The sequence below is a fragment of the Phyllobacterium sp. OV277 genome, assembly GCF_900104355.1.
In the GTDB taxonomy this organism is placed as follows: domain Bacteria; phylum Pseudomonadota; class Alphaproteobacteria; order Rhizobiales; family Rhizobiaceae; genus Phyllobacterium.
This window is the reverse complement of the sequence record NZ_FNIY01000005.1, coordinates 229977-287447: the sequence shown is the minus strand read 5'-3', so window position 1 is coordinate 287447 and position 57471 is coordinate 229977. Positions and strand designations below refer to the sequence as shown.

Here is a 57471-nt window from a genome sequence, read left to right as displayed (position 1 = left end):
CATACGGTTGGCTACGACAGTCCGTCACAGTTCAGCCGTGAATATGCGCGTCTCTTCGGTCAGCCACCACTGCGCGATATAGCCCGGTTGAAAGACATGCCGGACTATCTGCTCGAGGGTTAAAGCCGCTTGCCGGTTGCCTTGTCAAAAATATGCAGGGCACCGGCATCGATGGCGAAACGTTGGGCAGCCCCTGCCGTGATGCTGGATTTTGGCGGCAGGCTGGCGGTTAAGCGCTGATTGCCGATGGTTGAGGTAACAACCAGTTCCGGGCCTGTCAGTTCAACCACTTCCACCATCGCATCAATGCCCAGCGCAGTATCTCCTGATGCTGTCAGGCTGAGGCTTTCCGGGCGAATGCCGATCACCACATCACGCACCTGACCGGCCTTTTCCCTGATCTCTTCCGGCAAGACGAAACTGCCGATCGACCCGTCAATATGAGCCACTCCGTCAGCCACGGTTGCTTCCAGCATGTTCATTGGCGGCGACCCGACAAAGCTGGCCACATACCGTGTAGCGGGGCGGTTATAAACCTCATCCGGCGTTGCCAACTGTTCGATCTGGCCGTCGCGCATCACCGCGATCCGTGTTGCAAGGGTCATTGCCTCGATCTGATCGTGGGTCACATAGACAATCGTGGTTCCCAGCATCAGATGCAGACGTTTGAGTTCCGTGCGCATTTCCATGCGCAGTTTGGCATCAAGGTTGGAAAGCGGCTCGTCGAAGAGAAAGATTTGCGGGTTGCGCACCAAAGCCCGTCCGATGGCAACGCGCTGGCGTTGACCGCCCGAGAGTTCGGAGGGTTTGCGTTCAAGCAGATTCTCGATCTGTAGGATTTTGGCGGTCTTCTGGATCGCCTCCGTGCGCTCTTCCGCCGGAACCTTGCGCATTTCCAGCCCGAAACCGATGTTGCGTGCTACGGACATGTTTGGGTAGAGCGCGTAGGACTGGAACACCATGGCGATGTCGCGATCCTTCGGATGCACGCCCGTCACCGAGCGGTCGCCGATCCGCACATCACCTTCCGTTGCTTCGGCTAGTCCGGCGATGATATTGAGAAGCGTTGATTTCCCGCAGCCCGATGAGCCAAGCAGCACCAGAAACTCTCCGCTTGCCAATGAAAGGTCAATGCCTTTCAGGGTTTCAACAGTGCCGTAGCGCTTGCGGATGTCGATAAGGTCAAGGGCGCTCATAGCGCATTCTCCGGCATAGTATCGAGGTCATGGCTGTCATAGCGGCGCGGTACGGTTGAAATGGCTTTGGAAGCCACATGGACACCGGCGGCGATGCATTGCTGCAGCGGCATTTCTCTGGCGAGAGCTGCCAGAAAAGCGGCGTTGAAAACATCACCAGCACCTATCGTGTCCGCAACGAAAACCGGCGGCGCATCGGTTTTTACCAACTCATTATCCGAGCCAATGGCCAATGCCCCATCCGGTCCGCATTTGACCACGACAATCGCATTGTCCGGCATCAGCGCCTTGAGTTTGTGCGCGGCATCGGCAGGCTCAACACTATTGGCAAGGCGGGTTGTTTCCACCTCATTGAACAGGGCGCAATGGCAGCGCGATAGCCATTTGCGGGTTGCCGCGCGATTGGCCTCTGTCCAGCCGCCGATTGGCCAGCCCGTATCCAGTGCAATGCGAATATCGTTGGCATCAGCCCAATCGAACAGCGCATCGTAATCTGCAACCAGTGTGTCGGTCAGGAATGATCCGCACAGAAGGATGTAACCACCACGTAATTGCCTGACATCGAGCATATCAAGCACTTCCGGCCATGAAAGCGCACCGAGGTGCCCGCGTGTGGTGAAGAATGTGCGCTCACCATTGGGATGGGTGATGCCGACAGAAAGAGTGGTTCCGGTTGGAGCAATCGGCCAGCGCTTACCCCGTTCCCCAAATTCCTTGTGCAGCCATTCGCCGAACTGGTCAGTCCCGACATTGGCGGCGATCTGGAAATCGATGCCTAGTCCTTCCCAGGTCAGGGCGGAGTTACCGGCAGAACCACCAACGCGCAGTTCGTCATAATCAACCATGATCTCGGTTCCGGGCGTCGGCCAGGGATCGGCAGGCCCGAGGATCAGGTCAACATTCACATTTCCAATAACGGCCAGTGGACGCATGTCTCATTCGCTCCGTGTAATCTTGGTTGAGCGAACGGGCGTTCCGACATCGGCTACGCGCTCACCTGAGAAAGCGATCATGAAACGCTGAGCGGCAGGCAGAAGAGCGAAGATGGCTGCGATACCGGTGGCTTCACCGACATTTACAGTTGTCGCTCCATCAATCGGTGCTTCGCCTGATGCGTCAAACACGACGACAGGTGATCCAGCCTCGGATGCGGAGATTGCCATTCTTGCGACGAGTTCAGCCGTGGCATCCTTGGCGCGAAACAGCACCACGCCAATTTTTGGTCCGAGCATTTCCATTGGACCGTGACGCAGCTGCCCGCCTTCCAATGAGAAGCAGGGAATCCGTGACAACTCCGTCAGCCCCAGCGCAATGGCTTCGGCAACACCCTGCAAACGGCGACCTGATGTGACGACGGAGGAAACTCCACTCAGTGTCTTAACGGCAGCATCAATGTCGGGTTTGCTGCCTTCTTCAAGGAGCTTCAGCGCAGCCGACGGATCGTCGCCAAGCGCGGCCAGGACGGCAAGATGCAGCGCAAAGCTGACGGTGAGACTGCGGGTAGCAGCGAAAGCGTTTTCAGTTCCACCGGCACCAACCAGTGAAGGCACGGTACGGGCGAGCGTTGATCCGCCTTCAAGTGTCAGCCCAAACGTATCAGGGGCAATCCCGGCCTCATCAAACCAGCGCAGCACTTCAGCGCTTTCGCCTGATTGGGAGGTCACAAGAATTGTTTTACCGGCAATTGGCACGGGCTGGCCAAGCTGCTCCGACAAAGGCATGGCGACGGCATCAATACCCAAGCTGCGATAGAGCGGCTCAACGGCACGGTTAACAGCGTGAGAACCGCCCATGCCAAGCAGGAGAAGGCGGCCAGTCTTGCGCAGCGATTGGGCGATTGTTGCGGCAAGCGGTGCAGCGGCCTCGAAGGAGGCAATTGCATCGGCATTCTGCCGTGCCGTTTCCTTTTCGATTGCCACAAGGCCGGCAGGCCGGTTTGTATCAGAAGTCATACTTATCCTTTGACGCCGCCATTGGTCAGGCCTGAAATCAGGGCACGCTGCATAAAGAGACCGATGATCAGCGGCGGCAAGGCGGCCAGCACACCCGCTGTGGCTATCAGTCCATAATCGGAGACCCGCCCGCCCGCGAGATCGGCAATGGCGACGGTGAGGGTTTTTGCCCGCTGGTCAGAGGTGAACAGCAGGGCATAGAAGAATTCATCCCACGCAAGCAGAAAGGCAAAGAGCGCGGCGGTTGCCATAACAGGCGCTGCCAGCGGGAGGGTGATCAGGCGCAGGATCTGGTCAAGTCGCGCGCCGTCAACGGTGGCGGCGCTTTCGATTTCGCGCGGAATGGAATCGAAGCCGGATTTCATCAGCCATGTGGTGAAAGGGGCAAGGATGGTGAGATAAACCAATGCCAATCCGAAGACATTGTTCAGAAGCCCGAGCCACGACAGGGCCATGTAAAGCGGGACAGCCAAGGCGACGGGCGGCAGCATATAGGTGGCGATGACGGCATAAAGCGACCAGCCGACACTTGGTGTGCGCGATACCGCCCATGCGGAGGGGATAGCGACAAGAAGCGCCGCCGCTGTTGCCATGCCTGCCACCTCAAGGCTGTTGAACAGCGAGGCAACGAATGCTTCACCCGCGCTATTGGCGGCGCTCGACAGGAGAACACCATAACGCGACAAATCGATGGTCTCAGGCCACCAGCGCAGCGGCTTGGTAATGAGGTCGGTGGTCGAAGAAATGCTCATGATGAACAGCCAGACCACAGGCGCAAGAATAACTGCTGCCAGTAGCAGGGCCGCAATATAAACAAAAATAGTGGCTGTCAGGCTGCGGCGTTCCATCAGGAGGCTCCTGCACTTTTGCGGATGAGTGCCGCATAGGCCACGGCAAGAATGGTGACGAGAAGCGTGACAATCAATGCAAGCGATGCACCGGAACCTGCGCGTTGGAATGAAAAGGCTTCCTGATAGACGAGGATTGACAGGGTGCGGGTGCTATTGGCGGGACCGCCACGGGTCATCACCCAGATAATGTCAAAGACTTTGAAGGCTTCGATGGTGCGCAGAACCAGCGCAACCATCAGCGGGCCTGCGAGATAGGGCATGATGACAAAGCGGAAGCGCGACCATGCACCGGCACCGTCCACCATGGAGGCGGCGGTGATATCGCGAGGAACAGCCTGAAGCGCGGCAAGCGCAATCAGAGCTACCAGTGGAAAGTTCTTCCAGCAATCGGCAACGATCAATGCGGTCAAGGCAGTGCCGGGCTCCCCCAGCCACGACCGGTAGGTATCGAGAAGGCCGATCTGCGTCAGCGCAGCGTTGAGGGCACCATATTCAGGATTGTAGATCAGCCGCCACAAAGTCGCATTGACCACCGTAGGCAATGCCCATGGCAGGATCATCAACGCTCGCAGCACGGAGCGGCCATAAAACTGCTGGTTCAGGAGCAGGGCGGCGAGGACGCCGATCACCATTTCCGCCGCAACGGAGAGGACGGCGAACAGCGTGGTGGTGATCAATGTACGCTGGAAATTGGAGCCGGACAGGATTTTCACGTAATTGTCGATGCCGACGAAATTGCCTTCGGTGCCAACCAGTTTGGCATCGGTGAAGGACAGGCGCACCGTATCGACAAGCGGCCAGCCGATAATCGCGATCATGACGATGAGGAGTGGCAACATCAGAAGCCACGCGCGGGTCGTAATCCAATTGCTCGTCATAAAAATCAGCCTGCCACAATATCAATCATTGAGAAAGATACGGGCGGCAGCACTGTTTCTGCCGCCCGCATGGTTGCATCAAAGACCGCTGTTCTCAGCGGCGGTTTTCAGCGCATCCTCAGGCTTGCTCTGGCCGAGCAGCGATTCCTGAACAGCCTGTTGCAGGGCGGTCGACAGTTCCTGATACTTTGGCGTTGTCGGGCGTGGATACATGGCGGCAAGGCTTTGCTTGGCCGCTGCAATCAGTTCTTCCTGCCCCTTGGATACGGCCGGATCCGTATAGGACGATGCCCAGATCGGCAGGCTCAGCTTGGCATACTGGTTCTGCGTCTGCTGCGAAGTCATGAAGGTGATGTATTTCCATGCCTCGTCAGGGTGTTTGCTGGTCGAGGTGATGCCAAGACCCATGGAACCGTTGACGGCAGAGACCGTGCTCTTGCCATCAATGCCGGGAGCGGGCACGACACCGACCTTGCCCGCGACCTTGCTGTCCTTCGGGTCATTGGCCATATTGTACATGTAGGTCCAGTTGAGCGCGAAAGCGGCTTCGCCATTCTGGAATACCCGGCGCACATCCTCCTCAAGGAATTCCTTGGAATTGGGATTGGTCAGGCCAGACTTATAGCTGTCGACCATATAGTTGAGTGCATCAAGACCGCCACCTGTCTGGAACACAGGCTTGCCATCCTTGATGAAGCTGCCGCCATAGGCGCTGACCAGCGTGGTGTAATCGCAAATGGCCGCTTCCGCCTGCGACCAGCTCCAGGCGATCGGCGTTGCCAGCAAACCCTTGTCCTTGATGATTTTGGCCTGTTCGGCGAGTTCGCCCCAAGTCTTTGGCGGGTTCTTGATCCCTGCCTTTTCGAGGATTTCTTTGTTGTAGAACAGATATTTGGTATCGAGAATCCATGGCATGCCGTAGCGCTTGCCCTGATATTCGACGGTCGTCCATGCGCCGGGGAGAACGCCCGTTTTCATATCGCCGGTGATCTTGTCCGATACGTCAAGCAACACCTTGTTGGTGGCGTATTCCGCAGGCCAGATCACATCGAACAGAACAACGTCGTAACCGCCGCCGGAACCCTGCGCCAGAACGGTTTTGTCGTGCAGACCTTCGTAAGGAACGAATTCGAGATTGACGGTCACATCAGGATTGGCCTTGGTGAAGGCTTCCGTCATCGCGCGGACATCCGCCTCGCTATAGGCGGCCTGCGCCATGAACAGGGCGTTGATCTTGGTTTCCGCATGGGCAGGAGAGGCGAGCGCCGCTCCCAAAAGGGTTGCGCTTAGAAGCGCTGTCTGAATGGATTTCAACATGATACCTCCTATTGGCCTTGTAGCTCGCGCACCATCCATTATAGACGGCGCCGATTGGTCGTCACAGTCCGGGAGCTTTTCTTGTTCAGGATCTGCCCGTGACGTGTTACGCCCAGCCAGTGCTCACATTCCCCAAGACTCTTGTGGTCTTTTGCATTAAATCAATTGTCTTGACTTATTTCTTGATCAATATTGTTCTGGTGTCAAGAGGGGACAGAATGGACGCGAGAAAATCGATCCGGGCGAAGAGCGGAACCAATCTGGGTGGTGCCAGTGCACATAACCGGCGCATCATGATTGATGCTTTGCGGGTGAATGGTGCGCTGTCCCGTGCCGATCTTGCACGAGCGACCGGACTGACGCCGCAGACAGTCTCCAACATCATTGAAGAACTGGCCAGTGACGGGCTTGTGCAATCACAGGCGAGCGTCCGCAAAGGACGCGGCCAGCCAGCAACGCCTTACCAGCTTGTGCCTGAAGGGGCCTTTGCCATCGGCTTGCAGATTGACAGGCACATCACGCGAGCGGTGATTGTCAATCTTGTTGGCGATGTGCTGGTTCAGTTCGAGTCCAAGTTACCTGCTGGGGGCCCAGCCGAAGGTGTTGTCGTCATTCTTGATCTGGTTGAAAAGGCCCGTAAAGCGCTAACGGCGCAGTTCCCGCAGGCGGCAAGAAAGCTTGTTGGCCTTGGCCTCGCCATGCCGGGGCCATTCGGGATTAACGAGCTTTATGACGATCCATGGATGATGACGGCTTGGCAGAATTTCCCGCTGGTTGAGCGGATCGCTGAAGGCACGGGCCTTGAGGTTGCCTTGCAAAACGACGCCTCTGCGGCGGCAACCGCCGAGCGGTTGATGGGGGCTGCGCACGGCCTTGATCATGTGGTCTGCATCTATCTTGGCTATGGCCTCGGTGCCGGATTGATCCTCAACGGCGAAATCTATGGCGGTGCCTATTCCAATGCTGGTGAGATCGGCATGATGCTGGCGCTGGCACCGGGTGACGGTGCGGATGTGGAGCCGTTGGAGCATTACACATCCATGGCCTCGCTATGCAATGTGCTGGGGCTCGATCGATCTGATCCGAAGCTGTTCGAACTTGTCACCGATGCGGTGGTCAAGGGCGGACCCGTGGTGGAACGCTGGATCGACAATGCTGCGGATCGCCTGCGCCGCACGGTGCAGATGCTGGAATCCATTTTTGATCCCCAAACCACGATTTTGTGTGGAGGCGCGCCGAAGGTGTTGATCGACAGCCTTATCACGCGCATGGAACCCATCTTGCCGTCTATCGCCGACCGGGCGCTGCGTTACCCCGAGCCCCGTCTGCAGGCGGGGCTCGCTGATCCTTGGTCCGTTGCCTTGGGAGCGGCCGCGGAACCGATCGCGCGGGCTTTCGATCCGCGCTTCTCGGCAATCTTGAAGACCCCTTAAGCCGCGTCTTTGATCGCGTCACCCAGCATCGACACGATAGTATCCATCTGTTCTTTCTCGACGATCAGCGGCGGCGAAAGAGCGATGATGTCGCCGGTGACGCGCACCAGCAGACCCTTCTTGAAGCAGTCGGTGAAGACGTCGTAACCGCGCCCGCCGACGGCATCAGGACGTGAGGCAAGCTCGATACCGGCAACCAGACCAATCGTGCGGATATCAACGACGTTCGCAAGACCCTTCAGGCTATGGAGTGCATCCTGCCAGTGCTCAGCCATTTCGGCGGCGCGGGTGAGCAGGCCCTCCTCTTCATAGACTTCAAGCGTGGCCAGACCGGCGGCACAGGCAACGGGATGGCCGGAATAGGTATAGCCGTGGAAAAGCTCGATCTGATTTTCAGGGCCGTGCATCAGCGCATCGTGAATAGTTTCGCTGGCAAATACAGCACCCATCGGCACGGCACCATTGGTCAGCCCCTTGGCGGTGGTGACGAGATCAGGCACGACGCCGAAATAATCGACGGCAAAGGGTGTGCCAAGACGGCCAAAGCCGGTGATCACTTCATCAAAAATCAGGAGAATGCCGTGTTTCTGGCTGATCGCACGCAACCGTTCCAGATAACCCTTTGGCGGCAGGAGAACGCCGGTTGATCCGGCAACAGGCTCGACAATAACGGCGGCAATGGTCTCGGCGCCATGCAGCGCGACCAGCCGTTCCAGATCGTCAGCCAGATCAGCGCCATGCTCAGGTAGACCTTTGACGAAGGTATTGCGAACCGGATCATGCGTATGGCGGATATGGTCGGTGCCCGGCAGAAGCGGGAACACGCGGCGATTATTGACCAGCCCGCCGACGGAGATACCGCCAAAGCCGACGCCGTGGTAACCGCGTTCGCGGCCAATGACGCGCGTGCGTGTACCCTGACCGATGGCGCGCTGATAGGCGATGGCGATCTTGAGCGCGGTATCAACGGACTCTGAACCGGAACCGGTGAAGAACACTTTTGTCAGTCCAGCCTTCTTGCCACCGGGCGCGCGTGCTGCAAGCTTTTCAGCAAAGTCGAATGCGAGCGGATGTCCCATCTGGAAGGAGGGCGCATAGTCCATGGTCACCAGCTGGCGCGCCACCGCATCGGCGATCTTTTCGCGGCCATGGCCAGCATTGACACACCAGAGTCCCGCCGTGCCATCGAGTACCTGTCCGCCATCGACATCGATGTAATACATGCCCTTGGCGGAGGCGAGCAGGCGTGGTGCCGCCTTGAACTGCCGGTTCGCCGTAAAGGGCATCCAGTAATTTTCGAGTGACGGGGTATTGCTCATCAGCATGGTGGAGACTCCTCTTCTCCCGCCAGCAGGTCATGCTTTCTATTCACCAACAAGTCCTTTTCTTTGATTCTATAACCTATTGAATTTACTGATCTGATGTTTCATAAGTTCGCTATATCGAACATGGAGAACAGTCGAGGAGGCAGGGTGTGCAAATTGATCTGGGCGGACGGCTCCGTTATCTCCGGCAAAGACACAATCTGTCGCAGCGTGAACTTGCCAAGCGGGCCGGTGTGACCAATTCCACGATTTCGCTGATCGAGTCCAATCAGACCAATCCGTCGGTTGGAGCACTCAAACGCATCCTCGATGGCATTCCAATCGGCCTATCCGAGTTCTTTGCTATCGAGCCTGATCTCAAGCAAAAAGTGTTCTACGAGGCGGGTGAACTGGTCGAGATCGGCAAGGGCAATATCTCTTATCTCCAGATTGGCGAAAACCTGTTTGGCAGGGCGTTGCAAATCCTCAAAGAACGCTATGAACCGGGCGGCGATACCGGCCGTGTCATGCTTGTGCATGAGGGCGAGGAAGGTGGTGTTGTCATCAGCGGCAGAATTGAGGTCACAGTCGACGATCAACGGCGCATTCTCGGGCCCGGCGACGCCTATTATTTCGAGAGCCGCCAGCCGCACCGATTTCGTTGTGTCGGTCCAAATCCTTGCGAAGTCGTCAGCGCCTGTACGCCGCCGACGTTTTGATCAGCGTCCTACCGCAGCGACGAAAACCAGGCAATGAGTTCGGCACTATTGTGAAGCCCGAAGGCACGCATGATGCGGGCGCGGTGCGCTTCTATGGTTCGTTTTGACAGGCCAATTTCATGGGCGATCTGCGCATTGGTCTTGCCCTGTGAGACAAGGGTGAGCACCTGTCTCTGCCTGTCCGAGATCAGGTTGGCATTTCCAGCCACGGTGCGGTTCATCGGCTCAAAGCAATAAAGCGCTTCGGCGAACGGATCGGTATGATTACCGCTGCGCCCGCGTACGCGGCACCAGAAACTCGCCCCATCACGCCGCCGCATCACCCGCTCGTCATAATAGACACGCCCGCCAGCGAAATTTGTTCGCCACATTTCTCCGGTACGAACAAAGTCCGTAATTTTCGGATAGAGACGGCTAAAGCTCTGGTCGATCAATTCGCCGCGTTCATAGCCGAAGGTCTCGGCGAATTCGAAATTGCAATCGCGTATGATACGGTGCGTCGCATAGACCATCGGCACTGGCATGTCGGTTAAGATGAAGCGTTTTGCGCTTCCTGAAACGGCAATGTCGGAGATAGGAAACTCGGCTGCGGTCATGCAGTATTAATACGACTACCTGTGCCACCAAGACAAGCCATACCGTTGCGGCAACGGCAGCCTGCAAAACCTGCCGCAGAGGATGGAGAACAATGGGAGAGTGTTCTTGAAAAAAGTTCGTTCAGATGTAAGCGATGCGCTGGATGGCGTGCTGTTTGACGGCATGACCATTATGGCCGGAGGCTTTGGCCTCTGTGGTATTCCCGAAGCCCTGATCTACGCAATCCGCGATTCCGGTGTGAAGGACCTGACGGTCATTTCCAACAATGCAGGCGTTGACGGCATCGGCCTTGGTGTTCTCTTGGAAACCAAGCAGATCCGCAAGATGATCTCGTCCTATGTGGGTGAGAACAAACTGTTTGCCCAGCAATATCTGTCGGGCGAACTGGAATTGGAATTCAACCCGCAGGGCACGCTTGCCGAGCGCATTCGTGCCGGTGGCGCGGGCATTCCGGCATTCTTCACCAAGACCGGCGTTGGCACCATTATTGCCGACGGCAAGGATGTGCGCGAGTTTGACGGCGAATCCTATGTGATGGAGCGCGGCCTGTTTGCCGATCTTTCCATCGTTCACGCCTTCAAGGGCGATACGGAAGGCAATCTTGTCTATCGCAAGACTGCACGCAACTTTAACCCGATCATGGCCACAGCCGCCAAGGTCACGGTTGCCGAAGTTGAAAATCTGGTGGATGCGGGCAAGATCGATGGCGACCATGTCCATACACCCGGCATTTTCGTCAAACGCATCGTGCATGTGCCCAATCCCGTCAAACATATTGAACAACGGACGACCCGTCCGCGTCTTGTCGCTGCAAGTGAGGTGAACTGAGATGGCCTGGACACGTGATCAGATGGCCGAACGGGCCGCAAAGGAATTGCAGGACGGTTTTTACGTCAATCTGGGCATCGGTATTCCGACACTTGTTGCCAATTTTATTCCGACAGGCATGAGCGTTCAGCTGCAGAGCGAGAACGGCATGCTGGGCATGGGACCTTTCCCCTATGAGGGCGAAGAAGATGCCGACCTTATCAATGCCGGTAAGCAGACAATTACGGAGCTGCCGACAACGAGTTATTTTTCCGGTGCCGACAGTTTCGGTATGATCCGCGGGGGGCATATTGATCTATCGATCCTCGGTGCCATGCAGGTTGCCCGCAATGGCGATCTGGCCAACTGGATGGTTCCCGGCAAGATGGTGAAGGGCATGGGCGGTGCCATGGATCTGGTGGCCGGCGTGAAGAAGGTTGTCGTCGTCATGGAACACGAGGCCAAGGGTGAGGCCAAGCTTCTCGAGGAATGTACGTTGCCACTTACCGGACAGCGTGTCACCGATCTCGTCATTACTGATCTCGGTGTTTTCACAATCGAGCGGCGCGGCGAGCCGAAGATGACGCTGATCGAGATTGCGCCTGGCCTTACGGTGGAAGAAATCAAAGCCAAGACACAAGCGACTTTTGACGTTGCCCTGTAATATAATTTTGCATTATGCCTAATGGAAACCGGTAGAGGATAATCCTCCGCCGGTTTTTCTCGTTTTGAAGCTCACATCCTTATTTCCGCCCGTTTTACTGGCATTTCGTCTGCAATGCTGACGCAATCTCCTCCTGCAATGATCGGGCACTGGATTGAATTATACCCGTTCGCCTATATTAAGCGGTCGGTAGCGAAAGGGTCTATCGCATTGAAGTCTGATTTTTATGGGCTTATGTCACTCAAAGCGCTTTGGCGCATCATGCAACCGATAAAGCGAATGGCGTAACAGCGTGGACTCTTCGACAAACCAACCGGACCTGAGCAAAACACTGGCTTCCATTGTCGACAACAGGGGCAAGCGGAATGTTTTTCGCAGACACCCCTTCCTGTGGGGCGGCGGGCTTCTCATTGTCGCGATTCTGGCAGCCATGTCGTGGTATTCTCGTGGCACGCAATATAGCTATACCGAGAAGCCGCTGACCAAGGGTACGCTTTCCATCACCGTATCGGCAACGGGAACTGTGCAGCCCACCGAACAGGTGGATGTGTCCAGTGAGCTTTCCGGCACGGTTCGCACGGTGCTGGTCGATTACAATAGTTTCGTCGGCCAGGGCGATGTGCTGGCAACGCTCGATATTGACACGATCAACACCAATATCGAGAGCTCGAAATCAAAGCTTCTGGCATCGCGTGCCCGTGTTGTGCAGGCACAGGCAACTCTCGCGGCCAAAAAGAATGCGTTTGAACGCATGACGGCCCTGCAGGACAGCAGGGTTTCATCCGTGCGCGAGCTTGACGTTGCCAAGTCGGAATATGACTCAGCCGTTGCCGCGCTTGATGTGGCGAATGCCGAGGTGGCCGTTTCGGAAGCGGAACTGCAGGTCAATGAAACCTCCTTGCGCAAGTCCAAGATCATATCGCCGATTGATGGTGTCGTGCTGAGCCGTTCGGTTGATCCGGGTGCGACGGTTGCCGCTGCTTTTCAAGCGCCTGTTTTGTTCAAGCTCGCCGGTAATCTGAAAAGGATGGAGTTGCAGGTGAATGTTGATGAGGCTGATGTTGGTCTCGTCAAGCCGGAACAGGACGCGACCTTCAATGTGGATGCCTATCCGGACCGCACTTTCCCGGCAAAAATCGTCAATATCCGTTTTCAACCCGAAACAGTCTCGAATGTTGTCACTTACAAGGCCATGCTGGCCGTTGACAATGAAGACCTTGCCTTGCGTCCGGGTATGACCGCCACGGCTTACATTAATGTCAAGGAAGTCAAGGATGCGTTGCTTGTCCCCAATGCGGCATTGCGGTTTACACCACCCAATGAACCGGTAAAGGTTGAGGCAGCCAATCCTGCTGATCAGACACCAGCTATACCTGATCCAGTCAAGAAGGATGCCGGGGCACAGCGGAATGTCTGGGTGTTGCGTGGTGGCAAGCCAGAGAAGCTTGAACTGCGCACCGGCGCGACAGACGGGCGCAACACAATCGTTCTTTCCGGTGAGATCAAAGCGGGCGATCAGGTGATCGTGGCTGCAAGCACACCGCCAAAATGACCGCGCAGCCCATGCAAAAACCGGTGCCATTGATCGAGTTCCGTGGAGTCACCAAGAGTTACGGAGAAGGTGAGGCGGCCGTTCACGCTTTGGCGGGTGTCGACTTTGCCATTGAGCGGGGGGATTTCGTTGCAATCATGGGGCCATCGGGCTCCGGTAAGTCCACTGCCATGAACCTGATTGGCTGCCTCGATCGGCCAAGCACGGGGCAATATCTGTTTGGTGGCACTGGCATCGACCAACTTGACCGGCATCAACAGACAACGCTGCGGCGGGAACTGCTGGGCTTTGTCTTTCAGGGCTTTAATCTTCTGCGCCGTACATCTGCGGTTGAGAATGTCGAACTGCCGCTGATCTATCGTGGCATGGGCCGCGCGGAGCGTCGGGAGCGGGCTTTGGAGGCCCTGCGGCAGGTGGGTCTGGCAACCCGTGCCAGTCATGTGCCTTCCGAACTGTCAGGTGGCCAGCAGCAGCGTGTGGCCATAGCGCGCGCCATTGTCACCAATCCGCAGGTGTTGCTCGCCGATGAACCCACCGGCAATCTCGATACGAAAACCAGTGCCGAGATCATGGACGTTATCTCCGGTTTCAACAGGAATAATGGCATCACTGTCATCATGGTCACCCATGAACCCGATATTGCCGCCTATGCCCGGCGTATAATCCGCTTTGTCGATGGTCACATCCAGAGCGATGAACGCAGACAGGATTTATAACAATGCTGATCGAAGCGTTCCGGCTGGCACTGCATTCCATGTCACGCAATATGATGCGTTCGTTCCTGACGATGCTGGGCATAGTCATTGGCGTTGGTGCGGTAATTGCCATGGTCACCGTCGGCAATGGCACGCGGCAGCGGGTCACGGGTGAAATTTCAAAGCTTGGTACCAACCTGCTTTTCGTGTCGCCCGGCAACCCGGAGCGGCGTTCAACCCTTGCACCACGCACCTTTGATGTCCGGGATGTTGACGCGATCCGCGATCAGATTCCAGGCATTGCGGCCGTCGCCCCCTTCGGTCAGGTGTCCGGCACAGCCATCCGGGAGGGCAATAGCCGGACTGTATCGGTTATTGGCTCAACCAATGACTTTTTCACCACGATGAACTGGCAGCTGGCATCTGGACGCAACTTTCTGGAATCAGAAGAGCGCAGCGGTCGATCCGTCTGTATTATCGGTGGAACGGTGCGAAAGGTCCTGTTCGGAGATACTATTCCGGATGGGGACCGTATTCGCGTCAACCGCATTTCCTGCGAGGTCATAGGCACGCTGGTTTCCAAGGGCAAAGCCATTGACGGACAGGATCAGGACAACATGGTTCTTATCCCGTTCCGCATGTTCCAGCGCCGGATTGCCGGTTCAACCGATGTGTCGTTGATAACGGTTTCGGCCAAGGATGGCGCGACGGGCCCGGTCAAGGCTGCACTTGAGGACCTGTTCAAAGAGCGGCGCAAGATCCGTGAAACGGGTGACCGGGACTTTGAAGTCACTGATCTCAGTCAGATACTTGGAATTGTTTCCATGACGACGGTTATTCTGACTGGACTGCTTTCTTCTATTGCGGCGGTCAGCCTGCTTGTCGGCGGTATCGGCATTATGAACATCATGCTGGTTTCGGTGACGGAGCGAACGCGCGAAATCGGCGTACGTCTGGCCATTGGTGCGACGGAACGGCAGGTTCTGACCCAATTTCTGGTGGAGGCTATCGTCCTGTGCCTGATTGGCGGTCTGATCGGCATGATCATCGGTCTGGTGCTCGCCTATACAGCGGTCAGCCTGATGAGCGTGCCCTTCGTGGTTGATCCATCCATTGTGCTGATTGCTTTTGGCTTCTCCGCTCTGATCGGTGTAATTTTTGGTTATTTCCCGGCGCGTCGCGCCGCACGGATGAACCCGATCGATGCCCTGCGCTATGAATAATCAATTAAAGTGATGATGACCTAAATATTTACCTAAAATAAGGTGATCAAATACAGCCAAAAACATACGGTTAAAACAAAGTGGTTCAAATTTAATAGTAAAGACGAATGATAACAATTTATTAGTAAACAATTGCGCGTCTGATAATAATGATAGCGCTGACTTACTTAACCGGGAGGACATTTATATGTTCGGAGATCTTCTTAAGCACCTTCTTGAAGCTGTCGTTAACCTCATTGCAGGTTTACTCGGTAGTTTGCCTATCTAAGATATTTCACCCGGATGCTCGTTAAAGAGCATCCGGGTGTATATATATTTAAAGTTGCTTATACCGAAGTATAAATTTATACATAAATACATTAACAATAGAAAATTTTACTGACAAATATTCCAGCAAAAATTAGCATCAATGTGATGCGATATCTGAGCGATCCACTCCGTCTAATCTTTCTGACATCGTGGGGGAAATAGCCGGTCTGCACGGCCTTAGCCCAAGTGCGAACGGAGAGAAAACAGTCTTTAGGGCGGGCAGAGACTGATGGGCGGGATCGCCGCCGGCGCTGCAAACCATTTTCTCTCCGAACAGCGCCCATCACGGATAGGCACTTCTACACCGCAAGCATGTGAACGGGACTAGTATCCACATTCTCGCGCAGCGTAGTCCGGGTACGATCCCGGCAATATGTCTGCCGGGGTCGTGCTTGATTGCTAGAACCGGTAATTGAGACCGGCCTTGAGTTCATGGCTTCCAATGTCGGTTTCGCTGCGGCCAAGAGCCGTGGTCGCCTTCACATTGGGTGTGTGGATGTAGTTGTATTCAATCTTGGCTGAGAGGCCGCCGGCGAATGCCTGCTCGACACCGCCGCCCACGAGGTAACCGGTCTTCCAGCTGCTGGTGTCGCGCACCCTGTCACCGGCGTCGAATTTGGTCAGGGCCACACCGGCGGTACCAAAAACGAGTGTCTGATTGAATGTCAGACCGGCCTTGGCCTTTGCCGCAGCGCGCCATTTTTCTTCTATCTTGCCACCGCGCACCTTGTGTTCAGCGCCACCGAGATAGGAACCTTCAAGTTCAGCACCGAGAACAGCCGGTCCCATCTGGACGTTGTAGCCGCCCTGGATACCACCGCTCCAGCCATTTCTGTCGGCAAAGGGGTTTGGCATCTTGGTAAAGGCCGTACCGCCATGAGCACCGATATAGGCACCGCTCCAATCGAACGCGGGTGGATCGTTGTAGACAGGGGCCGGATTGTAATAATCGGCTGCCATCGCCGTACCGGTTGTAAAAGCTAGCAGCGCAAACACGCCAGCCAGCAAGACAGTCTTTCTTTGAGAGGACATTCGCATTACTCCAAACATACAAGCGCATGATCCACCGAACTGTCCGGCGACATGTTGCGCGGTTCAACTCCCGAGAGCCTGATACACTTGGGCTGATCACGCTCTGATACAGATGTCTTCCGGCGCGATGATCGCCTGATCTATGAGCTGGCCACCGAAACTGACGCAAAACCCTTGCAATCGACCACCCCACTTCCTGCGAAATCTATAGCGCCGGAAGACATGGTTTATTTTGCAGTCGAAGATTGCCCCCACATTGCACAAAACGGCAAAATGAGAGATTTTATTATATATTTCAATAATTTATAGTATTTTTGTTTACGGATTTTTAAGGAATTTGATCGGTCTGGCTTCACTGCGGGATTGTTATGCCGAAGCAGGTGCCACCACCCGCGTCCTTGCTTTGCATGATCTTAGTCGCGGGTGACAGATCACGCAAATTGGGGGAAGGCGAGCCGTTACTTGCTCTGTGCTTCATAAATATAGATCGTGGACTTGTCATCCTCAGGCATGAAGTAGGCTTTCAGCCCTTTGTCTACGGGTTCGATCCAGAAGGGGTTCTGGGTCATGGGCAGCCCTGCTTCCGTCCAGAGTTGTACGGGTACCTGATAGACGGGCTGATTGGAGGCAAGGTTGACGATCTCAAGCCCGCCCAGCGAAAATTTGGGACCGTCCTTCTTCGTCTGGTACGCAGTCAGCCCGCCGCACAGCATTTCGCTTGCGCCGAGATATTTGCAGTCCTGATAATCGATGTAGTGCGAGGGATTGAGCTTGGCCAGCTTTGTCCGCTCCACATCAGCGTTGGTGACATTGCCTGCGCTGTCGAGCGTGAACGCATAGAAGCGCCGTGATCCCCAACTGACCGCGTTGAGCGTCTTGTTCTCGGTGTCGTGAATAACCCCGCCGAGGTGATCCTTGTAACGGAACACTTCCTGCGGTTTCATGGTCTTTGGATCGACTTTATAGATAATGGCGGCGCTGTTCGGACGGTATTCCGCGACAGGAGCAAAGATCGAAGTACCGTCAAAGTCGATCCCACCGGGGTGATAGATCGATCCTTCACCCAATGCGAGGTCCTCAAGCAGATTGCCCTTGGCATCCGCTTTGAACAGATGCCCCTTGCCTTCACCCGTATCACGGTCATAGCCGTCGCGCGGTTGGTCATATTTGGTCGTGGGTTTGGTGATTTCGACGGAGGTTATGTAGAAGACGTCACCGATTTTTACCATTCCCTGCGGATGGAAGGTCGGGAAGTTCAAGGTGATCTGCTCAACCGGCTTCCAGACGGTATTCCTGTCGAATGTTTTGAGACGCTCGCTGATCGTACGTCCGGCTTGAATGATTTCAGCGTTTGCGGATGAACCGGCAATCACCGTGAATATGGTGATTGCTATGGGAAGTGTGTTTCGCAATGCAGACATGATGTCATCCTCCGGCAAGATTGTGCTTCAGGCCTAGCGCGTCACGATGACAGGGGCGTGAAGCACCTATCCCCGACCCATCACATAAAACTCATCGTTGGGGCGCATGTCTGTTGCATTGGCGAGGCGATTCGACAGGGCAAAGAAAGCGGAGATTGCCGCAATGTCCCACATATCGTCCTGAGAAAACCCGTGTGCTTTCAACTGCTCGTAATCGGCGCTCTCGACCTTGTAGGCTTCCACAGAGACCTTCATGGCAAAATCCAACATCCCTCTTTGCTTGGGCGTAATATCGGCTTTGCGGTAGTTGGTTGCGATCTGGTCGGCGATCAGCGGGTTCTTGGCGCGGATACGCAGGATCGCGCCATGGGCAATGACGCAGTATTGGCACTGGTTGGCGGCGCTCGTCGCCACCACGATCATTTCCCTTTCGGCCTTTGTCAGGCCGCCGGGCTTGTCCATAAGGGCATCATGATAGGCGAAAAAGGCGCGAAACTCGTCCGGACGATGTGCGAGCACCAAAAAGACATTCGGTACGAAACCGGACTTCTCCCGTACGGCGAGTATCCGGTCGGCGATGTCCTGCGGCAGTTCAGTAATGGAGGGTGTCGGGAAACGGCTGATGGATGGGGTTGACATCGTTGTGGCCTCTTCAGGGCTTAACGCGTCTTCCTTACCTCGCAAACCGGGCCCCTGTCCGGATGGCGTGCATCCGAGTCGGTGCAGGTCGCATCATACCGGAATGTGTCATAGTAGACACCGCCGGCACATCCTGTCAGCAGGGGAATTGTTACAATAAGAGGCAAAAATGCCGGTCTGAAATATTTCAAGGTGTGATGGTTCATTTTCGTCTCATCGCTCCTATATATACCCTGTCATATCTGACACAGTGGCGTAACAATCCACTGATATTCTTTAGGAATTGGTCGAGTTAACATTCCGCGAATTACAGTATTGTACAGAGATCTGGTGCCTAAATAAGGCATGTTCGGACGCAGCTTTACGATCACGTTTTATGTGATTGCAGATAAAAGGCTTGATCCAGCAGGATGGACGTATAAGTTCTGCCTTCCGATTTGTTAACCAACCATTCACGTTAGGAGCAAAGCGATGAGCACAACCGTCGGCGACTATTCATTGCCAGAAGCCATTTCCACGGCGATAGCCAATGGTACAAACATTGTTAGGGCGTTCCGCGAGCAATTCGGATATTCCGTAGAGGATCTGGCCGTTGCGTGCGGTCTTACGACCCTCGAAATTGATACAATTGAAAGCGGTCAGAATTCCGACCCGACTAAATTGGAACGCATTGCCCATGCCCTCGGGCTGCCGGCAAATGCTATGACGCCTGAAGTTTCAAAGCGTCTAAGTGCATGAGATAATTGATTTATTTAAATCAAAAAATCACAAAAGACTGCCAGAGCTATATCCCAACTCTGGCAGTCTTTTGATTCGTATCTATTGAATTTTACAGGCAGAGCAGCGTGCGTGTCAGCGCATGATCCGCATCGGCAAGGCCGTCGATCACGTTAAAATGGTGCTTCTCCGGCTCCACCACGGCATTCACATCACACTCGAAGCCTGACCAGATATTGGCCAGCAAAGTGCTCTGCCGGATGAACTCCGGCCGTTCTGCACCACCCACCCATGCCGTGATGTCAACGCCTTCCTGCGGCTCAAGCAGGGAAGGGCTTTCAAGACGCGCTTCTACAGCGTCGAGATGAAACGTTTCATTCATCCGCGTCTTCATGAGAGGGCGCAAATCGCCAAGGGTAGATATAGCCACCGTCTTGCGGATGCGGTGGCGAATCGGCTGGCCGAGCGGCGAGGTGAAACACGCCATGCGCGCCACCAGATGCCCGCCCGCCGAATGCCCTGTCAGATGAACAGGCCCCGGAACCTCCGCAGCGGCGTGGGTGATGGCAGTGGCGATCTGCACGGTAATCTCACTGATACGCGCCTGCGGACAAAGCACATAGGACGGGATGGCCACGGCAAATCCGTGCGCGAGCGGGCCCTTTGCCAGATGTGACCAGGTCGATTTGTCGAAACTCATCCAGTATCCGCCATGCACGAACACGACGAGGCCTTGGACTTCACCGCGCGGCATGAAGAGATCGAGAGTGTTGCGCTCATGCGGGCCGTAGCTGATATCCGCCCGCAGGCGGCCAGCGGCAGCTATTTCCGCTCGAAATTCGGCGGCCAGGCTCTTCCATCGGGGCGGGAAGTCATTTCCACCCGGAATATAGGCGCCATTGGAGTAAGCAGCATCCCAGTCGAATTTCTTCGTCATATCCGTAACAGTCCCCCTCCAATCCGGCCGTCGCGCGGATCAAGCCTGTTTGCTCCAGATTAGCAGAGGCCGGGCGCGGATCAAAATCTCCGTCCCGACAAATGCGGGCCTGTTATTCCCGCACCTTTTCGCGAATTTGCGTGCTTCCGCCGGATTTGCGCAGGTTCGGCAGAGCCAGCATGAGCAGAACGAATGCACCTGTGGCAAACTTCAGATCAGCAGGTGCCAATCCGAGGGTCAGACAGAAGGAAATCAGCTGATAATAGACAATCGAGCCGACTACGGGGGCCATCACCTGGCGCAGGATCGATTGCCGCCCGGTGACAGCCTCGCCAATGATCAGAGCTGCAAGGCCGTTGATCAGGATACCAAAACCCATATTGACGTCCACAAAGCCCTGAGTCTGGACCATGATACTGCCGCCGGTTGCTGAAAGCGCACTTGCGGCACCAACGCCCAGTATGGTGGCGATGCCAACATTGATGCCCTGTGCCTCGGCCATGTCAGGGCTTGCTCCAACCGCGCGCATAGACGTGCCTTTCTCCGACATGAAGAAATACAGCATGGCGCCGACGACCAGCGCAATCAAAGCACCGACGATCAGGATTTTAACCCAGGAAACATTGGCCGATGATCCTGCCAGAATGGTGAAGACCGTGTCATAGGTGAAAAGCGGGATATTGGTGCGGCCCATGATGCGCAGATTGATGCTGTAGAGCATCGTCATCACAAGAATACCGGCCAGCAATGTGTTGATCTTGAAGCGCAGATGGATGAAAGCCGTCGTACAGCCCGCGAGAAAGCCGCAGATCAACGCGACGCCGCAGGCAAGGAATGGATTGACACCCATTGTAATGAGCGTGCCACAAACGCACCCGCCTAGCGGAAAGGCACCTTCCGATGTCAGGTCGGGAAAATTCAGGATGCGAAATGGCAGCATGACGCCAAGCACCACGAAGGCAACGATGAGGCTCTGGGCGATGGTGACAGGAATGAGGGCGTAGAAGCTGGTGAGGGTGCCAAGAATATCCATAGTACTCAACTCCCCTGCAACGCGATGGCGTCGGACTTGGTGTGAAACCGGTCAATAAGATCAGGCACCGTGATGCCCCGCTTTTCTTCCGGTCCGATTTCAAGCAACACCTTGCCTGCGTCCATCATGACGATCTTGTTTCCATATTTGATCGCATGATCCATATTGTGCGTCACCATCAGCGTGGTGAGGTGTAATTCCTCGACGGCCCGCACTGTCGTATCCATCACCAGTTTGGCCGTGCGCGGGTCGAGCGCCGCCGTATGCTCATCAAGCAACAGAAGTTTCGGGCGCGTTGAAACCGCCATCACCAGTGACAATGATTGGCGCTGGCCGCCGGACAGGAGCCCAACCGGCATATCCAACCGGTTTTCAAGACCAAGATTGAGTTCCGACAACTGCTCGCGATATTTTGCCCGGCGGTTCGCCGTCAATCCGTAGGAGAACCCGCGCGGTTTGCCGCGCAGTTCCGCCAGAAGCATGTTCTCGCCAATCGTCATGGTGGGCGCGGTGCCGATCATCGGGTCCTGAAAGACGCGGGCGATGAACTGGGCGCGCCTGTGGGCGTTCAGCTTGGTAACATCCAGTCCGTCAATCTTGATGCGCCCGGAATCGAGTGGCAGCTTACCGGAGACCGCATTGAGGAAACTGGACTTTCCGGCGCCGTTGCTGCCGATGACAATGCAGAAATCGGCAGGTTTGAGCGCGATGTTCAACCCATCAAGCGCCCGGCGTTCATCCGGTGTGCCGCGATAAAAAATCTTTGTGCCGCCTGTGACGGCAAGCATGTCGGTAGTCATGTTTGAGCCCCTCAAACCGGAGCTTTTTGCTCCGTGTCAAAAGTTCCTGCGCCTTTTATGGCGCAGGAACTATATGTTTGCAGACGATAGGAGAAGGCTTATTTGACGAAACAGCCGCAATCTTTGAATGTATCCGGAACTTTTTGTCCGGTTTTCGCCAGAACCTTCTCGTTGATCAGCGCCGTATGATCCTCATAGGACGGCTTGATTGGAGCAAGGCTGGCAGGTGACTTTCCGGCAATGATTTCGGATGCAAGCTTGGCGGCGTTCTGTCCGACCTTGGTGTAGGACACTTCAAACGCCGCAGCGACAAGACCATCACGCACAGCCTGCGCCGATGCGTTGACGATCGGGATGTTGATGTTGAGCGCTGCAGCGGCAACAGCAGGAACAGCTGGCTGTACGAGGTTTGATGCCGGCACGTAAATGACATCGGCCTTGCCTGCGAGCGAGCTGACGCGGATTGGAATGTCGTTGGTGTTATCAAGGCCGACTTCGACAACCTGCAGGCCCTGTGCGGCGGCAGCTGTCTTGATCAGCTTCAAAACGGCAACGTCATTGTCTTCGCCGGGATTGTAGAGATAAGCGAGGCGCTTTGCGTCAGGCAGCAGCTTTTTGATGAACTTGACGACCGAATCCACATCCTGCAAATCGGATGCGCCTGTCATGTTCTTGTCGCCTGCTTCCCACGAAGGGGTGAGCTTGGCAACGACAGGGTCAGTCACAGCAGCGAATACAACCGGAGTCCCGGTGTTGCCGACGATCTGGCGCGCGCCCTGCGCCACTGGCGTGGTGACGGCAAGAATGAGTTTTGGATTGGCCGAGGTCAGCTTGGTGACCATTTGCGGGATGAGTGTTGCGTCGAAATTGACCTGCAACTCATCGAAAACCGCATCGGCGATGCCGAGCTTGACCAGCTCAGCCTTGAATGCCGTGACGGTTTCATCGAGCTGCGGATGCTTGCCGAACTGCGCAATGCCGATTTTTGTCTCTGCATAGGCTGCGCTCAGCCCAAGCGTCATTCCCAGTGCTGCAGCAAGCGCTGTCCGCACGACGTATTTTGCACCGATCATTTATTGTTCTCCACTTTTTGTTGGCTTTTTATTGGCCTCGCCTCCTCAGGCTTGAAAATAATATAACAAACGTGAAATGATATACAAATAGAAAATGGCAAAGGCCGAGGGAACACAATGGCCGAAAGCATCAAGTCTGAAAACCTTTATACAGCGTTGCGCTCGCGCATCCTGAACGGGGATTTGCAACCGGGGCAATCCCTGCGTCTGCGCGCACTCGCCGCGGAACTCGGTAGCAGCGCGACGCCGGTGCGGGAAGCGCTGAACCGCCTGCAGGCCGAAAGTTTTGTGACAACCGAGGCGAACAAGGGCTTTCGGGTGGCTATCGTCACGCTGGAGGAGTTGCAGGACCTTGAGGCGGCGCGCTCTGTCATTGAAACGCAATTGCTCGTCAGTTCCATCGAGAATGGCGATCGTAACTGGGAAGCCACTCTCGTCGGCGCGCATTACCGCCTGTCGAAATGCGATGTGCCCAATTCATTCTCGCAGTTCGAGGCGATTGATATCTGGGATGCAGCCCACACGGAATTTCACATGGCACTCATTGCGGGGGCCTCATCCAAGTGGCTTTTGAATTTTGCCCAGCAACTGCATGCGCAGCTGCATCGCTATCGCCGCCATATCATTCTGCGGATTGATCATCTGACCCGCGCCGCGCAGGAAAACAGCGACAAGTCGCTCGGTAATCTTTCCCGCGAAGCCTTGGGCATCGATGCGCATTCAGCCCTGATGGAAGCCGCGCTTGCCCGCGACAAGGTCAAGGCTGAGGCCTTGATGCTTGATCATGTCAGGCTTGCCAAGGATGCCTTTGTGAAACTCGCCAAAGCCAGCGGCATTGCCGGCTTTGATACCGCTGCCTGAAAACCAAAGAGACAATGACGATGACACGAATCGACGCGACGCATCAGGACGAAACGGACACTTTGCGGCATTTCCGGGAGCGGTTCGAACTGCCTGAAGGTGTCATCTACCTCGATGGCAACTCCCTCGGCGCTTTGCCCAAGACCGTAAAGGCCCGGGTTGCCAGGACCATCAGCGAAGAGTGGGGCGAGCAGCTTATCCGCAGCTGGAATACGGCGGGTTGGGTTCACCTGCCGCAACAGGTCGGCGGCAAGATTGGCCGTTTGATCGGTGCGCAGGACGGGAGCGTCGTATCGGCTGACAGTACTTCGATCAATCTGTTCAAGGTGCTGTCTGCGGCACTCGGCCTCAATCCAGGTCGGAGCAAAATTGTTTCGGAGCGGGAGAATTTCCCGACTGATCTTTATATTGCGCAAGGCGTGGCCAAGCAGATCGGAAAGGATCATCGGCTGGTGTTATCGGAAAAGCCCGCCGATATTCCGGCGATGCTTGATGAGGACGTGGCCGTGCTGATGCTGACCCATGTCAACTATCGCACCGGGTATCGGCACGATATGGCCGAAATGACCAAGGCGGCGCATGAGAAGGGCATTCTGGTCATATGGGATCTGGCGCATTCGGCTGGTGCCATGGCGATTGATCTGGCGGGAGCCGGTGCGGATTTCGCCATTGGCTGCGGCTATAAATATCTGAATGGCGGCCCCGGTGCCCCAGCATTCCTCTATGTCAATCCGCGTCATCAGGGCGGGTTCCGCCAGCCCTTGTCCGGCTGGTTCGGGCATCGTGCGCCCTTCGCATTCGAAGCGGCCTATGCGCCGTCGAACAGTATCGACCAGTATCTTTGCGGCACGCCGCAGGTGCTTGGCATGGTGGCGATGGATGAGGCACTTGCCCTGTGGGACGAGGTCGACATGGACGCATTGCGGGCAAAATCCATAGCGCTTTGCGATTTCTTCATTCAGGAGGTGGAAGGATTTGCCGGTGAGTTCGGCCTGAAACTGGTCACACCACGCAACCCCGACCAGCGCGGCAGTCAGGTTTCCTATTCATGCGATAATGGCTATGCCATCATGCAGGCACTGATTGCGCGCGGTGTTATCGGTGATTTCCGTGCCCCTGACATTATCCGCTTTGGTTTCACGCCGCTTTATCTGAGCTTTGCCGAAGTGTCCGCAGCGGTTGGTATCCTCAAGGAAATTCTGGCGACACGCGCATGGGATGCTCCAGAATATAAGGTGAGGGGAGCTGTAACATGAGCCGCACACCCTATAATCCTGAGACCGAGGGCGCGCAAATGTCGTTTGATGGGCGCATGTCCTATGGCGACTATCTGCGCCTCGACAAGATTCTCACGGCACAATCACCACTCTCCGATGCCCATGACGAAATGCTCTTCATCGTTCAGCATCAAGCCTCGGAAATCTGGATGCGGCTTGTGATCCATGAGCTGATGTCCGTTTGCGAACACCTTGCGAAGGACGATCTTGCGCCATCGTTCAAGATGCTGAGCCGGGTGTCGCGCATTCTCGATCAGTTGAATTCCGCCTGGGATGTGCTCAGAACCATGACCCCGAGCGAATATACGACGTTTCGTGAAGCGCTTGGCATGTCCTCGGGCTTTCAGTCATTCCAGTACCGTGCAATCGAATTTTTAGCGGGAAACAAGAACGCCGCCATGATGCGTCCGCATGCACACAAGCCCGATATTCATGCGTGGCTTGATGGTATTTTGCATGCACCCAGCATTTACGACCAGTCGATCCGCCTGCTGGCGCGCAAGGGCTTTGCCATCGACAAGGCTATGCTCGAACGGGACTGCTCTTTGCCCTATGAGGCCAATGACAGTGTGCGGGATGCCTGGCTTGCAGTCTACCGCTCACCTGAAACCCATTGGCCGCTCTATGAACTTGCGGAAAAGCTTGTTGATTTCGAGGATTACTTCCGGCGATGGCGGTTCAACCATGTCACCACGGTTGAACGCATCATCGGCTTCAAGACAGGCACCGGCGGCACATCTGGCGTCAACTATCTGCGCAAGATGCTGGATATCGTGCTGTTTCCTGAATTGTGGAGCATGCGGACCGAGCTCTAGGCCGGTCCGCCGGGCTTATGCGGCGTATTTGTCGATGGCAACGCAATCCATCGCCGACTTGGCGTGGATGTGGTTGCTGTGGGTAAAACCATGTTTGGCAATGGCAGCAAGATCATCATCAGGCATAATCGGCCGCGACCACCAGTTGTCGTTGAGAACCCAACCCTTGGCTGTAGCGCTTTCAACTTCCTGACTGTCGGGACGAACAACGCATGATTCATGCATAATCCGCGCATTGGGAGACCGCTTGTTCATCAACCTGCGGCCTTCGGCGAGCGCTGTTGCCTCGTCGTCGGCAATGACAAGCTGATGAAACAGATGGCGTGTCTGTTTATACTTGGTCAGATAGGCAAATTTGACTTGATACGCTGGCACTGCATTCTCCTGCACCAAAGACTCAGTCGTTAACCAATTATTAATATTGGCGCTTGACACGGTTTTTTCAAGGAGATGCAGGTTTTATACAGATTTATTTGCATGGGATTATTGTTGCCCACGCTTTCATCAAGTCTTTGTTTTGCAAAGAGAAAGTGAATTTATTCCATACTCGCAATAAAAAGCCGCCCTGATCTTGGACCAGAACGGCTCAATAGTGGCGTCATCTGGCTTGACCCGAATCAGCCATAAACAAGCTTGTCCTGCCGCTGTCTGAGTTCGACGATCTTTGAGCCCGCGATAGGCGCGGCATTGGCGCTGGTGATGAGTTCGCCTTTGGCAATCGGTGCTGTCACCGTACCGCCCTGCAGCAGGCCGCAGGGGATCGCCTTGGCATCACGCGCCTCCTGCGCCGTCATGATCCAGGCGCGGTAGCAATATTCGCCAATGGCATCGAGCGTCTCGCCAACCTTGAGGTCCTTTTTGGCAACCGCACAGACTTCCGCCACGGGCTTCGACAGCGGCACCATATCGGCCTTGCCATAGAGCACGACACGGGCGCAGGTCAGCGGCACTTCCAGCGAGGTCAGGTGATAGGGCCGGTGGAAGGTGAAGTAAGGACCCTTGCCCATCTTCAGATCTTCCATCCGTTCCGATATGCGCGGATGTGACATGTCGGCGACGACGAACACGCCGGGGGCAACGCCCTTGCCGATGGAATAGTCGACAACGCCGACGCGTGAGAGCAGCCCGCCATCCTTTTGCGGGATGAGTGTCTTGTTGAGCTGGTCGAGCGTTGCCGCCGGACCATGCATGCCCGCCTTGTCAGGCACCAGTCCGGTGGCATTGGCAATGGCTGCCATTTCCACCATGGTTTTCGACCCATCGACGAATTCCACCAGCATGCGCACATTCATGTGGCGGCGCGCTGCCTCTTCCTCATAATCGTCAGGAATGGCATCGATGTTGAGCGGGTTGTTCTTGCCCTTACCGGCAGCGACAATCGGATGGCCCATGGCCGAGACGAACTCGATCAGTTCCATGCAGGAGGAAGGCTCGTCGCCAGCGCCGAGCGAATAGGTCACGCCAAGCCGGTCAGCCTCGCTTTTAAGGTATGCGCCGATGGTCACATCAGCCTCGACATTCATCATGACGAGATGCTTGCCATGTTCCATGGCGCGAAGGCCGATCTCGGCACCGACAGCCGGAACACCTGTCGCGTCGATCACCACGTCGATGAGATCATTCTCAAGGATGAGATCCGCATTGCTGGTGACGGCAATCTTGCCGCTTTCCATGGCTGATGTCAGCGCCGAAGCCGTATTCACCTCGCGGGCATGGCCCGGTTCCTGATAGGCGATATCGACGGCCTTCAGGGCATTGGGCAGGTTCAATTCGGAAATCGCCCCGATTTCGACGCCGGGCATATGGGCGACGCGGGTGACGATATCCGTGCCCATCTCGCCTGATCCGATCAGACCAATGCGGATGGGACGCCCCGCATCCGCCCGCGCCTGCATGTCCCGCGCCAATCCCGTCAATGCTACATTGCTCGCCATACCTCAAACGCTCCTCATCTGGCTGCTTTGCTCCGGCATAGGACGGGAGAGGGCGCTTGGCAACAGCTGGCGATGCAGGAACCGGAATTCCGTATGCTGCCGGTAAGTCTCATCAGGGCGAAGCACCGCACTTGGAAAATCCGGCTGGTTTGGGCTGTCAGGAAAACGCTGCGCCTCAAGGCACAATCCGGCATGCGGGCCGTAGCGTTTGCCTTCAAGACCGATCAGCGAAGGGTCGATCATCCTGCCATCGTAGAATTGCAGACCGGGTTCGGTGGTGTGAACCTGCATTTCGAGACCCGTGCGGCCTCCCAGCGATGCGGCATGGCGCAAACCGTTCTTCGCATCACCGTTCAAAACCCAATTATGATCATATGTCGATGATGAGTGCGCGCCGATCAGACGCGGCTGACGAAAATCAAACGGTGTCTGATCCACAGGCAGGATTTCGCCTATGGGAATGAGATCGTCTGACACCGGCGTGTAGCTATCGGCAAAAATCTGCAACTCATGGCTGCGGATATCATCCGAACCATCCAGATTGAAGTAACTGTGCTGAGCGAAATTGGCGACGGTCAACGCATCGCTTGTCGCTTCAATGTCTATGCGCAGCGTTGATCCGGTGCTGAAACTGTAGGTGCAGCGCACATTCATTGCGCCGGGAAAACCCTGATCGCCGTCGGGCAGTTGCAGTTCGAGCGTGACTGAAGATGTGCTCCAGTCGGTAATTTCCCAGAGGCGTTGTGACACCCCTTTTGAACCGCCGTGGAGGGTCTGCTTTCCACCTTCGTTAAGGTCAAGCGCATAATCCTTGCCGTCGAGAGTAAACCGGCCATGGGCAATCCGGTTGGCGTAGCGCCCGACCAGTGCGCCGAAATAAGGTGACTGATGCGGATAAGGATCGAATTGATCGAAACCGAGGACAACCCGTTGCAATGTGCCATCCGTCAAAGGGATTTGCAGATCGCGGATCACCGCACCCCAGTTGAGGATATGCGCTATTGCACCCGATGCTGACTGGATTGTCGCCTGAAACACCGGTTCTCCGGCAAACATCCCGAATGGCTGGGGCCTCAGCACCGCATGCATGTTCAATGGTCCTTCACAGCATTGCCGCGCGAGGACAGCTTGGCCTGCAAGATGACCACTATGAGCAAGAACAGGCCACGAATGACCGATTGCCAATAGGCGGAAAGCGAAATCCAGCCTTTACCGTTCTCAAAATTCAGGACATTGAAGAGAATACCGAGCAGGAGCACACCCGCTAGCGTCGCACCGACGGAACCGACGCCGCCAGTCAGCAAAGTGCCGCCAACGACCACCGCAGCAATGGCAAACAGTTCCCAGCCTACGCCCTCAATCGGCTGACCAGCGCCGAACTGCGACGCGAGGATCACGCCCGCAAGGCCCGCAAGGCCGCCGCTGGCAAGATAGACGAGAAATTTGATCCGATTAACTGGCAGGCCCATCATCCGCGTTGCATCTTCATTACCACCGACAGCAAGCACACCGCGTCCTGTACTGGTGAAATTGAGCACAATCCAGCCAACAATATAGGCGCCAAGGGCAATCCATGCGGGGATGGGGAATCCGAGGAAATTGTCCTGCCCTATGGTGGTAAAGCCGCTGTCATAGGACACGGAAACCGACTGGTTGTCCGCGAGCAGCAAGGCGGTGCCACTGGCGGCAAGCATCATTGCCAGCGTGGCGATAAATGGCATGATTTTCAATCGGGTCACCAGTGTCGCATTGATAAGGCCAACGCAGAGCCCCGCGCCGACGCCTGCGCCGAGCCCGATCCACGCGCCTTGCGGGCTGAAAAGCGCTGCGACAACACTGCCAAGCGCGGCTGTCGAACCCACTGAAAGGTCGATACCGCCGGTCATGATGACAAAGCACATGCCAAGCGCCACCAGCGCAAACATCGAGTTATAGCGCAGGACGCTTGTGATGTTGAAAAAGCCGAGGAAATAGTCGTACCGCGCCCAGCCGAAGACGATGAGCAACAGGAGTGCCAGCACTACACCGTAACTGCCAAGCAAGGATATATATTTTGCCCTGGTCATGCGTGTGCCCTGCCTTGTTGCTGAATCCAGACGGCGAGCACGATGATTCCGGCCTTGACCACCAGCGCCGCCGCATCCGGCACGCCATTGGCGAGCAAGGTGTAACGCACCAGCTGGATTGTCATGGCGCCGATCAGTGTGCCGATGATGGTTGCCTTGCCGCCCGATAGAAGTGTGCCACCGACGGCGACGGCAGCGATGGCATCAAGTTCCATGCCAAGACCGACCTGATTGGCGTCGCTGGATGAATTGATGGCGATGACCACGAGCCCGGCTATACCGGCGCAAAGACCGCTAATGGCGTAGACGAGCAGTTTTACCTTGGCGACAGCAATGCCGGAGAGTTCAGCCGCCCGCTCATTACCGCCAATGGCGATAATCTGGCGGCCAAAAACAGTGCGTTTCAGCATCCATGCGGCGGCAAGCACAATGATCACCATCAGGATCACCTGTACGGGGATGCCGAATATCCGGCCAAGCCCGATGAACTGGAATTGCGGCACGCGAAATGTCTGAAGATTGCCGTTGGTCATGACCTGCGCAATGCCGCGCCCGGCGATGAAAAGCACCAGCGTGGCAACGATCGGCTGAATTCGAAATGCTGATATAAGCCAGCCATTGAACAAGCCAAACAGTCCGGCCACGGCGATGGAAATGATTATGGCGGTGGCAACAGCCAGATAGATATTGTCGATAGGAATAATCTTACCGAGAAAGATCATTGGCGCCAAAGCGCCTGAGATGGCCATGAGCGAGCCGACGGAGAGGTCAATGCCGCCAGTGGCAATAACCAGCGTCATACCAACTGCGACGATAACAATGGTGCAGACCTGCGTGAGATTCACATTCAGGGTCTGGATCGTTGCAAAATTACGGGTGAACGCCAGATTGAACAGGACGAGCAGAAGCAGGGCGATCAGCGTGCCATAACGTGCGAGAAACTCGAATGCATCGAAACGCTTGTTGGTGTGTGCGGTTTGCGGCGTGTCGGTCATGTCAGGGCTTTCTCGATGACAGGCGCATTGCCATGCGCCATGGCACCCATAAGTGCGTCTTCCGTTGCGGCTGATCGGTCAAATTCGGCAACACTGATGCCGTCGCGCAGAACAAACACCCGGTCAGCGCCTTCAATGACTTCTTCCAGCTCCGAAGAGATCATCAATACGGCCAAACCCTGATCCGCCAGAGATTTGATTAAAGACTGAATCTCGCCCTTGGCGCCGACATCGATCCCGCGTGTTGGTTCATCCAAAATAAGCAGGCGCGGGTTCATCGCCAGCCATCGACCAAGCAGAACCTTCTGCTGATTGCCACCAGAGAGTTCGCGCACCTTCTGATCTGGCCCCGAACATTTAATGCCAAGCTGCTTGATGAAACGCTCGACAATTTCCCGCTGGGCTTTCTCGTCGATAACACCCGACTTGCTGAGTTTGGGCATGAGCGCCAGCATCATGTTTTCAGCAACGCTCATATCGGGGACAATACCCTCGCTCTTGCGATCCTCGGTGCAAAAGCCCATGCCCGCCGCGATGGCATCGGCTGGTCGCTTCGGTTCGAATGTCTTGTCGCCATAGGTCATGGCGCCTTTTTTCACGCGGTCAATGCCAAAGACCAGCCGCGCCGTTTCCGTGCGGCCAGCACCGAGCAGTCCGGCAAAACCGGCGATCTCGCCGCTGCGAATATTGAATGAAACATCCTGAACGATCTGTCCCACGGCCAGATTGTCGGCGGAGAGCAGGATTTTGCCGATATTCTTTTCATCACGCGCGGTAAAAGCCGTGGCGTGGCCTTCTGTCTTTTCAATGCTGCGACCAAGCATGGACGAGACAAGATCGATTTTTTCGATTTCGTCCATACGGGCGGTTCTGATTGTCTTGCCATCGCGCATGATCGTGACGCGATCACACACCGCATAAAGCTCATCCAGCTTGTGGCTGACAAAGACAACCGAAACGCCTTCCTGTTTCAACTGCCTGATGACATTGAAGAGGACACCGACTTCGCGCTCGTCGAGCGATGAGGTCGGTTCATCCATGATCACGAGCTTGGCCGAAAAACCGATTGCCCGGGCAATAGCCACCATCTGCTGGGTTGCCGTGTTGAACTCCATCAGCGGCCGGCGCACGTCGACCCTGATATTGAAACGCTGCAATAGACCTTCGGCTTCGCGGTGCATGCTCGCCCAGTCAAGCAAACCGAAGCGGCGCTGTTCGCGTCCAAGGCAAATATTCTCGGTCAGGGACCGGTAAGGAACCAGATTGATTTCCTGATAGATGGTGCTGATGCCGCTCGCCTGTGCCTGCTGCGGCGAGAAGACCTCAAACGGTTTGCCATCGAACGTCACTTCGCCCGCGTCGCGCCGGTGATAGCCGGTCAGAACTTTGATCAGTGTTGATTTTCCCGCACCATTCTGGCCGATGAGCGCATGCACCTCGCCGCGCGCCACAGTGAACGAAGCAGCTGATAGGGCGGGGATTCCGGCAAAACGCTTGTCGATACCTGTCATCGATAGAAGAATATCGGTGTCCATTGCAAAGCCATTTCTGAAGTTATCGGAAGCTATTGCCAGTACTGGGATGCAGCGGGCAAAGAAAAAGCCAGCGCTCCATTGGAGCGCTGGCCTCGTCAGATATCAATAGGCGGAGCTTAACAATTTTGCCGCGTTGCTGGCATCGTAGAACTGATCTGGATTGATGATCAATGGAGCGATTTTCTCTCCAGCAGCGTAGGCAGCAGCGGTGTCATAGGCCTTGGGGCCGAAGCGGGGATTACATTCAACCACCGCGGCAATCTTGCCATCAACAACAGCCTGTACGGCTTCCTTGCCGCCATCGATTGACAGAACAAGAATGTCTTTTCCGGGCACCTTGCCAGCGGCTTCAATGGCCGAGATCGCACCAATGGCCATTTCGTCATTATGGGCATAGATCACATTGGCATCGGGGTGGGCCTGAAGCAGAGTTTCGGCAACCTGACGGCCCTTGTCGCGGGCGAAATCGCCTGTTTGCGAGGCAACAATCTTGAAGTCGGAGTGCTTGGCGATGACGTCGTCAAAACCCTTCTTGCGATCATTAGCCGGGGATGAACCGGTGGTGCCTTCCAGTTCGATGATCTTCGTCTTGCCCTTGGCATTTGCGACCAGCCATTCGCCGATACGCTGGCCTTCTTCAATGAAGTTGGAGCCGATGAAGGTCACATAATCATCGCCAGCCTTGGCAAGCGATGCATCGACACTGCGGTCAAGCAGGATAACCGGGATACCAGCATTTTTGGCGGCCTTGATCGCTGGGATCAGCGGCTTTTCTTCACGAGGTGCCAGGAAAATCAGGTCGACGCCCTGTGCGATCATCGAATTGACGTCAGCAACCTGCTTGGCTGCGGAACTTGCCGCATCCGTGTAAACAAGCTGCCAGCCGCGCTTCTTGGCTTCTTCCTGCATGCTGGCGGTCTGGGCGAGGCGCCACGGATTGTTGCTTTCGGTCTGGGCAAAGCCAACCTTGTAGGTATCTTTCTTCTTCAGCGGCGGCGAAGCGGCAAAAACACTGCCCGCTGCCAGCGCTGCAACGAGGCCAGCGGCGGATGTAAGCAAGAGAGTACGACGGGTAATAGACATACGAATTTTCCTCCCAGAAATTCAGAGCGTGGATATTCCACTGGCTTGATCATCTTCATTTATAAAAATTAGTCAATAATTATTTATGTTGATTAGTCGGTGGTTCGCTGCATAATCATCCGGATGCAGCTTCATCGATTCAGATGCGTCTGAGCATGGCAAAGGGCTATTTTCGACATGAACGACACAGTGGATGATACGACCACTGACAAGAAAAAGTCCGCCCGGATTACAGCCCGGCGCAAGCGCGTGAACAAGCGGGTGACAATGACGGATATTGCGCGCATCGCCGGGTGTTCGCAAGCGACGGTTTCTTTTGTTCTGAACAAAACACCGGGTATCAAGCTTGCCACCGAAACGCGGGAGCGGGTGATTGAAGCCGCGCGTTCGCTTGGTTACGCGGCGCCGAATTTTGCCCATCTTGATGCCAGTGACACCTATGTGCCCGCCGTTGATGGCAAAATCGGCTTTGTCGTCGATCAGCTGGCAACCAGTCCGGAAGCGGTAGTTGCGATTGAGGGAGCACGGCAGGCTTCATGGAATGCTGGCAACATCATTCTGGTTGCCCAGACCCTAAATGATCCAGAGATGGAACCGCGCACCATCCGCGCCCTGCGTGAACAGGGGATATCCGCGCTGATCTATATGGCGATTTTCACGCGTGAAGTGACCTTGCCTGATTATCTCTATGATCTCGATATCCCGCTTATTCTTTTGAACTGTTACACCTCGGACTATGCGTTTCCGGCTGTTATTCCGAGCGAGATTGCCGGTGGTCAGCATTCGACCCGCCATCTGATCCAGCATGGCCACAAACGTATCGGCATTATTACCGGCGAGCCATGGATGGAAGCAGCGCAAGACCGGCTACGCGGCTATCGCCGGGCATTGGCGACGGCGGATATTCCCTTTGATCCTGATTTGGTCATGGAGGGCGATTGGTCAGCAAGCGCGGGGTACAAGGCTACCCGGTCGCTTCTTGCGCTGAAAGACAGGCCTACTGCCATTTTCTGCCAGAATGACCGATCCGCCATCGGTTGCTATGAAGCGTTGAAAGAGGCGGGTATCCGTATCCCGGAAGATATTTCCGTCATTGGCTATGACGATGAAGAAATCTCACGGCACCTGCACCCGCAATTGACCACTTCGGTTCTGCCGCACCGCGCTATGGGCCGCTGGGCCATAGAGCAATTGGATACCTATATTCCGGGCAGCGGCACACGCTACCCCATTACCAAGCTGGAATGTCCATTGGTGGAGCGCCTCTCGGTGACGGATTGTGTCGAACAACATCCGTATCAATCTAATCTTGGGCAGCCTTTGCCTTGATATAGTTGGCGCGATCAATGCCATGACGCTGCAATTTGTCATAAAACGTCTTGCGCGGAATCCCCAGCGCCTCAATCGTTGTGCGCACATCGCCATTATTGCCTGATAGCGCGTCACGAATGAGCTTGGCTTCGTACTGTTCCATAGCCTCGGGCAGATTAACGGGCGTTACGGTATGCGAGGCAACGCGTTCGCCGCCCATTTCCCCCAGTCCAAGGGCGACCCGTTCGGCGAAATGCGCCAGTTCGCGCACATTGCCGGGCCAGTCATGCTCCATCAGTCGCGCCCGCATGGCTGAGGTCATTTCCTGCGGTTCCGTCTTGAAGCGAATGGCTGCGCGGTGCAGGAAATGCGTGAATAATAGCGGAATATCCTCCTTGCGCTCACGCAAAGGCGGTATTGATACCGTGACGACATTCAGGCGATAGAACAGGTCCTCGCGGAAATTGGCGCGCTGTTCCGGGCTGCCAAGGTCGACCTTCGCGGCGGCGACCACACGTAGATCAACGGGGCGATGCTCATTGGTGCCAAGCGGCGTGATCTCGCGCATTTCCAGCACGCGCAGGAGTTTCACCTGCGTCGCCAGCGGCATGCTCTCAATTTCATCGAGAAAGAGCGTGCCGCCGCTGGCATATTCTATCCGGCCGATGCGCTTTTTCTGAGCGCCTGTGAAGGCTCCAGCCTCATGGCCGAACAACTCGCTTTCGATCACAGACTCCGGTAATGCCCCGCAATTCAGCGCAACAAAATTCCCCTGTTTGCGCCGGCTCCATTCATGCAGGAGCCCGGCGGCAACATCCTTGCCGCTGCCGGTCTCACCGGCAATCAGCACATCCACGTCCGCAGTGGCCACATGACGTAAAGTCTTGCGCAGGTTTTGCATGACAGGCGTCTGGCCAATCAGCGGCACAGCCTCATCCGAAGCTTCCATGATTTGCCGCAGCTGGCGGTTCTCCATAACGAGGTGACGCTTGTCGGCAGCACGGCGAATACTTTGGACAAGTCGTTCGGCGGGATAGGGCTTTGCAATGAAATCGTAAGCACCTTCCTGCATGGCCTGAACGGCCATCTCAATGTCGCCGTGCCCTGTGATCAGGATGACGGGCAGGTCCGAATCCATCTCGCGCAAGCGCCGGAAAAACTCCACGCCATCAATATGCGGCATGCGTACATCGCTGACGACCACTCCGGCAAAATCCGGTGTCAGAAATCGCAGTGCGCTCATCGCGTCGGCAAAGGGCACCACACTGAAACCGGCCAGCTCCAATGTTTGCCGGTTGGCATTGCGCAGGTCGTCATCATCATCGACAAACGCAATGTGAGGTTGAAAATCCATGATCAAACAACCCTCTTGAGATGAACGGTAAATTTGGTTCCTGCGTTGCTGCTCTCCACTTCAATGCGTCCGCCATACTCGGCGACGATGTCGTGGCAGATCACCAGTCCAAGTCCGAGGCCACGGTCTTTGGACGTATTGAAAGGGGTAAACAAAGCCTGCATGATTTCGGGGGGGATGCCGGGACCATTATCAGCCACGGTCAGCAGCACCTCCGCATCGGCAAGCGCATAGCCAACGCTGATCCGGCTCGACGGCCCACCCTCCGTTGCCTCAAGTGCATTTTGCATCAGATTGATCAGAACCTGTTCCAGCCGGATACGATTGCCGTGGACTTTCACGTCTACAGGCGGTGTCTCGGTGGTGATCTTGCCAACGGTCTGCCGGAAGCGGCTGCCAAGGAGGAGCAACGCACCTTCGATAACGTCGCTGACCGCCGTCGGGCCTGCATCGCTGGTGCCCTTGCGGGAGAAGGTGCGCAACTCGTCAGTGATGCTGCCGATGCGTTCTGTGAGACCTGCAATTGCTGACAGGTTTTCCTTCACCGGCTCCATTTGATTGCGTGACAGAAAGGTCTTGGCATTATCAGCATAGGAGCGAATGGCGGCCACTGGCTGGTTGATCTCGTGGGCCACACCTGCTGTCACCTGCCCAAGAATGGCCAGACGGTTGGCCTGCACGAGTTCCTGTTGCACGGTTTGCAGTTTGTTTTCTGTCTTCTGCCGCTCTTCAGCCTGCATCACCAGTTCGGCATGAGCCGTACTCAGCGCTTCCGTACGTTCCGCCACGCGGCGCTCAAGCTCAAGGCGTGCTTGTTCCTGATAGTGTAGGCGCCGCAATGCACGGCCCCGGCGATACAGGAAAAAGGCAGTGAAGCCGAGGACGGGTGCAAGAACGGCCAAAGCGGCGAGTTGTGCTGAACGTATGGATTCGGTCACTGCCGCTCCGGCGGGAGCCAGCAACTGCAATGACCAGCTTGTGGTCGGCACAGGGACGCGAACACGGATGAATTCCGCATCCTGATTGGAACCGGGCAGTTGCGCCGTTACCCGGTCGGGGCTTGATTGCGTCAATGCCGGAGTGACACTCAAGGGAGCAAGCGGCGCAGCGCCAAATTGCAGGCTTTCGCGAATGGGCCCGACCTGATCAGCCGGTATTGCAGCCTGCGCCATGAACCGCCATTCGGGAAAGCTGGTGATCAACACAATACCGCGAGGATCGATCACATAGGATGGGTCGCTGCTTTTGCGCCAGTCGGCTTCAAGTTCATCAAATTCGACTTTCACGACGATCACACCAAGCAAGCCTGAAGGTCCATCAATTCGCCGTGAAATATAAAGACCCGGCCGCTTGCTGATCGTCCCAAGCGCATAATGTTCAGCGCTTCCGCTTGCCAGGGCGCGCAGATAATAGGGGCGGAAACTATAGTCTATCCCGACAAAGCTCGTCGGTTCTTGCCAATTGCTGGCCGACAGTGCCGTGCCTTTGGCATCGAGAAGATAGATAACCGACGCGTGTGTTCCTTCGATCAGGCTTTCCAGCTTGCGATCGACAAGATGCAGCATGCTTTCACTGCGGGAAGTCAGCGCGCTGATGAGATCCCGGTCCTGTGAAAGTACAAATGGAAGGGAACGCTGCTTTTCCAGCACTGTCCGCAGGAGAACAGCGTTAAGTTCCGCAGCGCTTGTCGCTCTCGTTTCAAGTGTCTGGTAAGCACGATTGCGGCCATAATCATTGGCCGCCAGCAATGCGCCAAGGATCAGGAACACCGCCAGCGCCCCATAGATCAATTTGGATATGGCGCTCGACCCTGCCACCATAGGCAGTGTATCGGCGTCTTTCTCAAGCGAACTTTCCATATCTGATTTGTGCATATATCCGCACGATTGACAATAATTTTGTGCGTAATTTCGCACATGTGTAGGTTGAAGATTTCTTCGTCTAAAATAATATTATTAAAAATCAGATAGTTGACAAATAATTTCCGGTTGGCACGGCCCTTGCTAATGAGACTGAAGAGAATGCGTAGGTTGTTCTCGAGAACAAGGGCCCGGGAGGCTGACAGGGTTTCTGCCAGACGCGGCTCGCACCATGGAGGAAGATATGAGTCCTGTGACCATCAGCGCAGCGCCGCAGCCGCGCGTCAAGAAACCAATCTATACCCATCTGTATTTTCAGGTCATCGTTGCCATCACCATCGGCATCGCGCTTGGCCATTACTATCCAGATATCGGCACGAGCATGAAGCCGCTCGGCGATGCCTTCATCAAACTGGTGAAGATGATTATTGCCCCGGTAATCTTCCTGACCGTGACAACCGGCATCGCCGGAATGAGCGATCTGCAAAAGGTCGGCCGTGTTGCCGGCAAGGCAATGATCTACTTCCTGACCTTCTCAACACTGGCGCTTATCGTTGGCCTTATCGTGGCCAATGTCATTCAGCCCGGCGCGGGCATGAACATCAATCCGTCAACACTTGATCCAGCAGCCGTTGCCACCTACACGCAGCAGGCGCATGAACAGAGCGTTATCGGCTTCCTGCAAAACATTATTCCAACAACCATTGTCGGTGCGTTCGCATCCGGCGATATCCTGCAGGTCCTGTTCTTCTCGGTTCTCTTCGGTATTTCGCTGGCCATGGTTGGCGAGCGCGCCGAGCCTGTCACCAACTTCCTGCAAACATTGTCAGCACCGGTTTTCAAGCTGGTTGCCATTTTGATGAAGGCTGCCCCGATCGGTGCTTTCGGTGCCATGGCTTTCACCATCGGCAAATACGGCATTGCATCGGTTGCCAATCTGCTGATGCTCATCGGTACATTCTACCTGACGTCGATCCTGTTCGTGGTGATCATTCTGGGTGCCGTTGCCAAGTATAACGGCTTCTCGATCTTCGCCCTGGTCCGTTACATCAAGGAAGAATTGCTCCTCGTTCTCGGCACCAGCTCTTCGGAAGCTGCCCTGCCGACCCTGATGGCGAAAATGGAAAAGGCGGGCTGCAAGAAGTCTGTCGTCGGTCTTGTTATTCCAACAGGCTATTCCTTCAATCTGGATGGCACCAATATCTATATGACACTGGCTGCCCTCTTCATCGCGCAGGCAACCAACACGCCGCTGACCCTCACCGATCAGGTTCTGCTGCTGCTGGTTGCCATGCTCAGCTCAAAGGGTGCCGCTGGCATCACCGGTGCTGGTTTCATCACCCTTGCCGCAACGCTATCAGTTGTTCCTGCGGTTCCGGTCGCCGGTATGGCGCTGATCCTCGGCATCGACCGCTTCATGTCTGAATGCCGCGCCCTGACCAATCTGGTCGGCAATGCGGTCGCGACCATCGTTGTGGCCCGCTGGGAAGGCGAACTCGATAAAGGCATGCTTGATCGCGCGCTGCATGGCGGCGTCAGCGAAGAAGAGGCTCTTGCCTTCGCCGGTTGACGGGTTGGTAAAGAATGAAATGGCAAGGCGGGCTCAGGCCCGCCTTTTTCATGCGAGATGGTCTCGCCATGCCTTCGCATATGTATCGAAGGCGGCGTCGAGAGGTTGCACATTTCCGGTGTTCGTCGGTGCGGGGATTGTCGCGCCCGCGAGCAGGGCAGCCCCAAGGCTGGTTCCCGTCGAACCCGGCAGCGACATTACCTCCCGTTGTGTCAGGTTGCGCAACGCTGACAAATAGAGTGCGTTGCGGGAGAACGGGCCTTCGATGATTGTAGCTCCCGCCGACCCGATCAGCTCCAGACTGATCGCGGTCATCATCGCCGCATAGAGCGAAGCGGCGGCGGTTCGTTCTGCCGGGTTGCCTGGCTCGCCATTGGGCCAGTTTGCCGCCCGGTTCGGATACGGGCCGGTGCCTTTGGCAAAACCTGGCAGGATCATCACCTGATCGCGAATAACGCGCTCAAGCGTTTCCGCGTCGGGAGCAACAGCATTCCCGCCAGTCAAAAGATCAAATTCACGCCCACCCATAAACCGGGCTGATGGCACTGCCTTGCCATAGGCGTCGACATTGGCAAGCGTATCGCGTTGCTGATCGAGTTGATCCAGATGGCCGCCCACGGCAAACAGAACAACCCATGTCCCCGTTGAGACGACGGAAAATGGCGAGGTGCGTGTCATCAGATGCGGCAGCAGGGATGCATTTGAATCATGGATGCCGCAGAACACCGGTACGGGCCTGTTGATACCGATCTGAGTTGTCAGGGGTGCGAGCAAATCTCCGATATGATCAAATGCCGAGCGGACGGGAGGCAGAAGCGGGCGCAGTTCCAGCTTGTCGACAAGGCTGGAATATTCACCGTCTCGCGGATTCCATAGATCCGTATGACAGCCAAGAGATGTCACTTCGTTCACTGCGGTTCCGGTTAACCGCCAGACCCAATATTGGGCATAGGTCAGGACAGTTTTTACGCCTGCGAACAATGCTGGAAATTGTGTTTTCTGATAGTGAATCTGCGCACCGACATTCAGCCCGCCAGCCAGATAAGGAGAGCCGGTCTCGGCAAAATCAGGCCGCAGCTGCGCATAGTCCTGACGTACTGCATCGGGATAGATATGCTCATAATCAATGACAGGCATGGCCAGTCCGTTTTCGCCAAGCAGAGCCGCCGCAGCGCCATGGGCGGTAACCGATATGGCATCAAAACCGGGTGTTTCGGCAAACTCTGTCAGCGAGTTCAGAAAGAAGTGCCACAGCACGTCAACATCATAATGCGGGTAGGGGCCATTGCTGACCACGCGATTGGGTGTGCTGCGTACGGCCAGTTCCACACCGCTTTCTGCATCAACCACGACGAGCTTGGCATTGGTCTTGCCAACGTCAATGACAGCAATATGGCGCGGCCTGGTCATATCAGGCCAGATGAAACAGACAGACCAGATCGGACTGTACGGGTGAATGATCAGGGTTGGTCGCCATGATATCGGCCATATGCACCCACCATTTCTTCATCACAGGATGGTCAGGAAGATCAGCCATGGTGTGCCCGGCAGGGCGGGTGAGTACGCCGAAAAGCGTATTGGTTTCGCGATCAAGATGAATGGAATAATCCTGCACACCCGCGTCGCGCAGGAGGTCGACAAGCTCCGGCCAGATTGCATCATGCCGCCGCCGGTATTCCTCTTCCATGCCGGGATTGAGCATCATCTTGAACGCATATTTCTCTTGAGTGTTCATGCGTGCTTCCTGTGCCTGATGCGGTGGATGATGATCGGCAATGTTATGGTGATAATCAGAAGCAGGCCGATGAAGATCGACATGACAATGCCCGGTACATTCAGCAGTCCTAGGCCAAATGTAACCAGTCCCATCACGAAAGCCGCGATGACCACACCGCCAATGGTGCCCGAACCGCCAAGAATGGAGATGCCACCCAATACGACCATGGTGACGATTTCGAGTTCCCAGCCTTGCGCGATGGAGGGGCGGGTGGAACCCAGACGCGAGGTAAGGCAAACCGCAGCAATGCCCGACATCAGCCCGGTCATCAGGAACAGGGTGAACTTGATCCTTTCTACGCGGATACCGGAGAAGCGCGCCGCAAACTCATTATTGCCGATGGCATAGATGCGCCTGCCAAAATTGGTGGCGTGCAGCAGAATTGCGAAGAGAACTGCAAGAACGGCAAAGAGCACGAATTCGAAGGAAAAGACCCAGAAGACGTAGCCTTGTCCGAAATAGGCAAAGGATGAGGGATAACCGCCATAGGCTTTGTCGCCAAGGACAATATAGGCGATGCCGCGAAACAGGCTCATTGTGCCAATGGTCACGACAATGGAGGGAAGCCGCAGTCCAGCGACCAGAATGCCGTTGATTATACCGCATCCCACGCCAACCGCGATACCGATGACGACGAGCCCCGGAGTTCCAACACCCGCCTGTGCCGCAGCACCCATAGCCGTTGCGGCAAGGGCGATGATAGCGGCGACGGAAAGATCAATTTCTCCCGCAATGATCAGCAAGGCCATGGCAAAAGCCACCATCGCTTTTTCGGTGAAATTGAACGTGGCGTCCGAGAGGTTCCAGGCATTCAAGAAGTAGGGTGAGGCAAAGGAGTTGGCGATAAAAATCAGGATCGCGACAACCAGAAGCAGCGCTTCCCAACTGGCAAACAATCGCGTCGCAGATGTACCCAAACGATCCGGGATATGACGTTTTTCGCTTGTTATACTCATGCGATACCCTCGATCTTTTCCGATGCCCCACGATCCCGCAGAATGATGCGGCCGCGCCGTTGTTCCTGCCGCGCATTGAAAATCACGGCTGCAATGATGACGCCGCCGGAGATCGCCATTTGCGAGAACGGCGAAATATTGATGACGGGCAGGGCGTTCTTGATGACACCAAGGAACAGCGAGCCAAGCAGGGCTCCCGCAACTGAGCCAATGCCTCCAAGCGTCGAGATACCGCCGATGACGCATGCGGCAACGCTATCAAGTTCGAACCCCGCCGCGATATCGACGTAAGCCACCGCGTAGCGCGACACCCAGAGATAGCCGCACAGACCGGCAAGCGTGCCAGATATGACGAAGGCGAAAAACCGGGTGCGGCCCACATCAATGCCCGCATATACAGCCGCTGTCGGATTGCCGCCGGAAGCGTAGATCGCGCGGCCGAGGAAGGTGCGCGACATGACGATATAAATGACAGCGACAATGATGATGGCTGTCCATCCGAGGACAGGCAGACCAAGAAAGACATGACGAGGCGTTTGCAGGAATGGCTCGGTCATCTGATGCGCATTGACCCAGCCACCACCTGACAGAACGAAGGCCATACCACGATAAATGGTAAGAGTGCCAAGCGTGACAACAATGGAAGGAATGCCAAGCTTCCATACGAACAGACCGTTGATTGCGCCGAGGATCGCGCCAATGCCAAGCGCGATGACGACAATCAGCGCCAATGGCAAATCCGGGTGAGCTGCGTTGAGCATCGCAACTGCCATGCCAGTAAAAGCGACATTGGCGGCAACGGAAAGATCAATCGATTTCGTCAGGATCACGGTCATCTGGCCAAGCGCCAGAATGATCAGGATCGACGTGTCATTGAAAATATTGGAGAGGTTCGAAGGGCTGGCAAAGCCCGATGAGCGCGAGGAGAAAACGCCAAGCAGGACGGCGATGATTATCACCAGCAGCATCTCGCGAAATCTGAAAAGCTTTTTGATCATTTCGCCCCTTACGCGTTGCCGGTTGCGGCCCGAACCAGTATCTCGGCATTCATATATGCACGCTCGAAAAGACCGGCGGACAGACCCTCCCGCATCACCAGAACGCGGTCAGACATACCCAGAATCTCAGGCAGTTCGGATGAAACCATGATAATGCTGAGACCTTCGCCTGCGAGCTCGCTGATAAAGGCGTGGACGGCAGCTTTCGAGCCGATATCGATGCCTTTGGTGGGTTCATCGAGAATGAGTATTTTCGGCTGCGTGGCCAGCCATTTGCCGATGACGACCTTCTGCTGATTACCACCGGACAGCGTACCAACAGGTACGGAAAGCGCAGCGGCGCGCAGGTCAAAACGTTCAGCATATTTGCGGGCTAGCGCCAGTTCTTCCGCTGCACGCAAGAAACCAGAGCGTGAGGTTTTCCCAAGCGAAGGCAGCGAGATATTCTGGTAGATCGGCAATTGCAGCACGGCGCCGTGGCGCCCACGCTCCTCAGGCACATAGACAATGCCCGCATGAACTGCCTCACCGGGCGAGCGTATCTGGATTTCCTTGCCGTCCAGTTCCAGCCTGCCGTGCGATGGCCGGGTGACGCCGAACAGGGACTGGCAAATCTCCGAACGACCGGCGCCGACCAGTCCATAGATGCCAAGGATTTCGCCTTTGCGCAGCTCGAAGGAGATATCGCGGAACTCGGTCGGATGGCTGTAATTCTCGACTTTCAGAACCGTTTTGCCGAGTGGGATATCCACTTTCGGAAAGGCATGTTCGATGGAGCGGCCAACCATCAAGCGGACAATATCGTTCTGGTTGATGTCGGCGAGCGCCCCGCTACCCACAGCTTTGCCGTCGCGAAACACCGCATAATTATCCGCGATCTCATAAACCTCATCGAATTTGTGGCTGATGAAGAGAATTGCTTTGCCTTGAGCCTTCAGCCGTCTGACGATCTGGAAGAGATCATCGACTTCCTTGCGTGACAGGGCAGCCGTCGGTTCATCCATGATGACGATACGCGCGTCAACCGAGAGCGCACGGGCGATGGCAACGAGATGGCGCTGGGCGATGGAAAGATCCTTCAGCCGGGCACGCGGGTCGATATTGCTTTCGAGCGAATGAAGCAGGGCGAGCGCTCTCGCATTGACACCCTTCCAGTTGACGAGACCTAAGGATGTCTTCGGCGCATGGCCGATAAAGATGTTTTCGGCGACGGACAATTCGTCAAACAGCACGGTTTCCTGATGAATGGCCGTCACGCCATGATTGATTGCGTCCTGCGCATTACCGAAGGCGACAGCTTTGCCATCAATGTGAATTTCGCCTTCGTCGGATTCGTAGATACCGGTCAGAATCTTGACGAGGGTAGACTTCCCCGCGCCGTTTTCGCCGATCAGCGCCGTCACTGTACCCGGATAAAGGGAAATATTGACGTCGTTCAGTGCTTTCACACCGGGAAACGACTTGGAGATGGCCCGCATTTCCAGAATGGGGACAATGGGTGATGGCTCGGCAAGGGCGGCGTTCATCATGGACATACCACTGGGTTGAAAAATGCCCGGCAGAAAATCTGCCGGGCTTCTGCGGCGCGGTTGCCGGATCAGAAAATCTTCGAGAACTGATCGATGTTCTTCGCGTCATAGACGAAGGGATCAGCCATGGCGGCTTCACCATTGTCGCCGATCTTGATCTTGCCCATGCGTCCGGCTTCAATCTCGCTGCCAGGTTTGCCGTCCGTGTCGCCCTTGACGAGACGGTAGGCGATCTGCGTGGCGGAATAACCAAGATCAATCGGGTTCCAGATGGCAAATTCCTTGGTAGCACCGGATTTGATCGCACCGGCCATTTCCGAAGGCAGGCCAAGGCCGGTTACATAGACGGAGCCGATCTTCTTGGCATCAGCCACCGCCTGCGACGCGGCGAGAACACCAACCGTCGTCGGAGCCACGATAACTTTCACATTTGGCTGCGAGGTCAGAAGGCCCTGTGCTTCGCGATAGCTCTTATCAGCAAGGTCATCGCCATAAACGGTTGTCACCAGATTGAGGCCGGGGAAACTTGGCAACTGCTTTTTCATTTCGGCAATCCAGGTGTTCTGGTTTGTCGATGTGGTTGTTGCCGAAAGAATCGCAAAGTCGCCCTTGCCATCGGGCAGATGGGCTGCGGCGAGTTGCAGGCACATCTTGCCGATCAACTCGTTCGATGATGGGTTGAGGTGGACGATACGGCCTTCCTTGGCCACGGCAGAATCCCACGAGATAACCTTGATGCCGCGCGCCATGGCTTTCTTGAGCGCTGGTACAACCGCATCCGGATCATTGGCGGAAATGGCGATTGCATTGACGTTCTGGGCGATCAGCGCATTGATGACCTCAATCTGGCCCTCAGCTGTGGTTGATGTCGGTCCCGTATAGATGACCTCGACGCCGCCCAGTTCCTTTGCCGCTTCCTGCGCGCCCTTGTTGGCCGCTTCAAAGAAGCCGTTACCGAGCGATTTTGCCACCAGACCAATCTTGATGGTTTCTGCCTGTGCCTGTGATGCCAGCATGGCAAGTGCCAGAGCCGACCCCAGTGCAAGTTTCTTCAGTACGTTCATTTTTCTTCCTCCCTAGATTGAAAATACGCCACTCCGGCGCTGGTTTTTATGCGATCGAAGCGGAATCCCTTGATTTGTCCTGTGCATTCACCTTTGCGATGATCAACTCGACTCCGGCGTCCTCCACCATATTTCGGTCCGCGTCCAAAATGCCGTCGTCGGTTATAATTGTCGCAACGCGCTGCAGCGGGCAAAGGATCAGGCTTGAACGGCGCCCAAATTTGGTCGAATCCACCAGCAGCACCAGCTCATCCGCCTGTGTGATCAGTTTCTGTTCGCCTTGAATGATCAGCGGATCAGATTCCATAGCCCCGAACGGGCCGACACCAACTGCACCCATGAACATGCGCTTGCCGTAGAAATTGCGGGTTACGTCATTGTCGAAAGGCGAGAGGATCATGCTCTGCTCGCGGTAAATCATGCCGCCGGGTATGATCACTGTGCTCTTGGAGTTCTTCACCAGATGTTCAGCGATGGCGAAGGAGTTGGTCATGATCTGCAAACGACGTGCGGCGAGATAATGCACCATCTGGAACGTCGTCGTGCCGCCATTGAGAATGATCGCATCGCCTTCATTGCAAAGGTTTACGGCTTCGCGGGCGATTGCTCGCTTCTTATCAATGTTCTCGGCTTCGGATACCCGAAATGGTCGGCCGGCAAGCGCTGTCTGTTGTGGCGGGTGAATGGCTTCCGCGCCGCCACGAACCCGGCGCAGCTTGCCCTGTACATGCATGGAAGCGATATCGCGACGGATCGTTGCTTCCGACGCTTCCGTCAGTTCGGCAATGTCCTGAATGGTGATGAACGGTTTTTCCTGAACAGCACTCAGGATAATACGTTGGCGCTCACGTTCGTGCATTTTTCCCTCCACTGTCGCAAGCATTGCGCAAAATAACGTGCAGTGTCAATCAATATCAGTCAAATATATTCATATTGCACTGCACAGTTGCAATTTTATGATTGAATATGATCATTTATGATTGACACGAAATCACACTCTGCTCCATAGCTAGAGAAAATTCACATGGCTGTGGCGCGATGTCCGGCCATCATATGATCGATCGGGAGGCAAGTATGGCAGGCAAGCTCCAACTTCTGGATAATCGTTGGGATGAACAAAAGGCTGCCAAGCTGGATGAACCGGGAAAGCTGCTTTATCGCTCCAATCTGCTGGGTGCTGACAAGCGCATTACCAATTACGGCGGGGGCAATACCTCGGCCAAAGTGCTGGAAACCGACCCGCTGACCGGTAAATCAGTTGAAGTGCTTTGGGTGAAGGGATCAGGCGGCGATGTTGGCACGATCAAGCTCGACGGCTTCGCCACGCTTTATATGGAAAAGCTGGAATCGCTGAAATCCATATACAAAGGCGTTGCTGACGAAGACCGTATGGTGGGCTTCCTGCCGCACTGCACGTTCAATCTCAACAGCCGTGCCGCATCGATTGATACGCCCTTGCATGGTTTCGTACCGTTCAAGCATGTCGACCATATGCACCCCGATGCAATCATTGCCATTGCGGCTTCAAAGAATTCGCGCGAGTTGACCAAGGAAGTCTTCGGGAACGATATCGGTTGGCTGCCGTGGCGTCGCCCGGGTTTTCAGCTTGGTCTCGATCTCGGCGCCTATGTGGCTGCCAACCCAAGCTCGAAAGGCGTGGTGCTAGAGAGCCATGGTCTGTTCACTTGGGCCGATGATGCCAAGGACTGTTATGAGTTGACGCTTGATATCATCAACAAGGCGATTGTCTGGTTCGATGGCAAGACCGCTGGCAAAGCGGCTTTTGGCGGCGAGGTGACGAAAAGCCTTGATGCTTCCGCACGTCGTGCCGTGGCCGCTCGGCTTATGCCTGAGATTCGCGGTAAGATCGGTGTATCCGAGCGCAAGCTTGGTGATTTCGATGACCAGCCAGCGGTTCTGGAGTTCGTTAATTCCAAAAACCTGCGTCCCCTCGCGTCTCTCGGCACCAGTTGCCCGGATCATTTTCTGCGCACGAAAATTCGCCCGCTGGTGCTTGATATCGATCCGGCCAATCTTGATGCTGCCGTTGACGCGCTTGATACTGCGCTTGAAGCCTACCGTGTTGACTATGCCCGCTATTATAATGCCTGCAAGCACGCCAATTCCCCTGCCATGCGCGATCCTAACCCGGTGATTTTCCTCATTCCCGGTGTTGGCATGCTGTCCTTTGCCAAGGATAAGGCGACGGCACGCATCGCCGGTGAGTTCTACGTCAACGCCATCAATGTCATGCGTGGCGCTTCATCGGTTTCCGAATATCAGGGGTTGCCGGAACAGGAAGCTTTCGACATCGAATACTGGCTGCTTGAGGAAGCCAAGCTGCAGCGGATGCCAAAGCCCAAATCATTGGCGGGTCGTGTGGCATTCGTAACAGGTGGTGCCGGTGGCATTGGCCGTGCGACGGCCGAGCGACTGCTCGAGCAGGGTGCCTGCGTTGTTCTTGCGGATATTGATGCGGAGGCGTTGAAGGCTGCCCATCAGGATTTTGCCGGGCGTTACAGCCCCGATGCGGTTCGCGGTGTACAGCTTAATGTGACAGACGAGGCGGGTGTGATTGCAAGCTTTGCCGAAGCCGCGATCGAATTCGGCGGCATCGATATTCTTGTCTCCAATGCGGGCATCGCGTCGTCAGCCCCGATTGAAGTCACGGAACTTGCCATGTGGAACCGCAATATGGACATTCTGGCGACAGGGTATTTCCTCGTGTCGCGCGAAGCTTTCCGTCTGTTCCGGCGCCAGAAAATCGGCGGCAATGTGGTGTTTGTTGCATCCAAGAACGGGCTTGCTGCGTCCCCCAATGCCAGTGCCTATTGTGCTGCCAAGGCGGCGGAAATTCATTTGGCGCGCTGCCTTGCGCTGGAAGGGGCAGAGGCCGGTATTCGTGTGAACACTGTTAATCCGGACGCTGTGCTGCGCGGCTCGAAAATCTGGAATGGCGAATGGCGCGAACAACGGGCGGCATCGTCCAATCTGCAGGTCGATGAGCTTGAAGAGCATTATCGCAAGCGCTCGCTTCTTAAGCTCAATGTGCTGCCTGAGGATATTGCCGAGGCGATCTATTTCCTCGCTTCTGATGCTTCCGCCAAATCCACGGGCAATATTATCAATGTTGACGCTGGCAACGTGCAAAGCTTCACGCGATAAAAGCAGTCTGGGAGGACATCATGGCTGAACTGCAAATTTCCGGCGACCTTATTGCGTCCGAAAATGACAAGCGCGCTGCGGCACAAAAGAGCGATTTTGAAGCGCTGGGAGCCTATCTCTCCCGCCGCAACATCGATATCGAGGCAATCACCGCGAAGGTGGCGGATTTCTTCGTCGCTGTTCCATCGTGGGGTGTTGGCACTGGCGGAACCCGCTTTGCCCGGTTTCCGGGGCAGGGTGAGCCACGCGGCATTTTTGACAAGCTTGAGGATTGTTCGGTCATTCACCAACTGAGCCGCGCGACACCCACTGTCTCGTTGCACATCCCATGGGACAAGACCGACCCGAAGCAATTGAAGGCTCATGGCGATGCACTCGGCCTCGGTTTCGACGCGATGAACTCCAACACCTTTTCCGACGCACCGGATCAGACCCATTCCTATAAGTATGGCTCATTGAGCCATGTGGATGCGGCAACGCGCAAACAGGCGATTGAACACAATATCGAGTGTATCGAAATTGGTGATGCGATTGGTTCGAAAGCCTTGACCGTCTGGGTTGGCGATGGATCGAATTTCCCTGGCCAGAGTAATTTTGCCCGGTCATTCGAGCGCTATCTCGATGCCATGGCCGAAATCTACAAGGCGTTGCCGGATGACTGGCGCATCTTCTCCGAACACAAAATGTTTGAACCGGCCTTCTATTCCACTGTGGTGCAGGACTGGGGCACCAATTATCTGATCGCGCAGACGCTGGGACCGAAAGCGTTCTGTCTGGTTGATCTTGGCCACCACGCCCCGAACACCAATATTGAGATGATCGTTTCGCGATTGATCCAGTTCAAGAAACTTGGCGGTTTCCACTTCAACGATTCCAAATATGGCGATGATGATCTCGATGCGGGTTCGATTGATCCTTACCGGCTGTTCCTCGTGTTCAATGAGCTTGTTGATGCGCAAGAGCGCGGCGCCGAGAATTTCCATCCGGCGCATATGATCGATCAGTCGCACAATGTGACTGACCCGATTGAGAGCCTGATTTCCAGTGCCAATGAGATCCGCCGTGCCTATGCGCAGGCATTATTGGTGGATCGTGAGGCACTGGGTGGCTATCAGGACAGCAATGATGCGCTGATGGCGTCGGATACTCTTAAGCGCGCCTACCGGACGGATGTGGAGCCCATTCTGGCAGAAGCACGCCGCCGGGCAGGGGGTGCCATCGACCCAATCGCGGCGTATCGAGCCAGCGGCTACCGGCAGAAGGTCGGGAAAATAAGACCCGTCAGCACAGGCGGCAGCGGCGGCATTATCTGACCAATCCGTCCTTCAACAGCATTTGCAAGGCAGCGCCCTCAACGCTGCCTTTTTCTTTTTCGTTTGACAGCGCCCGATACATTTGGTCTTATTCTACTATAACACACTATATAACATAATAGTGGAATAACAAAGGGGACTGTCATGAAATCACTGAAACTCGCACTCCTATTGGGTTCGGCGCTGGTTGCCTTCAGCCCTGCTGCCTTTGCCCAGACCAAGGGCGGCGTTATCAACGTCGCCACCATTGGCGAGCCGCCGACACTTGATGCCATGGCATCGACAGCCGATCTGGTGGGTATTGTTTCACAGCATATTTTCGAGACGCTCTATACATTTGACAAAAACTGGAACCCGACACCGCTTCTCGCCTCCAGCCTCCCCGAGATTTCGGCCGATGGCAAAATCTACACGATCAAGCTGCGCACAGGCGTCAAGTTCCACGATGGCACCGATATGGATTCCACCGATGTGGTTGCCTCGCTAAAGCGCTGGACGCAGATTGCCTCGCGCGGCAAACAGGTCGCACCCCTCATCACATCCATTGATGCTGTTGATGCCTCGACAGTTCGCATTACGCTCAATGCACCCCATGCCCCGCTGTTGTCGCTGCTGGCATTCAACAATGCCGCCGCGATCATCCTCCCAAGTGAAAAACAACAGAACCCGATGACCGAACCGGTTGGCACGGGACCTTATAAGCTGAAGGAACGCAAGGCAGATCAGTATATTCAGCTTGTTCGCTTCGATGGCTATAAATCTCCTGAAGGAAACGAGAACGGCTATGGCGGCGCCCGCCATCAATATCTCGATGAAATCCGTTTCGTGCCGGTGCCTGATGCCAATACCCGCGTTGAAGGGGCAATATCCGGCCAGTTCGATTATGCGGACAGCCTGCCTGTCGAGGCCTATGACCGTGTGAAGGGCCAGAAGGCAACCGAGCCTGTTCTGTTGAAACCCTTTGGCTGGCCGGTCTTTGTGCTGAACACTGCGCAGGGATTGACCAAGAACCAGGATATGCGTCTGGCTATCCGTGCCGCGCTCAACATGGAAGACATGCTGGCTGCCGCCTTTGGTAGCACGGATTTCTATTCGCTCAATGGATCGTTCTATCCAGCCTCCTATAGCTGGGCGACGGATGCAGGCGTCAAGGATGGCTATAATATTGGCGATCCTGAAAAGGCCGCAGCGCTTTTGAAAAAGGCCAATTACGACGGCAAGCCCGTCCGTATTCTCACCAGCCGCCAGTATGAATTCCACTACAAGATGGCGCAGGTTGCCGCTGAATATCTGAAGGCAGCAGGGATCAATGTCGAATTGCAGGTAGTCGACTGGGCAACGCTGACGCAGCGCCGTGCTGACCCCGCCCTATGGGATATCTACATCAGCCATAGCCCGTTCCTGCCGGAACCCGCCCTGATCGGGGCTCTCTCGACCAGTGCGCCCGGCAATTGGGATACGCCAGCTCGTAAAGTGGCTGTTGATGCCTTCAATTCCGAAACCGACCCGAAGAAGCGTATCGCACTGTGGGCGGACGTTCAGAAGGTGATTTACGCGGAAGCGCCCATCATCAAGATTGGTGATTTCAATGCGCTTTCGGCCAAGTCACCCAAGGTGGAGGGTTTTACGCCGGCGCCGTGGCCATATTTCTGGAACGTGTCACTCAAACAGTAATCGGAACAACGCGTAGCGCGGACAGATCGTCACTGTCCGCGCCACATCGTCTACCCCCTGTCAACAGGATTGAACCGACCTGATGCTCCGTTACATATTCCAACGCTTTATCGGCATGATTGTCGTGATGTTTCTGGTGGTGACCATCGTGTTCATCATTGTGCGCGTCACGCCGGGTGATCCGGCTGCCGTCATGCTCGGGCCGGAAGCAACCGCTGCCGATATCGCGCAGTTGCGGGCGGCGCTCGGGCTCGACCGGTCCATCCTCGTGCAATATATCTATTTCATCGGCCAGTTGTTGCAGGGCGATCTCGGGCGGTCCATCTTTCTCGATCAGCCGGTGCTGACGGCTTTGACGCAGCGCGCCGAGCCCACCTTCTTTCTCACCATTTTCTCGATCCTGATCGCCAGCGTCATTGCCATTCCCATTGGCGTCTATGCTGCCTACAGACGTGGATCGATTTTCGATCAGGCGGCCACGGCGCTTGCCATGCTCGCCGCCAGTATTCCAAGCTTCTGGCTGGGGCTCATTTTGATGCAGGTTTTTGCGGTGCGGTTCGGCATATTTCCGGTTTCCGGCTATGGCGGTCCGGATACAACCCTCGGCGAGCGGCTGTATCATCTTGTATTGCCCGCTTTTGCCCTGGGAATCGTTTCATCGGCGCTGATTATGCGCTTTACCCGTGCTTCCATGCTGGATGTGCTGGGTGATGACTATATTCGTACCGCCCGTGCCAAGGGTGTTGTCGAGCGCAGCGTCGTGCTCAAACATGCGTTCAAGAATGCGTTGATCCCGATCATTACCGTCGTTGGATTAACCGCCGCTGTGCTCATTTCCGGCGCGGTGGTCACCGAAACGGTGTTTGGCCTTCCCGGTGTAGGCAATCTGGTGGTGTCGGCGGTGTTGCGCCGCGATTACCCGGTCATTCAGGGTGCGCTGCTCGTCATCGCCGGGCTTTATGTCCTCATCAATTTTGCCATCGACATGCTTTACCTCGTCGTTGATCCAAGGGTGCGCTACTGATGACCGATATTGCTTCAACAGCCCCCGTCAGTGAGCGGAGCAAGTTCCTTCGCGTGCTCATCCGCCGCAAGACCGTGCTTTTTGGTCTGATTGTTCTGGCAATCTTCATCGCGCTTGCGGTTCTCGCGCCGCTGATTGCGCCTTATGCGCCAAACAAGCTTTCTATCGTCAATCGGCTGAAGCCGCCAAGCGCCCATTGGATTTTCGGTACGGATGAATTCGGGCGCGATGTGTTCTCGCGCACGATCTATTCGGCCCGATTGTCATTGCTGGTTGGTTTTGCCGTGGTGGTTCTGGCGTCGCTCATCGGCGTCACGCTTGGTATTCTTGCCGGGTTCTTCCACAGGCTCGATGCGCCGATCACCCGCCTGATCGATGCGATGATGGCATTTCCGGATATCCTCCTTGCTATTGCGCTGGTTGCAGCGCTTGGGCCATCGCTCACCACCGTGATCATTGCGCTCAGCATCGTCTATGCACCGCGACTTGCCCGTGTGGTGCGTGCCTCAACGCTTGTCATTCGTGAGTTGCCCTATGTGGAAGCCGCCCATGCGCTTGGCATATCGACACCGCATATTCTGACGCGGCATATCCTGCGCAATCTTCTCTCGCCTATCCTCGTTCAGGGAACCTTCCTGTTTGCCCATGCCATGCTGGCAGAGGCAGGATTGTCGTTCCTTGGTCTTGGCGTCAGCCCTGAAGTGCCCACCTGGGGCACCATGATTGCCGCCGGCCGTCAGTATGTTGGTCAAGCTGACTGGATGACCCTCTTTCCCGGTATTGCCATCGTCCTCTCCGTTCTCTCGCTGCAAATGGTGGGTGATGGCTTCCGTGACCTCCTCGACCCACGCCTCAGAAAGGATCTCTGATCATGCCCGCCTCCTCTGCAACCGACGGTCGCCTGTTGCTGACCAATGTCAAAGCGGTTGCCTTTGGCCCGAATACCCCTTCCGGCACCATTGACATTCTCATTGGTGCTGACGGAAAAATTGCCGAATTTGGCCCTTCGTTAAACGTTGCCGGAGATATCAGGCGTGTCGACATGAAGGGCGCGTGGATCTCGCCCGGCTGGACCGATCTGCATGCCCATGTCTGGCATGGCGGCACTGATATCTCCGTCCGCCCGCAAATCTGCGGTGTGGAACGCGGGGTAACGACAATCGTCGATGCGGGTTCGGCGGGTGAAGCGAATTTCCATGGTTTGCGCGAGTACATCATCGAACCGGCGAAGGAACGCATCAAAGCCTTCCTCAATCTCGGTTCGATCGGCCTTGTTGCCTGCAACCGCGTCAGCGAACTCAGCGATATCCGCTCGATTGATCTTGACCGCACCGTTGCTTGCGTCAACGAAAACCGCGATCACATTGTTGGCCTGAAAGTACGTGCCAGCCACGTCATAACAGGGTCGTGGGGTGTAACGCCTGTCAAGGTTGGCAAGAAGGTCGCGAAAATCCTCAAGCTTCCGATGATGGTGCATGTGGGTGAACCACCAGCGCTTTATGACGAAGTGCTGGAGATTTTGGGACCGGGCGACATCATCACCCATTGCTTCAACGGCAAGGTCGGCAGCAGCATTATCGAAGACGATGATCTGTTTGAACTGGCGGAACGCTGTGCCGGTGAAGGCATTCGGCTCGATATTGGCCATGGCGGTGCATCATTCTCGTTCCGCGTGGCGGAAGTCGCGATCAGCCGTGGACTTTTGCCATTCTCCATCTCGACGGACATTCACCTGCACAGCCTGAACTATTCCGTGTGGGATTTGGGAACCACCATGTCGAAGCTTCTGAGTGTCGGCATGCCATTCGAGAAGGTCGTGGAAGCCGTCACGCTTTCGCCGGCATCGGCCATCGGCCTGCCGACGGACAATCTTCTGGAGGTCGGCAAGCCAGCCGAATTTACGATCTTTGAACTTGTGGATTCAGACCTCAGCGTTATCGATTCACTGGGCTACAAGGCGACGCTTCACAAACTGTTCGAGCCGCGCATGGTTGTTCTGGGAACAGAGACCATCGCGGCCAGCCGCTATCAACCGGTGAACCCTGAACTGGTCAATCACCGTCATACCTATTCATACCGCTAAGGAGCTCGCGTGAACCATTCATCCAGTCCAGCCATTGAAGCTGGCACATCTCCTTACGACAGGCTGAAAGCGCTGGGTATTGTATTGCCTCCAGCGCCACGTCCGATTGCCAATTTCGTCACCCATATTCAGGAAGGCAATATGCTTTACCTGTCGGGCCAGGGCCCGCGTGAGGATGATGGCTTTATGCACACCGGCAAGGTTGGCGATACCGTCAGCGTCGATGATGCTTATGCCCATGCAAGGCTGACAGGGATCAACCTGCTGGCGGTTCTGCATACGGCTTTGGGTGATCTTGGCCGGGTCAAACAGGTGGTCAAACTGCTCGGCATGGTCAATGCCGTTCCCGATTTTGCGGATCATCCACTTGTCATCAACGGATGTTCCGATCTGCTGATCGATGTGTTCGGCGATGCGGGACAGCATGCCCGCTCGGCTGTGGGCTTTGGCTCGCTACCGGGCAACATCACTGTGGAGATCGAGGCGATCATCGCCTTGAAAGCATAGGATCAGGAATGACTGCGCCAGCCCATCACGGTTTCGATCCGTTCAGCAGATGCCTTGACCTCGGCCGTATAGCGCACGGGGTTATCGGCAATCTTCTGTTCGGGCAGAACGATGGAAATGGTGGCAACGCAGATGCCCTTGTCGTCGCAAACCGGCGAGGCAACACAGGCGACGGCGTAGTCGGATTCACCCGCCTGAATGGAGATGCGCGATTGCAGCGCTTCTCCAGCGGCTTTCGACAACGCCGCCGGTTCGATGACGGCACGGCCAGTGGGCGAGGATTTGGCGCAGCGCTTGAAAAGCTCCAGCCGTTCCGCTTCAGGCAGATGGCCGACAAGCAAACGGCCCGAAGCGGTCCAGTTGAGTGGAACGCGGGTGCCGACGCGCGAGGTGACATGGAAATGACCGGGGCCGTCGGCCATGGCCAGAACCATCATATGATCGCCATCGCGGCCGCAAACCTGCACGGTTTCGCCCGAAACACGGCTGAGATTGTGCATCTCGTGATTGGCCACATCCAGAAAATCCAGCGAACGGGCATAGGCGAGGCCATAATGATAAAGCCGTGCGCCGAGCCAGACGGAACCGTCATTGTTGCGCGAGAGAAGGTTTTTTTCGACCAGATCATCAATGATGACGTAAACCGTGGAAAGCGGCGCGCCGATGGCCTTGGCGATCCCGTAAACACCAGCCGGGCTACCGGTTTCATACAGATGATCCAGAACCTGCAAGGCTCGATCAATGCCGCTGACACGCGAACGGCGAGCGGTGGCATCAGGTTTTTCGTTTTTTTCAAAATCGCGGGTGGCATCCATGTCTGATGTCTTTGCGTCCACGTTCAGGCTCCTGGCAGGATCGATTGGTCTTCAAACAGTCTATTACATTATAGTGGCATATATGCCTGACAAATGGAATGCGTTGCAAGCGGCAACATTTCGAGGAGAACAGCATGACCGACTCTCATAACCCTGATGATATCCGTGAAACGTTGGGGTTGCGACCCGTTATCAACGTTTCGGGAACGATGACATCGCTGGGTGCTTCGATTGTGGTGCCGGAGGCTGTTGCCGCCATGACGGCAATCCTGCCGCAATTTGTCGAGGTCAATGATCTGCAGAAAAGGTCGAGCCCGGTGATTGCCCGCCTGACGGGCGGCGAGGCGGGCTTTGTTACTGCGTCCTGTTCGGCTGGTATCAGTCTCGCAGTGGCAGCCGCCATGACAGGCAATGATCTTGCCGCCATCGAACGCTTGCCTGATACGACGGGTTTAAAGGACGAAGTTATTATCCAGATGGGCCATGTGGTCAGCTACGGTGCGCCTGTAGATCAGGGTATCCGGCTTGCCGGTGCCAAGGCAGTTCTGGTCGGTCAGGCAACATCCTGCTACCCCTACCATCTTGACGGAGCGATCAACGAGCGCACGGCGGCAGCTGTCTTTGTTGTATCGCATCATACCGTTCAGTATGGCCTCGTTGCCCTGAAGAAATTTGCGGAAGTCTGCCACGCACGCGGTGTGCCTGTCATCGTTGACGCAGCTTCTGAATATGATCTCAAAATCTTTCTGGAACAGGG

The 57471-nt window shown here is 55.7% G+C and carries 54 protein-coding genes (2 of these 54 running past the window's edge); 22 read left to right on the top strand and 32 right to left on the bottom strand.

From position 1 onward, the window contains the following. Positions 1 to 123, top strand: the 3' end of a protein-coding gene (locus BLU05_RS18215) for an AraC family transcriptional regulator (protein WP_227989148.1). Its footprint begins 780 nt before the window's first position; the window shows 123 of its 903 coding nt (coding positions 781-903); the start codon falls outside the window, past its left edge; it ends in the stop codon at positions 121 to 123. Here the strand turns inward: BLU05_RS18215 and ugpC are convergent. The 6 genes from ugpC to BLU05_RS18185 form a co-directional block, all read right to left on the bottom strand. Further along, the gene (ugpC, locus tag BLU05_RS18210) at positions 120 to 1196 is read right to left on the bottom strand and encodes an ABC transporter ATP-binding protein (protein ID WP_091882992.1); all 1077 of its coding nucleotides are present in this window, start codon (positions 1194 to 1196) and stop codon (positions 120 to 122) included. The genes BLU05_RS18215 and ugpC overlap by 4 nt on opposite strands. Next, entirely contained in the window at positions 1193 to 2128 is a 936-nt protein-coding gene (locus BLU05_RS18205; protein ID WP_091882989.1) for a PfkB family carbohydrate kinase, read from the bottom strand. The genes ugpC and BLU05_RS18205 overlap by 4 nt, the downstream gene beginning before the upstream one ends. Before the next feature lie 3 nt (positions 2129 to 2131). Further along, on the bottom strand, positions 2132 to 3154 hold the full coding sequence (locus BLU05_RS18200; RefSeq protein ID WP_091882987.1) for an SIS domain-containing protein: 1023 nt from the start codon (positions 3152 to 3154) through the stop codon (positions 2132 to 2134). Further along, positions 3151 to 3996, bottom strand: a complete 846-nt coding sequence (locus BLU05_RS18195) for a carbohydrate ABC transporter permease (protein WP_091882984.1) — start codon at positions 3994 to 3996, stop codon at positions 3151 to 3153. The genes BLU05_RS18200 and BLU05_RS18195 overlap by 4 nt, the downstream gene beginning before the upstream one ends. Continuing rightward, positions 3996 to 4877, bottom strand: a complete 882-nt coding sequence (locus BLU05_RS18190) for a carbohydrate ABC transporter permease (protein ID WP_091882981.1) — start codon at positions 4875 to 4877, stop codon at positions 3996 to 3998. Before BLU05_RS18190 ends, BLU05_RS18195 begins: the two co-directional genes overlap by 1 nt. 78 nt (positions 4878 to 4955) lie before the next feature. Beyond that, entirely contained in the window at positions 4956 to 6194 is a 1239-nt protein-coding gene (locus BLU05_RS18185; RefSeq protein WP_091882978.1) for an extracellular solute-binding protein, read from the bottom strand. 218 nt (positions 6195 to 6412) lie between these two features. Here BLU05_RS18185 and BLU05_RS18180 point away from each other — a divergent pair, with 218 nt between their 5' ends. Beyond that, entirely contained in the window at positions 6413 to 7627 is a 1215-nt protein-coding gene (locus BLU05_RS18180; protein ID WP_091882976.1) for an ROK family transcriptional regulator, read from the top strand. On the opposite strand, the gene BLU05_RS18175 is transcribed toward BLU05_RS18180, so the two are convergent. Next, positions 7624 to 8952: an omega-aminotransferase AptA gene (locus BLU05_RS18175; protein ID WP_091882973.1), complete on the bottom strand. Its 1329-nt coding sequence runs from the start codon at positions 8950 to 8952 to the stop codon at positions 7624 to 7626. The genes BLU05_RS18180 and BLU05_RS18175 overlap by 4 nt on opposite strands. Positions 8953 to 9101: 149 nt before the next feature. Between BLU05_RS18175 and BLU05_RS18170 the strand changes: the two genes are divergently transcribed. Continuing rightward, positions 9102 to 9650: a cupin domain-containing protein gene (locus BLU05_RS18170; RefSeq protein ID WP_091882971.1), complete on the top strand. Its 549-nt coding sequence runs from the start codon at positions 9102 to 9104 to the stop codon at positions 9648 to 9650. Between the two features lie 8 nt (positions 9651 to 9658). Here BLU05_RS18170 and BLU05_RS18165 read toward each other — a convergent pair whose 3' ends face one another. After that, positions 9659 to 10246 carry a LuxR C-terminal-related transcriptional regulator gene (locus BLU05_RS18165; protein ID WP_139210488.1) on the bottom strand — a complete coding sequence of 196 codons (588 nt, stop codon included), beginning with the start codon at positions 10244 to 10246 and terminating at the stop codon, positions 9659 to 9661. 82 nt (positions 10247 to 10328) lie between these two features. Here BLU05_RS18165 and BLU05_RS18160 point away from each other — a divergent pair, with 82 nt between their 5' ends. From BLU05_RS18160 to BLU05_RS18140, 5 genes are all read left to right on the top strand, one after another. Continuing rightward, complete coding sequence (locus BLU05_RS18160; RefSeq protein ID WP_091882968.1) at positions 10329 to 11075, top strand: CoA transferase subunit A; 747 nt, start codon at positions 10329 to 10331, stop codon at positions 11073 to 11075. A gap of 1 nt (position 11076) precedes the next feature. Further along, positions 11077 to 11718, top strand: coding sequence for a 3-oxoacid CoA-transferase subunit B (locus BLU05_RS18155; protein ID WP_091882966.1), 642 nt, complete (start codon positions 11077 to 11079; stop codon positions 11716 to 11718). Positions 11719 to 12010: 292 nt separating this feature from the next. Further along, the gene (locus BLU05_RS18150) at positions 12011 to 13270 is read left to right on the top strand and encodes an efflux RND transporter periplasmic adaptor subunit (RefSeq protein ID WP_091882963.1); all 1260 of its coding nucleotides are present in this window, start codon (positions 12011 to 12013) and stop codon (positions 13268 to 13270) included. Positions 13271 to 13281: 11 nt separating this feature from the next. Then, complete coding sequence (locus BLU05_RS18145; protein ID WP_091883198.1) at positions 13282 to 13986, top strand: ABC transporter ATP-binding protein; 705 nt, start codon at positions 13282 to 13284, stop codon at positions 13984 to 13986. A gap of 2 nt (positions 13987 to 13988) precedes the next feature. Continuing rightward, the gene (locus BLU05_RS18140; protein ID WP_091882960.1) at positions 13989 to 15188 is read left to right on the top strand and encodes an ABC transporter permease; all 1200 of its coding nucleotides are present in this window, start codon (positions 13989 to 13991) and stop codon (positions 15186 to 15188) included. Positions 15189 to 15896: 708 nt separating this feature from the next. Here the strand turns inward: BLU05_RS18140 and BLU05_RS18135 are convergent. The 3 genes from BLU05_RS18135 to BLU05_RS18125 all read right to left on the bottom strand — a co-directional run bounded on the left by BLU05_RS18135 (position 15897) and on the right by BLU05_RS18125 (position 18589). Next, a complete protein-coding gene (locus BLU05_RS18135; RefSeq protein WP_091882957.1) occupies positions 15897 to 16529 on the bottom strand; it encodes an outer membrane protein in 633 nt (210 codons plus the stop codon). Between the two features lie 458 nt (positions 16530 to 16987). Continuing rightward, a complete protein-coding gene (locus tag BLU05_RS18130) occupies positions 16988 to 17950 on the bottom strand; it encodes a DUF6454 family protein (protein ID WP_091882954.1) in 963 nt (320 codons plus the stop codon). A gap of 66 nt (positions 17951 to 18016) precedes the next feature. Beyond that, positions 18017 to 18589: a peroxidase-related enzyme gene (locus BLU05_RS18125; RefSeq protein ID WP_091882951.1), complete on the bottom strand. Its 573-nt coding sequence runs from the start codon at positions 18587 to 18589 to the stop codon at positions 18017 to 18019. Positions 18590 to 19060: 471 nt separating this feature from the next. Between BLU05_RS18125 and BLU05_RS18120 the strand changes: the two genes are divergently transcribed. Beyond that, positions 19061 to 19327 carry a helix-turn-helix domain-containing protein gene (locus BLU05_RS18120; RefSeq protein WP_091882948.1) on the top strand — a complete coding sequence of 89 codons (267 nt, stop codon included), beginning with the start codon at positions 19061 to 19063 and terminating at the stop codon, positions 19325 to 19327. Positions 19328 to 19418: 91 nt separating this feature from the next. Here the strand turns inward: BLU05_RS18120 and BLU05_RS18115 are convergent, their stop codons facing one another. From BLU05_RS18115 to BLU05_RS18100, 4 genes are all read right to left on the bottom strand, one after another. Beyond that, positions 19419 to 20243: an alpha/beta hydrolase gene (locus BLU05_RS18115; RefSeq protein WP_091882946.1), complete on the bottom strand. Its 825-nt coding sequence runs from the start codon at positions 20241 to 20243 to the stop codon at positions 19419 to 19421. Between the two features lie 112 nt (positions 20244 to 20355). Beyond that, a complete protein-coding gene (locus tag BLU05_RS18110; protein WP_091882943.1) occupies positions 20356 to 21276 on the bottom strand; it encodes an ABC transporter permease in 921 nt (306 codons plus the stop codon). A gap of 5 nt (positions 21277 to 21281) precedes the next feature. Continuing rightward, positions 21282 to 22064: an ATP-binding cassette domain-containing protein gene (locus BLU05_RS18105; RefSeq protein WP_091883196.1), complete on the bottom strand. Its 783-nt coding sequence runs from the start codon at positions 22062 to 22064 to the stop codon at positions 21282 to 21284. Positions 22065 to 22174: 110 nt separating this feature from the next. After that, on the bottom strand, positions 22175 to 23149 hold the full coding sequence (locus tag BLU05_RS18100) for an ABC transporter substrate-binding protein (protein WP_091882940.1): 975 nt from the start codon (positions 23147 to 23149) through the stop codon (positions 22175 to 22177). A gap of 117 nt (positions 23150 to 23266) precedes the next feature. Between BLU05_RS18100 and BLU05_RS18095 the strand changes: the two genes are divergently transcribed. Genes BLU05_RS18095 through kynA form a run of 3 tightly spaced genes read left to right on the top strand, consistent with a single transcriptional unit; the run spans position 23267 to position 26102 of the window. Then, positions 23267 to 24010, top strand: coding sequence for a GntR family transcriptional regulator (locus BLU05_RS18095; RefSeq protein WP_091882937.1), 744 nt, complete (start codon positions 23267 to 23269; stop codon positions 24008 to 24010). Positions 24011 to 24030: 20 nt separating this feature from the next. Further along, positions 24031 to 25266, top strand: a complete 1236-nt coding sequence (gene kynU / locus BLU05_RS18090; RefSeq protein ID WP_091883193.1) for a kynureninase — start codon at positions 24031 to 24033, stop codon at positions 25264 to 25266. Then, on the top strand, positions 25263 to 26102 hold the full coding sequence (kynA, locus tag BLU05_RS18085; protein WP_091882934.1) for a tryptophan 2,3-dioxygenase: 840 nt from the start codon (positions 25263 to 25265) through the stop codon (positions 26100 to 26102). Before kynU ends, kynA begins: the two co-directional genes overlap by 4 nt. A 15-nt stretch (positions 26103 to 26117) precedes the next feature. Here kynA and BLU05_RS18080 read toward each other — a convergent pair whose 3' ends face one another. The 7 genes from BLU05_RS18080 to BLU05_RS18050 form a co-directional block, all read right to left on the bottom strand. Beyond that, the gene (locus BLU05_RS18080; protein ID WP_091882930.1) at positions 26118 to 26477 is read right to left on the bottom strand and encodes a hypothetical protein; all 360 of its coding nucleotides are present in this window, start codon (positions 26475 to 26477) and stop codon (positions 26118 to 26120) included. A gap of 242 nt (positions 26478 to 26719) precedes the next feature. Next, positions 26720 to 28036: an NAD(P)H-dependent oxidoreductase gene (locus BLU05_RS18075; protein ID WP_091882928.1), complete on the bottom strand. Its 1317-nt coding sequence runs from the start codon at positions 28034 to 28036 to the stop codon at positions 26720 to 26722. A 3-nt stretch (positions 28037 to 28039) separates the two neighbouring features. Beyond that, the gene (locus BLU05_RS18070) at positions 28040 to 29125 is read right to left on the bottom strand and encodes an aldose epimerase family protein (RefSeq protein ID WP_091882925.1); all 1086 of its coding nucleotides are present in this window, start codon (positions 29123 to 29125) and stop codon (positions 28040 to 28042) included. Positions 29126 to 29127: 2 nt separating this feature from the next. Beyond that, complete coding sequence (locus BLU05_RS18065; RefSeq protein ID WP_091882922.1) at positions 29128 to 30102, bottom strand: ABC transporter permease; 975 nt, start codon at positions 30100 to 30102, stop codon at positions 29128 to 29130. Next, positions 30099 to 31097, bottom strand: coding sequence for an ABC transporter permease (locus BLU05_RS18060; RefSeq protein WP_091882919.1), 999 nt, complete (start codon positions 31095 to 31097; stop codon positions 30099 to 30101). Before BLU05_RS18060 ends, BLU05_RS18065 begins: the two co-directional genes overlap by 4 nt. After that, positions 31094 to 32632: a sugar ABC transporter ATP-binding protein gene (locus tag BLU05_RS18055; RefSeq protein WP_091882916.1), complete on the bottom strand. Its 1539-nt coding sequence runs from the start codon at positions 32630 to 32632 to the stop codon at positions 31094 to 31096. Before BLU05_RS18055 ends, BLU05_RS18060 begins: the two co-directional genes overlap by 4 nt. 102 nt (positions 32633 to 32734) lie before the next feature. Next, positions 32735 to 33715, bottom strand: a complete 981-nt coding sequence (locus BLU05_RS18050) for an ABC transporter substrate-binding protein (RefSeq protein WP_091882913.1) — start codon at positions 33713 to 33715, stop codon at positions 32735 to 32737. A 177-nt stretch (positions 33716 to 33892) separates the two neighbouring features. On the opposite strand from BLU05_RS18050, the gene BLU05_RS18045 reads away from it, so the two are divergent. Beyond that, positions 33893 to 35044, top strand: coding sequence for a LacI family DNA-binding transcriptional regulator (locus BLU05_RS18045; RefSeq protein ID WP_175540657.1), 1152 nt, complete (start codon positions 33893 to 33895; stop codon positions 35042 to 35044). Here BLU05_RS18045 and BLU05_RS18040 read toward each other — a convergent pair. Next, a complete protein-coding gene (locus BLU05_RS18040; RefSeq protein ID WP_091882911.1) occupies positions 35019 to 36380 on the bottom strand; it encodes a sigma-54-dependent transcriptional regulator in 1362 nt (453 codons plus the stop codon). The two genes, BLU05_RS18045 and BLU05_RS18040, sit on opposite strands and share 26 nt — an antisense overlap. A 2-nt stretch (positions 36381 to 36382) precedes the next feature. Then, positions 36383 to 38239 (bottom strand): sensor histidine kinase, encoded by a 1857-nt coding sequence (locus BLU05_RS18035; protein WP_244518417.1) that lies wholly within the window; start codon positions 38237 to 38239, stop codon positions 36383 to 36385. Between the two features lie 244 nt (positions 38240 to 38483). Between BLU05_RS18035 and BLU05_RS18030 the strand changes: the two genes are divergently transcribed. Beyond that, positions 38484 to 39809 (top strand): dicarboxylate/amino acid:cation symporter, encoded by a 1326-nt coding sequence (locus BLU05_RS18030; protein WP_091882905.1) that lies wholly within the window; start codon positions 38484 to 38486, stop codon positions 39807 to 39809. Between the two features lie 48 nt (positions 39810 to 39857). On the opposite strand, the gene BLU05_RS18025 is transcribed toward BLU05_RS18030, so the two are convergent. From BLU05_RS18025 to BLU05_RS17995, 7 genes are all read right to left on the bottom strand, one after another. Further along, positions 39858 to 41219, bottom strand: coding sequence for an FGGY-family carbohydrate kinase (locus BLU05_RS18025; RefSeq protein ID WP_091882902.1), 1362 nt, complete (start codon positions 41217 to 41219; stop codon positions 39858 to 39860). 1 nt (position 41220) lies between these two features. Next, positions 41221 to 41544 carry an L-rhamnose mutarotase gene (gene rhaM, locus BLU05_RS18020; RefSeq protein WP_091882899.1) on the bottom strand — a complete coding sequence of 108 codons (324 nt, stop codon included), beginning with the start codon at positions 41542 to 41544 and terminating at the stop codon, positions 41221 to 41223. Further along, positions 41541 to 42542 (bottom strand): ABC transporter permease, encoded by a 1002-nt coding sequence (locus tag BLU05_RS18015; protein WP_091882896.1) that lies wholly within the window; start codon positions 42540 to 42542, stop codon positions 41541 to 41543. Before BLU05_RS18015 ends, rhaM begins: the two co-directional genes overlap by 4 nt. After that, positions 42539 to 43537, bottom strand: coding sequence for an ABC transporter permease (locus BLU05_RS18010; protein WP_091883188.1), 999 nt, complete (start codon positions 43535 to 43537; stop codon positions 42539 to 42541). The genes BLU05_RS18015 and BLU05_RS18010 overlap by 4 nt, the downstream gene beginning before the upstream one ends. An 11-nt stretch (positions 43538 to 43548) precedes the next feature. Next, positions 43549 to 45069: a sugar ABC transporter ATP-binding protein gene (locus BLU05_RS18005; protein ID WP_244518415.1), complete on the bottom strand. Its 1521-nt coding sequence runs from the start codon at positions 45067 to 45069 to the stop codon at positions 43549 to 43551. A 68-nt stretch (positions 45070 to 45137) separates the two neighbouring features. Then, positions 45138 to 46133, bottom strand: a complete 996-nt coding sequence (gene rhaS / locus BLU05_RS18000; RefSeq protein WP_091882890.1) for a rhamnose ABC transporter substrate-binding protein — start codon at positions 46131 to 46133, stop codon at positions 45138 to 45140. Positions 46134 to 46179: 46 nt separating this feature from the next. Beyond that, the gene (locus BLU05_RS17995) at positions 46180 to 46992 is read right to left on the bottom strand and encodes a DeoR/GlpR family DNA-binding transcription regulator (RefSeq protein ID WP_091882887.1); all 813 of its coding nucleotides are present in this window, start codon (positions 46990 to 46992) and stop codon (positions 46180 to 46182) included. A 215-nt stretch (positions 46993 to 47207) separates the two neighbouring features. Between BLU05_RS17995 and BLU05_RS17990 the strand changes: the two genes are divergently transcribed. The 7 genes from BLU05_RS17990 to BLU05_RS17960 all read left to right on the top strand — a co-directional run bounded on the left by BLU05_RS17990 (position 47208) and on the right by BLU05_RS17960 (position 55899). Continuing rightward, positions 47208 to 49298: a bifunctional rhamnulose-1-phosphate aldolase/short-chain dehydrogenase gene (locus BLU05_RS17990; protein WP_091882885.1), complete on the top strand. Its 2091-nt coding sequence runs from the start codon at positions 47208 to 47210 to the stop codon at positions 49296 to 49298. Positions 49299 to 49318: 20 nt separating this feature from the next. Beyond that, the gene (rhaI, locus tag BLU05_RS17985) at positions 49319 to 50611 is read left to right on the top strand and encodes an L-rhamnose catabolism isomerase (protein WP_091882882.1); all 1293 of its coding nucleotides are present in this window, start codon (positions 49319 to 49321) and stop codon (positions 50609 to 50611) included. 144 nt (positions 50612 to 50755) lie between these two features. Next, positions 50756 to 52285: an ABC transporter substrate-binding protein gene (locus BLU05_RS17980; protein WP_091882879.1), complete on the top strand. Its 1530-nt coding sequence runs from the start codon at positions 50756 to 50758 to the stop codon at positions 52283 to 52285. 82 nt (positions 52286 to 52367) lie between these two features. Beyond that, entirely contained in the window at positions 52368 to 53309 is a 942-nt protein-coding gene (locus BLU05_RS17975; RefSeq protein ID WP_175540656.1) for an ABC transporter permease, read from the top strand. Beyond that, positions 53309 to 54178, top strand: a complete 870-nt coding sequence (locus BLU05_RS17970) for an ABC transporter permease (protein ID WP_091882876.1) — start codon at positions 53309 to 53311, stop codon at positions 54176 to 54178. Before BLU05_RS17975 ends, BLU05_RS17970 begins: the two co-directional genes overlap by 1 nt. A gap of 2 nt (positions 54179 to 54180) precedes the next feature. Further along, positions 54181 to 55392, top strand: coding sequence for an amidohydrolase/deacetylase family metallohydrolase (locus BLU05_RS17965; protein WP_091882873.1), 1212 nt, complete (start codon positions 54181 to 54183; stop codon positions 55390 to 55392). A 9-nt stretch (positions 55393 to 55401) separates the two neighbouring features. Beyond that, positions 55402 to 55899, top strand: a complete 498-nt coding sequence (locus BLU05_RS17960; protein WP_175540655.1) for a RidA family protein — start codon at positions 55402 to 55404, stop codon at positions 55897 to 55899. A gap of 2 nt (positions 55900 to 55901) precedes the next feature. Here the strand turns inward: BLU05_RS17960 and BLU05_RS17955 are convergent, their stop codons facing one another. After that, positions 55902 to 56714 (bottom strand): IclR family transcriptional regulator, encoded by an 813-nt coding sequence (locus tag BLU05_RS17955; protein ID WP_091882870.1) that lies wholly within the window; start codon positions 56712 to 56714, stop codon positions 55902 to 55904. 134 nt (positions 56715 to 56848) lie between these two features. Here BLU05_RS17955 and BLU05_RS17950 point away from each other — a divergent pair, with 134 nt between their 5' ends. Further along, on the top strand, positions 56849 to 57471 hold the 5' portion of the coding sequence (locus tag BLU05_RS17950; protein ID WP_091882867.1) for an aminotransferase class V-fold PLP-dependent enzyme. 589 nt of this gene lie beyond the right edge of the window; 623 of the gene's 1212 nt are visible here — the first part of the coding sequence; the start codon lies at positions 56849 to 56851; the stop codon falls past the right edge of the window.

What these genes read in the sequence shown, in the direction of transcription:
- ugpC (WP_091882992.1), bottom strand. Translation starts at nt 1,196, where the DNA reads ATGAGCGCCCTTGACCTTATCGACATCCGCAAGCGCTACGGCACTGTT.
- BLU05_RS18205 (WP_091882989.1), bottom strand. Translation starts at nt 2,128, where the DNA reads ATGCGTCCACTGGCCGTTATTGGAAATGTGAATGTTGACCTGATCCTC.
- BLU05_RS18195 (WP_091882984.1), bottom strand. Translation starts at nt 3,996, where the DNA reads ATGGAACGCCGCAGCCTGACAGCCACTATTTTTGTTTATATTGCGGCC.
- BLU05_RS18190 (WP_091882981.1), bottom strand. Translation starts at nt 4,877, where the DNA reads ATGACGAGCAATTGGATTACGACCCGCGCGTGGCTTCTGATGTTGCCA.
- BLU05_RS18185 (WP_091882978.1), bottom strand. Translation starts at nt 6,194, where the DNA reads ATGTTGAAATCCATTCAGACAGCGCTTCTAAGCGCAACCCTTTTGGGA.
- BLU05_RS18180 (WP_091882976.1), top strand. Translation starts at nt 6,413, where the DNA reads ATGGACGCGAGAAAATCGATCCGGGCGAAGAGCGGAACCAATCTGGGT.
- BLU05_RS18175 (WP_091882973.1), bottom strand. Translation starts at nt 8,952, where the DNA reads ATGCTGATGAGCAATACCCCGTCACTCGAAAATTACTGGATGCCCTTT.
- BLU05_RS18165 (WP_139210488.1), bottom strand. Translation starts at nt 10,246, where the DNA reads ATGACCGCAGCCGAGTTTCCTATCTCCGACATTGCCGTTTCAGGAAGC.
- BLU05_RS18160 (WP_091882968.1), top strand. Translation starts at nt 10,329, where the DNA reads ATGGAGAACAATGGGAGAGTGTTCTTGAAAAAAGTTCGTTCAGATGTA.
- BLU05_RS18155 (WP_091882966.1), top strand. Translation starts at nt 11,077, where the DNA reads ATGGCCTGGACACGTGATCAGATGGCCGAACGGGCCGCAAAGGAATTG.
- BLU05_RS18145 (WP_091883198.1), top strand. Translation starts at nt 13,282, where the DNA reads ATGCAAAAACCGGTGCCATTGATCGAGTTCCGTGGAGTCACCAAGAGT.
- BLU05_RS18140 (WP_091882960.1), top strand. Translation starts at nt 13,989, where the DNA reads ATGCTGATCGAAGCGTTCCGGCTGGCACTGCATTCCATGTCACGCAAT.
- BLU05_RS18135 (WP_091882957.1), bottom strand. Translation starts at nt 16,529, where the DNA reads ATGTCCTCTCAAAGAAAGACTGTCTTGCTGGCTGGCGTGTTTGCGCTG.
- BLU05_RS18130 (WP_091882954.1), bottom strand. Translation starts at nt 17,950, where the DNA reads ATGTCTGCATTGCGAAACACACTTCCCATAGCAATCACCATATTCACG.
- BLU05_RS18125 (WP_091882951.1), bottom strand. Translation starts at nt 18,589, where the DNA reads ATGTCAACCCCATCCATCAGCCGTTTCCCGACACCCTCCATTACTGAA.
- BLU05_RS18120 (WP_091882948.1), top strand. Translation starts at nt 19,061, where the DNA reads ATGAGCACAACCGTCGGCGACTATTCATTGCCAGAAGCCATTTCCACG.
- BLU05_RS18115 (WP_091882946.1), bottom strand. Translation starts at nt 20,243, where the DNA reads ATGACGAAGAAATTCGACTGGGATGCTGCTTACTCCAATGGCGCCTAT.
- BLU05_RS18110 (WP_091882943.1), bottom strand. Translation starts at nt 21,276, where the DNA reads ATGGATATTCTTGGCACCCTCACCAGCTTCTACGCCCTCATTCCTGTC.
- BLU05_RS18105 (WP_091883196.1), bottom strand. Translation starts at nt 22,064, where the DNA reads ATGCTTGCCGTCACAGGCGGCACAAAGATTTTTTATCGCGGCACACCG.
- BLU05_RS18100 (WP_091882940.1), bottom strand. Translation starts at nt 23,149, where the DNA reads ATGATCGGTGCAAAATACGTCGTGCGGACAGCGCTTGCTGCAGCACTG.
- BLU05_RS18095 (WP_091882937.1), top strand. Translation starts at nt 23,267, where the DNA reads ATGGCCGAAAGCATCAAGTCTGAAAACCTTTATACAGCGTTGCGCTCG.
- kynU (WP_091883193.1), top strand. Translation starts at nt 24,031, where the DNA reads ATGACACGAATCGACGCGACGCATCAGGACGAAACGGACACTTTGCGG.
- kynA (WP_091882934.1), top strand. Translation starts at nt 25,263, where the DNA reads ATGAGCCGCACACCCTATAATCCTGAGACCGAGGGCGCGCAAATGTCG.
- BLU05_RS18075 (WP_091882928.1), bottom strand. Translation starts at nt 28,036, where the DNA reads ATGGCGAGCAATGTAGCATTGACGGGATTGGCGCGGGACATGCAGGCG.
- BLU05_RS18070 (WP_091882925.1), bottom strand. Translation starts at nt 29,125, where the DNA reads ATGCATGCGGTGCTGAGGCCCCAGCCATTCGGGATGTTTGCCGGAGAA.
- BLU05_RS18065 (WP_091882922.1), bottom strand. Translation starts at nt 30,102, where the DNA reads ATGACCAGGGCAAAATATATATCCTTGCTTGGCAGTTACGGTGTAGTG.
- BLU05_RS18060 (WP_091882919.1), bottom strand. Translation starts at nt 31,097, where the DNA reads ATGACCGACACGCCGCAAACCGCACACACCAACAAGCGTTTCGATGCA.
- BLU05_RS18055 (WP_091882916.1), bottom strand. Translation starts at nt 32,632, where the DNA reads ATGGACACCGATATTCTTCTATCGATGACAGGTATCGACAAGCGTTTT.
- BLU05_RS18050 (WP_091882913.1), bottom strand. Translation starts at nt 33,715, where the DNA reads ATGTCTATTACCCGTCGTACTCTCTTGCTTACATCCGCCGCTGGCCTC.
- BLU05_RS18045 (WP_175540657.1), top strand. Translation starts at nt 33,893, where the DNA reads ATGAACGACACAGTGGATGATACGACCACTGACAAGAAAAAGTCCGCC.
- BLU05_RS18040 (WP_091882911.1), bottom strand. Translation starts at nt 36,380, where the DNA reads ATGGATTTTCAACCTCACATTGCGTTTGTCGATGATGATGACGACCTG.
- BLU05_RS18035 (WP_244518417.1), bottom strand. Translation starts at nt 38,239, where the DNA reads ATGGAAAGTTCGCTTGAGAAAGACGCCGATACACTGCCTATGGTGGCA.
- BLU05_RS18030 (WP_091882905.1), top strand. Translation starts at nt 38,484, where the DNA reads ATGAGTCCTGTGACCATCAGCGCAGCGCCGCAGCCGCGCGTCAAGAAA.
- BLU05_RS18025 (WP_091882902.1), bottom strand. Translation starts at nt 41,219, where the DNA reads ATGACCAGGCCGCGCCATATTGCTGTCATTGACGTTGGCAAGACCAAT.
- rhaM (WP_091882899.1), bottom strand. Translation starts at nt 41,544, where the DNA reads ATGAACACTCAAGAGAAATATGCGTTCAAGATGATGCTCAATCCCGGC.
- BLU05_RS18015 (WP_091882896.1), bottom strand. Translation starts at nt 42,542, where the DNA reads ATGAGTATAACAAGCGAAAAACGTCATATCCCGGATCGTTTGGGTACA.
- BLU05_RS18005 (WP_244518415.1), bottom strand. Translation starts at nt 45,069, where the DNA reads ATGATGAACGCCGCCCTTGCCGAGCCATCACCCATTGTCCCCATTCTG.
- rhaS (WP_091882890.1), bottom strand. Translation starts at nt 46,133, where the DNA reads ATGAACGTACTGAAGAAACTTGCACTGGGGTCGGCTCTGGCACTTGCC.
- BLU05_RS17995 (WP_091882887.1), bottom strand. Translation starts at nt 46,992, where the DNA reads ATGCACGAACGTGAGCGCCAACGTATTATCCTGAGTGCTGTTCAGGAA.
- BLU05_RS17990 (WP_091882885.1), top strand. Translation starts at nt 47,208, where the DNA reads ATGGCAGGCAAGCTCCAACTTCTGGATAATCGTTGGGATGAACAAAAG.
- rhaI (WP_091882882.1), top strand. Translation starts at nt 49,319, where the DNA reads ATGGCTGAACTGCAAATTTCCGGCGACCTTATTGCGTCCGAAAATGAC.
- BLU05_RS17980 (WP_091882879.1), top strand. Translation starts at nt 50,756, where the DNA reads ATGAAATCACTGAAACTCGCACTCCTATTGGGTTCGGCGCTGGTTGCC.
- BLU05_RS17975 (WP_175540656.1), top strand. Translation starts at nt 52,368, where the DNA reads ATGCTCCGTTACATATTCCAACGCTTTATCGGCATGATTGTCGTGATG.
- BLU05_RS17970 (WP_091882876.1), top strand. Translation starts at nt 53,309, where the DNA reads ATGACCGATATTGCTTCAACAGCCCCCGTCAGTGAGCGGAGCAAGTTC.
- BLU05_RS17965 (WP_091882873.1), top strand. Translation starts at nt 54,181, where the DNA reads ATGCCCGCCTCCTCTGCAACCGACGGTCGCCTGTTGCTGACCAATGTC.
- BLU05_RS17955 (WP_091882870.1), bottom strand. Translation starts at nt 56,714, where the DNA reads ATGGATGCCACCCGCGATTTTGAAAAAAACGAAAAACCTGATGCCACC.